The sequence below is a fragment of the Actinomadura sp. 6N118 genome, assembly GCF_044326415.1.
Lineage (GTDB): Bacteria > Actinomycetota > Actinomycetes > Streptosporangiales > Streptosporangiaceae > Spirillospora.
The window spans coordinates 1-55977 of the sequence record NZ_JBIRAZ010000032.1; the positions used below are offsets into that span (position 1 = coordinate 1).

55 protein-coding genes (1 of these 55 only partly in view) are annotated in these 55977 nt (G+C 68.3%); 32 read left to right on the top strand and 23 right to left on the bottom strand.

The annotated features are described in order from the left end of the window. Window positions 1-2729, top strand: a 2729-nt coding sequence (gene rpoB / locus ACH34W_RS49125; RefSeq protein ID WP_395968172.1) for a DNA-directed RNA polymerase subunit beta, incomplete at its 5' end; no start/stop codon positions are given. Between the two features lie 101 nt (window positions 2730-2830). Here the strand turns inward: rpoB and ACH34W_RS49130 are convergent. Further along, on the bottom strand, window positions 2831-3109 hold the full coding sequence (locus tag ACH34W_RS49130; RefSeq protein WP_395968256.1) for an ASCH domain-containing protein: 279 nt from the start codon (window positions 3107-3109) through the stop codon (window positions 2831-2833). A 106-nt stretch (window positions 3110-3215) separates the two neighbouring features. After that, window positions 3216-3422, bottom strand: coding sequence for a hypothetical protein (locus ACH34W_RS49135; protein WP_395968173.1), 207 nt, complete (start codon window positions 3420-3422; stop codon window positions 3216-3218). Between the two features lie 147 nt (window positions 3423-3569). On the opposite strand from ACH34W_RS49135, the gene ACH34W_RS49140 reads away from it, so the two are divergent. Continuing rightward, window positions 3570-4625, top strand: coding sequence for a carboxymuconolactone decarboxylase family protein (locus tag ACH34W_RS49140; RefSeq protein WP_395968174.1), 1056 nt, complete (start codon window positions 3570-3572; stop codon window positions 4623-4625). A gap of 321 nt (window positions 4626-4946) precedes the next feature. Beyond that, window positions 4947-5372 carry a hypothetical protein gene (locus ACH34W_RS49145; protein ID WP_395968175.1) on the top strand — a complete coding sequence of 142 codons (426 nt, stop codon included), beginning with the start codon at window positions 4947-4949 and terminating at the stop codon, window positions 5370-5372. A gap of 383 nt (window positions 5373-5755) precedes the next feature. Here the strand turns inward: ACH34W_RS49145 and sigJ are convergent, their stop codons facing one another. Beyond that, a complete protein-coding gene (gene sigJ, locus ACH34W_RS49150) occupies window positions 5756-6646 on the bottom strand; it encodes an RNA polymerase sigma factor SigJ (protein WP_395968176.1) in 891 nt (296 codons plus the stop codon). 252 nt (window positions 6647-6898) lie between these two features. On the opposite strand from sigJ, the gene ACH34W_RS49155 reads away from it, so the two are divergent. After that, window positions 6899-9037 (top strand): MMPL family transporter, encoded by a 2139-nt coding sequence (locus ACH34W_RS49155; RefSeq protein WP_395968177.1) that lies wholly within the window; start codon window positions 6899-6901, stop codon window positions 9035-9037. A 118-nt stretch (window positions 9038-9155) separates the two neighbouring features. On the opposite strand, the gene ACH34W_RS49160 is transcribed toward ACH34W_RS49155, so the two are convergent. Next, window positions 9156-9977, bottom strand: coding sequence for a helix-turn-helix domain-containing protein (locus ACH34W_RS49160; RefSeq protein ID WP_395968178.1), 822 nt, complete (start codon window positions 9975-9977; stop codon window positions 9156-9158). 100 nt (window positions 9978-10077) lie between these two features. Between ACH34W_RS49160 and ACH34W_RS49165 the strand changes: the two genes are divergently transcribed. The 9 genes from ACH34W_RS49165 (at window position 10078) to ACH34W_RS49205 (ending at window position 21312) form a co-directional block, all read left to right on the top strand. Then, a complete protein-coding gene (locus ACH34W_RS49165; protein WP_395968179.1) occupies window positions 10078-10815 on the top strand; it encodes an SDR family oxidoreductase in 738 nt (245 codons plus the stop codon). Between the two features lie 25 nt (window positions 10816-10840). After that, window positions 10841-11656, top strand: a complete 816-nt coding sequence (locus ACH34W_RS49170; protein WP_395968180.1) for an SDR family NAD(P)-dependent oxidoreductase — start codon at window positions 10841-10843, stop codon at window positions 11654-11656. 742 nt (window positions 11657-12398) lie between these two features. Further along, entirely contained in the window at window positions 12399-13067 is a 669-nt protein-coding gene (locus ACH34W_RS49175; RefSeq protein ID WP_395968181.1) for a helix-turn-helix domain-containing protein, read from the top strand. Between the two features lie 77 nt (window positions 13068-13144). Continuing rightward, window positions 13145-13765, top strand: a complete 621-nt coding sequence (locus tag ACH34W_RS49180; protein WP_395968182.1) for a TetR/AcrR family transcriptional regulator — start codon at window positions 13145-13147, stop codon at window positions 13763-13765. Window positions 13766-13918: 153 nt separating this feature from the next. Beyond that, window positions 13919-15793 (top strand): FAD-dependent oxidoreductase, encoded by a 1875-nt coding sequence (locus tag ACH34W_RS49185; RefSeq protein ID WP_395968183.1) that lies wholly within the window; start codon window positions 13919-13921, stop codon window positions 15791-15793. Window positions 15794-15943: 150 nt separating this feature from the next. Continuing rightward, window positions 15944-16924, top strand: a complete 981-nt coding sequence (locus ACH34W_RS49190) for a hypothetical protein (protein WP_395968184.1) — start codon at window positions 15944-15946, stop codon at window positions 16922-16924. Window positions 16925-17094: 170 nt separating this feature from the next. Beyond that, window positions 17095-18465, top strand: a complete 1371-nt coding sequence (locus ACH34W_RS49195; protein WP_395968185.1) for a PucR family transcriptional regulator — start codon at window positions 17095-17097, stop codon at window positions 18463-18465. Window positions 18466-18474: 9 nt separating this feature from the next. After that, window positions 18475-19761 (top strand): oxygenase MpaB family protein, encoded by a 1287-nt coding sequence (locus tag ACH34W_RS49200; protein WP_395968186.1) that lies wholly within the window; start codon window positions 18475-18477, stop codon window positions 19759-19761. Between the two features lie 78 nt (window positions 19762-19839). After that, a complete protein-coding gene (locus ACH34W_RS49205; RefSeq protein ID WP_395968187.1) occupies window positions 19840-21312 on the top strand; it encodes a flavin-containing monooxygenase in 1473 nt (490 codons plus the stop codon). A gap of 25 nt (window positions 21313-21337) precedes the next feature. On the opposite strand, the gene ACH34W_RS49210 is transcribed toward ACH34W_RS49205, so the two are convergent. Further along, entirely contained in the window at window positions 21338-21838 is a 501-nt protein-coding gene (locus ACH34W_RS49210; protein ID WP_395968188.1) for a DinB family protein, read from the bottom strand. A gap of 42 nt (window positions 21839-21880) precedes the next feature. After that, window positions 21881-22534 carry a class I SAM-dependent methyltransferase gene (locus ACH34W_RS49215; protein ID WP_395968189.1) on the bottom strand — a complete coding sequence of 218 codons (654 nt, stop codon included), beginning with the start codon at window positions 22532-22534 and terminating at the stop codon, window positions 21881-21883. Between the two features lie 86 nt (window positions 22535-22620). Between ACH34W_RS49215 and ACH34W_RS49220 the strand changes: the two genes are divergently transcribed. Next, on the top strand, window positions 22621-23229 hold the full coding sequence (locus ACH34W_RS49220; protein WP_395968190.1) for a helix-turn-helix domain-containing protein: 609 nt from the start codon (window positions 22621-22623) through the stop codon (window positions 23227-23229). Window positions 23230-23307: 78 nt separating this feature from the next. On the opposite strand, the gene ACH34W_RS49225 is transcribed toward ACH34W_RS49220, so the two are convergent. The 4 genes from ACH34W_RS49225 to ACH34W_RS49240 all read right to left on the bottom strand — a co-directional run bounded on the left by ACH34W_RS49225 (window position 23308) and on the right by ACH34W_RS49240 (window position 26834). Next, a complete protein-coding gene (locus tag ACH34W_RS49225) occupies window positions 23308-24111 on the bottom strand; it encodes an ABC transporter permease (RefSeq protein WP_395968191.1) in 804 nt (267 codons plus the stop codon). Continuing rightward, entirely contained in the window at window positions 24108-25100 is a 993-nt protein-coding gene (locus ACH34W_RS49230; RefSeq protein ID WP_395968192.1) for an ATP-binding cassette domain-containing protein, read from the bottom strand. Before ACH34W_RS49230 ends, ACH34W_RS49225 begins: the two co-directional genes overlap by 4 nt. 35 nt (window positions 25101-25135) lie before the next feature. Then, a complete protein-coding gene (locus ACH34W_RS49235) occupies window positions 25136-25984 on the bottom strand; it encodes a DUF4097 family beta strand repeat-containing protein (protein WP_395968193.1) in 849 nt (282 codons plus the stop codon). A gap of 169 nt (window positions 25985-26153) precedes the next feature. Further along, window positions 26154-26834, bottom strand: a complete 681-nt coding sequence (locus tag ACH34W_RS49240; protein WP_395968194.1) for a toxin-antitoxin system HicB family antitoxin — start codon at window positions 26832-26834, stop codon at window positions 26154-26156. 305 nt (window positions 26835-27139) lie between these two features. Between ACH34W_RS49240 and ACH34W_RS49245 the strand changes: the two genes are divergently transcribed. Both ACH34W_RS49245 and ACH34W_RS49250 read left to right on the top strand, forming a co-directional pair. Continuing rightward, window positions 27140-27805, top strand: coding sequence for a DUF4097 family beta strand repeat-containing protein (locus ACH34W_RS49245; protein WP_395968195.1), 666 nt, complete (start codon window positions 27140-27142; stop codon window positions 27803-27805). A 113-nt stretch (window positions 27806-27918) separates the two neighbouring features. Then, a complete protein-coding gene (locus tag ACH34W_RS49250) occupies window positions 27919-28359 on the top strand; it encodes a hypothetical protein (RefSeq protein ID WP_395968196.1) in 441 nt (146 codons plus the stop codon). Between the two features lie 5 nt (window positions 28360-28364). Here the strand turns inward: ACH34W_RS49250 and ACH34W_RS49255 are convergent, their stop codons facing one another. Next, on the bottom strand, window positions 28365-29246 hold the full coding sequence (locus ACH34W_RS49255; protein ID WP_395968197.1) for an alpha/beta fold hydrolase: 882 nt from the start codon (window positions 29244-29246) through the stop codon (window positions 28365-28367). A 95-nt stretch (window positions 29247-29341) separates the two neighbouring features. Here ACH34W_RS49255 and ACH34W_RS49260 point away from each other — a divergent pair, with 95 nt between their 5' ends. Further along, window positions 29342-30295, top strand: coding sequence for a helix-turn-helix domain-containing protein (locus tag ACH34W_RS49260; RefSeq protein ID WP_395968198.1), 954 nt, complete (start codon window positions 29342-29344; stop codon window positions 30293-30295). A gap of 70 nt (window positions 30296-30365) precedes the next feature. Here ACH34W_RS49260 and ACH34W_RS49265 read toward each other — a convergent pair whose 3' ends face one another. Further along, on the bottom strand, window positions 30366-31157 hold the full coding sequence (locus ACH34W_RS49265) for a TioE family transcriptional regulator (RefSeq protein WP_395968257.1): 792 nt from the start codon (window positions 31155-31157) through the stop codon (window positions 30366-30368). A 109-nt stretch (window positions 31158-31266) separates the two neighbouring features. Here ACH34W_RS49265 and ACH34W_RS49270 point away from each other — a divergent pair, with 109 nt between their 5' ends. Then, window positions 31267-32421 carry an erythromycin esterase family protein gene (locus ACH34W_RS49270; RefSeq protein ID WP_395968199.1) on the top strand — a complete coding sequence of 385 codons (1155 nt, stop codon included), beginning with the start codon at window positions 31267-31269 and terminating at the stop codon, window positions 32419-32421. A 192-nt stretch (window positions 32422-32613) separates the two neighbouring features. Here the strand turns inward: ACH34W_RS49270 and ACH34W_RS49275 are convergent, their stop codons facing one another. Further along, entirely contained in the window at window positions 32614-33477 is an 864-nt protein-coding gene (locus ACH34W_RS49275) for a helix-turn-helix transcriptional regulator (RefSeq protein WP_395968200.1), read from the bottom strand. A gap of 93 nt (window positions 33478-33570) precedes the next feature. Here ACH34W_RS49275 and ACH34W_RS49280 point away from each other — a divergent pair, with 93 nt between their 5' ends. Together ACH34W_RS49280 and ACH34W_RS49285 are read left to right on the top strand one after the other, a co-directional pair. Then, window positions 33571-34230 (top strand): NADPH-dependent FMN reductase, encoded by a 660-nt coding sequence (locus tag ACH34W_RS49280; protein WP_395968201.1) that lies wholly within the window; start codon window positions 33571-33573, stop codon window positions 34228-34230. A 77-nt stretch (window positions 34231-34307) separates the two neighbouring features. Further along, on the top strand, window positions 34308-34940 hold the full coding sequence (locus tag ACH34W_RS49285) for a DsbA family protein (RefSeq protein WP_395968202.1): 633 nt from the start codon (window positions 34308-34310) through the stop codon (window positions 34938-34940). Window positions 34941-35810: 870 nt separating this feature from the next. Here the strand turns inward: ACH34W_RS49285 and ACH34W_RS49290 are convergent. Beyond that, window positions 35811-36395 (bottom strand): dihydrofolate reductase family protein, encoded by a 585-nt coding sequence (locus ACH34W_RS49290; protein WP_395968203.1) that lies wholly within the window; start codon window positions 36393-36395, stop codon window positions 35811-35813. A gap of 415 nt (window positions 36396-36810) precedes the next feature. On the opposite strand from ACH34W_RS49290, the gene ACH34W_RS49295 reads away from it, so the two are divergent. The 3 genes from ACH34W_RS49295 (at window position 36811) to ACH34W_RS49305 (ending at window position 39342) form a co-directional block, all read left to right on the top strand. Then, a complete protein-coding gene (locus ACH34W_RS49295) occupies window positions 36811-37476 on the top strand; it encodes a DUF4097 family beta strand repeat-containing protein (RefSeq protein ID WP_395968204.1) in 666 nt (221 codons plus the stop codon). A gap of 82 nt (window positions 37477-37558) precedes the next feature. Next, a complete protein-coding gene (locus ACH34W_RS49300; RefSeq protein WP_395968205.1) occupies window positions 37559-38560 on the top strand; it encodes an ATP-binding cassette domain-containing protein in 1002 nt (333 codons plus the stop codon). Further along, on the top strand, window positions 38557-39342 hold the full coding sequence (locus tag ACH34W_RS49305; RefSeq protein WP_395968206.1) for an ABC transporter permease: 786 nt from the start codon (window positions 38557-38559) through the stop codon (window positions 39340-39342). Before ACH34W_RS49300 ends, ACH34W_RS49305 begins: the two co-directional genes overlap by 4 nt. Before the next feature lie 392 nt (window positions 39343-39734). Here the strand turns inward: ACH34W_RS49305 and ACH34W_RS49310 are convergent, their stop codons facing one another. Then, window positions 39735-40649 (bottom strand): alpha/beta fold hydrolase, encoded by a 915-nt coding sequence (locus ACH34W_RS49310; protein ID WP_395968207.1) that lies wholly within the window; start codon window positions 40647-40649, stop codon window positions 39735-39737. Between the two features lie 79 nt (window positions 40650-40728). Here ACH34W_RS49310 and ACH34W_RS49315 point away from each other — a divergent pair, with 79 nt between their 5' ends. Both ACH34W_RS49315 and ACH34W_RS49320 read left to right on the top strand, forming a co-directional pair. Next, window positions 40729-41478, top strand: coding sequence for a TetR/AcrR family transcriptional regulator (locus ACH34W_RS49315; protein WP_395968208.1), 750 nt, complete (start codon window positions 40729-40731; stop codon window positions 41476-41478). A gap of 95 nt (window positions 41479-41573) precedes the next feature. Further along, window positions 41574-41840, top strand: coding sequence for a hypothetical protein (locus tag ACH34W_RS49320; RefSeq protein WP_395968209.1), 267 nt, complete (start codon window positions 41574-41576; stop codon window positions 41838-41840). A 124-nt stretch (window positions 41841-41964) separates the two neighbouring features. On the opposite strand, the gene ACH34W_RS49325 is transcribed toward ACH34W_RS49320, so the two are convergent. Together ACH34W_RS49325 and ACH34W_RS49330 are read right to left on the bottom strand one after the other, a co-directional pair. Next, window positions 41965-43200: an epoxide hydrolase family protein gene (locus ACH34W_RS49325; protein WP_395968210.1), complete on the bottom strand. Its 1236-nt coding sequence runs from the start codon at window positions 43198-43200 to the stop codon at window positions 41965-41967. Window positions 43201-43571: 371 nt separating this feature from the next. After that, window positions 43572-44273 (bottom strand): TetR/AcrR family transcriptional regulator, encoded by a 702-nt coding sequence (locus ACH34W_RS49330; RefSeq protein WP_395968211.1) that lies wholly within the window; start codon window positions 44271-44273, stop codon window positions 43572-43574. Between the two features lie 105 nt (window positions 44274-44378). Here ACH34W_RS49330 and ACH34W_RS49335 point away from each other — a divergent pair, with 105 nt between their 5' ends. Together ACH34W_RS49335 and ACH34W_RS49340 are read left to right on the top strand one after the other, a co-directional pair. Then, on the top strand, window positions 44379-44531 hold the full coding sequence (locus tag ACH34W_RS49335) for a hypothetical protein (protein WP_395968212.1): 153 nt from the start codon (window positions 44379-44381) through the stop codon (window positions 44529-44531). Further along, the gene (locus ACH34W_RS49340) at window positions 44525-45361 is read left to right on the top strand and encodes an MBL fold metallo-hydrolase (RefSeq protein ID WP_395968213.1); all 837 of its coding nucleotides are present in this window, start codon (window positions 44525-44527) and stop codon (window positions 45359-45361) included. The genes ACH34W_RS49335 and ACH34W_RS49340 overlap by 7 nt, the downstream gene beginning before the upstream one ends. Before the next feature lie 278 nt (window positions 45362-45639). Here ACH34W_RS49340 and ACH34W_RS49345 read toward each other — a convergent pair whose 3' ends face one another. Beyond that, window positions 45640-46050 (bottom strand): hypothetical protein, encoded by a 411-nt coding sequence (locus ACH34W_RS49345; RefSeq protein ID WP_395968214.1) that lies wholly within the window; start codon window positions 46048-46050, stop codon window positions 45640-45642. 638 nt (window positions 46051-46688) lie between these two features. Between ACH34W_RS49345 and ACH34W_RS49350 the strand changes: the two genes are divergently transcribed. Both ACH34W_RS49350 and ACH34W_RS49355 read left to right on the top strand, forming a co-directional pair. Further along, a complete protein-coding gene (locus ACH34W_RS49350; RefSeq protein WP_395968215.1) occupies window positions 46689-48005 on the top strand; it encodes an aspartyl protease family protein in 1317 nt (438 codons plus the stop codon). A gap of 917 nt (window positions 48006-48922) precedes the next feature. Then, entirely contained in the window at window positions 48923-50068 is a 1146-nt protein-coding gene (locus tag ACH34W_RS49355) for an endonuclease/exonuclease/phosphatase family protein (RefSeq protein WP_395968216.1), read from the top strand. 205 nt (window positions 50069-50273) lie between these two features. Here the strand turns inward: ACH34W_RS49355 and iscB are convergent, their stop codons facing one another. Continuing rightward, the gene (iscB, locus tag ACH34W_RS49360; protein WP_395968258.1) at window positions 50274-51617 is read right to left on the bottom strand and encodes an RNA-guided endonuclease IscB; all 1344 of its coding nucleotides are present in this window, start codon (window positions 51615-51617) and stop codon (window positions 50274-50276) included. A gap of 313 nt (window positions 51618-51930) precedes the next feature. After that, the gene (locus ACH34W_RS49365) at window positions 51931-52248 is read right to left on the bottom strand and encodes a helix-turn-helix domain-containing protein (RefSeq protein WP_395968217.1); all 318 of its coding nucleotides are present in this window, start codon (window positions 52246-52248) and stop codon (window positions 51931-51933) included. Window positions 52249-52300: 52 nt separating this feature from the next. Between ACH34W_RS49365 and map the strand changes: the two genes are divergently transcribed. Then, on the top strand, window positions 52301-53068 hold the full coding sequence (gene map / locus ACH34W_RS49370) for a type I methionyl aminopeptidase (RefSeq protein ID WP_395968218.1): 768 nt from the start codon (window positions 52301-52303) through the stop codon (window positions 53066-53068). On the opposite strand, the gene ACH34W_RS49375 is transcribed toward map, so the two are convergent. The 3 genes from ACH34W_RS49375 to ACH34W_RS49385 form a co-directional block, all read right to left on the bottom strand. After that, window positions 53031-53231 carry a DUF4186 family protein gene (locus ACH34W_RS49375; protein WP_395968219.1) on the bottom strand — a complete coding sequence of 67 codons (201 nt, stop codon included), beginning with the start codon at window positions 53229-53231 and terminating at the stop codon, window positions 53031-53033. The genes map and ACH34W_RS49375 overlap by 38 nt on opposite strands. Then, window positions 53231-53707 (bottom strand): DUF488 family protein, encoded by a 477-nt coding sequence (locus ACH34W_RS49380; protein ID WP_395968220.1) that lies wholly within the window; start codon window positions 53705-53707, stop codon window positions 53231-53233. Before ACH34W_RS49380 ends, ACH34W_RS49375 begins: the two co-directional genes overlap by 1 nt. Before the next feature lie 73 nt (window positions 53708-53780). Next, a complete protein-coding gene (locus tag ACH34W_RS49385; protein ID WP_395968259.1) occupies window positions 53781-54176 on the bottom strand; it encodes a RidA family protein in 396 nt (131 codons plus the stop codon). Window positions 54177-54474: 298 nt separating this feature from the next. Here ACH34W_RS49385 and ACH34W_RS49390 point away from each other — a divergent pair, with 298 nt between their 5' ends. Further along, a complete protein-coding gene (locus tag ACH34W_RS49390) occupies window positions 54475-55074 on the top strand; it encodes an RNA polymerase sigma factor (RefSeq protein ID WP_395968221.1) in 600 nt (199 codons plus the stop codon). 4 nt (window positions 55075-55078) lie between these two features. Beyond that, a protein-coding gene (locus ACH34W_RS49395; RefSeq protein WP_395968222.1) for a CU044_5270 family protein crosses the window boundary here: on the top strand, window positions 55079-55977 show its 5' portion. It continues 85 nt past the right edge of the window; 899 of the gene's 984 nt are visible here — the first part of the coding sequence; the start codon lies at window positions 55079-55081; its stop codon lies beyond the right edge, outside the window.

The following is a 55977-nucleotide window of genomic DNA, read 5'->3' on the forward strand; positions in this document are numbered from 1 at the left end:
CCTCCGGTCAGGACGATGCGCTGCTGGACATCTACCGCAAGCTGCGTCCGGGTGAGCCGCCGACCAAGGAGTCGGCGCAGACGCTGCTGGAGAATCTGTATTTCAATCCCAAGCGGTATGACGTGGCGAAGGTCGGCCGCTACAAGATCAACAAGAAGCTCGGGCTTGACCTGGACATGAACCAGGGCACCCTCACCGAAGACGACATCGTCACCACGATCGAATATCTGGTCCGCCTCCACGCGGGCGAGCAGGAGGGGACGCTGGGCGTTGCCTCCGTGCCGATCGAGGTGGACGACATCGATCACTTCGGCAACCGTCGTCTGCGGACGGTGGGTGAGCTGATCCAGAATCAGGTGCGTCTGGGTCTGGCCAGGATGGAGCGGGTCGTCCGTGAGCGGATGACCACGCAGGACGTTGAGGCGATCACGCCGCAGACCCTGATCAACATCCGGCCGGTCGTGGCCTCCATCAGAGAGTTCTTCGGCACCAGCCAGCTGTCGCAATTCATGCAGCAGAGCAACCCGCTGGACGGCTTGACGCACAAGCGTCGTCTGTCGGCGTTGGGTCCGGGTGGTCTGTCGCGTGAGCGGGCGGGCATGGAGGTGCGTGACGTTCACCCCTCGCACTACGGCCGCATGTGTCCCATCGAGACACCCGAAGGCCCCAACATCGGCCTGATCGGGTCGTTGGCGGCGTTCGGGCGGGTCAATCCGTTCGGGTTCGTGGAGACTCCGTACCGCAAGGTCGAGAACGGTGTGGTCAGCGAGCAGATCGACTACCTGACCGCGGATGAGGAAGACCGCTTCGTCGTCGCCCAGGCCAACTCCCTCATGGATGAGCAGGGAGCGTTCGTCGAGCGGAAGGTCCTGGTCCGCAAGAAGGGCGGCGAGGTCGATCTCGTTCCCCCAGCGGAGGTCCACTACATGGACGTCTCCGCGCGGCAGATGACCTCGGTCGCCACGGCGATGATTCCGTTCTTGGAGCATGACGACGCCAACCGTGCGTTGATGGGCTCCAACATGCAGCGCCAGGCGGTCCCGCTGCTGCGCAGCGAGGCGCCGCTGGTGGGCACCGGCATGGAATACCGCGCCGCCGTCGACGCCGGAGACGTGATCACCACCGAGAAGGCCGGCGTGGTCGAGGAGGTCTCCGCCGACTACATCTCGGTCATGAACGACGACGGCACGCGGATGACGTACCGCGTGACGAAGTTCAAGCGGTCCAACCAGGGCACCTCGTACAACCAGAAGCCCATCGTCGCTGAAGGCGACCGAGTCGAGGCCAACCAGGTCATCGCCGACGGTCCCTGCACCGACCAGGGCGAGATGGCGCTCGGCAAGAACCTCCTTGTGGCGTTCATGCCGTGGGAGGGTCACAACTACGAAGACGCGATCATCCTGTCGCAGCGTCTGGTGCAGGACGACGTCCTGTCCTCGATTCACATCGAGGAGCACGAGGTCGACGCGCGCGACACCAAGCTGGGGCCCGAGGAGATCACCCGGGACATCCCGAATGTCTCCGAAGAGGTCCTGGCCGACCTGGACGAGCGCGGCATCATCCGCATCGGCGCCGACGTGGCGCCCGGTGACATCCTGGTCGGCAAGGTCACCCCGAAGGGGGAGACCGAGCTGACCCCCGAAGAGCGGCTGCTGCGCGCGATCTTCGGTGAGAAGGCGCGCGAGGTGCGCGACACCTCGCTGAAGGTGCCGCACGGCCAGCAGGGCAAGATCATCGGTGTCCGGGTGTTCTCCCGCGACGAGGGTGATGAGCTGCCGCCCGGTGTCAACGAGCTGGTCCGCGTCTACGTGGCCCAGAAGCGCAAGATCACCGACGGCGACAAGCTCGCGGGCCGGCACGGCAACAAGGGCGTCATCTCCAAGGTGCTGCCGGTCGAGGACATGCCCTTCCTCGAAGACGGCACCGCCGTCGACATCGTCCTCAACCCCCTGGGTGTGCCCGGCCGCATGAACGTCGGCCAGGTACTCGAAACCCACCTCGGCTGGATCGCCGCCCAAGGCTGGGACATCAGCGGGGTGGAGGAGGAGTGGGCCGACCAACTGCGCGCGAACGGCTTCGACCACGTCGAGCCGCGCACCAACATGGCCACGCCGGTCTTCGACGGTGCCAGCGAAGAGGAGATCACCGGCCTGCTGGAGAGCACCCTGGTCAACCGCGAAGGCGACCGGATGGTGATGCCCAGCGGCAAGGCGCGGCTGTTCGACGGCCGTACCGGCGAGCCCTTCCCCCACCCGATCTCGGTCGGCTACATCTACATCCTCAAGCTCCACCACCTGGTCGACGACAAGATCCACGCTCGTTCGACCGGTCCGTACTCCATGATCACCCAGCAGCCGCTCGGCGGTAAGGCCCAGTTCGGCGGCCAGCGCTTCGGTGAGATGGAAGTGTGGGCCCTGGAGGCCTACGGCGCCGCCTACGCGCTGCAGGAGCTGCTGACGATCAAGTCCGACGACGTGCTCGGCCGCGTGAAGGTCTACGAGGCCATCGTCAAGGGCGAGAACATCCCCGAGCCCGGCATTCCCGAGTCCTTCAAGGTCCTCATCAAGGAAATGCAGTCGCTCTGCCTCAACGTCGAGGTTCTGTCGAGCGACGGCATGTCCATCGAGATGCGAGACACCGACGAGGACGTCTTCCGCGCTGCGGAAGAGCTCGGCATCGACCTCGCCCGTCGCCCCAACGAAGGGGCGATGAACATCGACGACATCTGATGCACATCGATGACATCTGAGGAACGTCGATGACATCTGAGGAATGACACACCGGCCCGAGAACCGTCCGCTGAGACAAGCGGCAGGCTCTCGGGCCGGCGTCACTTGCGATCACCTGGCTGTTTGATCGCCCTACGCAACTCCTGACGGCTCTCGCCCAGTTCACTACCGATCGAACGCGGGTCTTCGTTCTCCAGCATCTCCTCGAACGAGGGATACTCCGTCACCCGCGTGACCTTGGTCATGAGCCGCCTGTCGCCGGAGACGAACGCCAGGTCCTGCCCAGCGTGGATCTTCCTCATGTTCGAGCAACCGACACGCACCTCAACCGTCTTGACGCCCTCCTCGATCAGATCCAGGTACGGACGCCAGATGTTCAGGCTCGGACGTGCTGGTCTCGCTCATCGTCATCACCTCGCTTGCGTGGCGTGTCGGTAGGTCTCCTGCGTCGCCTTGATCTACCACCACCGACGTTGAACTGGCAGGTCAACGCTCCGCACGGACGCGCAACTCCAACAGCAGGGACGCTAGATCGTCCAATGGCACGTTCGGGCTGATCAGGACACCCATGGTCGACGCGTCGGCCCACGCACAGATCCCGGTCTTGTTCTGTTTGGTCAAGTTGCCGCAGCGGATGACGCCCCCCCAGGTGACCTGGAGGATGGTCCTGGGCGTCGGAGACGCCGTTGGCATGGAGGAAACCGTCGACCGTCGTCGAGGGCGTCAAGGCGGGCGCGAGCGCGGGGATGGGCCCCTCGCATACGCCTGCCCTTGCCGAGTCCCGGGCCACCCTCTAGCCTCCTACTTACTATAGATAGACTTCAGTAAGGGGCGGGGTCCATGCACCATCGCGAATTCTGCAACGACATCGACCCCGTCTGGCGCATCCCCGCGCTGCTGGGCACGCTGAAGCCAGACGCGACCGCCCTGCTCGACACCGCCAACGAACGCGCCTGGCAGGCCGTTGATCCGGTGCTCCTCGAACAGGTCCGGTTCCGGGTCGCTTCTCTCATCGGCAACCACGCGGGACTGGCGCGGCGCTCACGGACCGCCCGCGAGCGAGGCCTGACGGAAGCGAAGATCGCAATACTGGACGACCACGCCGACCACGACGCGTTCTCCGAACAGGAGAAGGACTGCCTGACCTTCACCGAGCAGTTCGTGATCGACGTCAGCGGCACGACGCGGGCCCATGCCGCCGCGCTTGGGCGGCACTTCACCGACGACCAGGTCCGCGGCTTCGTCGTCGCGCTCTACGTCACCGAATGCACCCAGCGGCTGGAGATGGCGTCGCCGGCGCTCCTGTCCACCCGGCCCCACGAGAGCCACCTTGTGCCGGTCGCGACCAGAACGACCCGCCCCCATGAGGGCCCTGCGGATCCTCTCGAGAAACTTCACCAAACCCTCAGGCGCTACCAGGACACGGTGGTACGAGGGACGGCCCTGGATCCGGTGACCACCGAGCTGGTGCGGCTTCGCTGCGCCCGCACACATGACTGCCGCATCTGCAAGACGCTGCGTCTCGCCGATGCCCAGGCCGCCGGTGCCGACGACGTCATGACCTCGAAGGTGGATTTTTACGAAAACAGCGACCTCGACGAACGCACCAAGACCGCGCTTCGCATCACCGACGCGTTCATCACCCGCCCCGACACGCTCACCGAGCGCGTCGTCGACCAGGCACAAGCGGCATTCTCACGGGAAGAACTGGCAGAACTCCTCCTTGACATCACCAAGTGGAGCACCCAGAAGATCCACGTGTCGCTCGGTACCGACTCGGCCGACGCACTGCCCAAGAACGAGCAGGGCCTGAGCTTCTTCAGCTTCGGCGAGGACGGACGTCCGGCCGGCTTCTCGGCGACGCGGGCGGAGCGTAGCCAGACGCACAGGGCGTAGTTGTCACCCAGTCCCGGTAGCCATTGCTCCAGGCTGGTGCGGACCAGGTCCTGCTTTGACGGCTGACCATTTCCGGTAGGTGACCACATCCGGTCAGGCCGGGTTGGCGTCGACCAGTCCAGCGAGGTCAGTGGGGCGCCGGGCCCAAGGGTGAGAGCCGTGACGAATTGGATCTTGACACCACCTCACGGGGAGGTGCCTTATGTAGTGGATCATGAACGCGCCGGGCCTGCCAGGCCCGGTGAGAAGCCGGGGAGCCGCCCGGCATTCGGCGTTCTGTTGATCGAGTCCCATTCGCGAATCTCACAAGGAGACTCAACTTTGCGCTCTTCGAGCCGGGCCCTGTTCGCCGCAGCGGTCGCCGCAGTGTTGGTCGTGCTCACCCCGACCGCCGCGTTCGCCGCCTATTACGGCAGAGAGACGGACTATGCGGCCAACTGGGCTCCCGCAGACGTCGACCAGCACTGGACCTGCAAGGGAATGACCGGAGTCCTTGTCTGCTTCACGGGATTCGGCGACTACATCAAGGTCTACGACGATAAGAGCGATGGCTACGCCGCAGCCGCCGATTGGGACGACGTGGACTCGAGCAGGTCGGGCAGCTGCGTCAGCAAGCTGGGTTCGGGGTCGAGGGGGACGTGCAGCAAGAACTTCACCGAAGGCCACACCATTCGCCTCCGAGCCGCACGCTACAACAGCGGTAACCCGGTGGACCACTCGGCCTGGATCGACATCAACGTCAGCTGAGCTCGATCTTTCGCCCGACGTCAGGCCCGTTCCCCAAGTGGGAGCGGGCCTGAGTTCGTCGGTGGGTCTTCTCGAGGCCGTCACGCACGGAACGACGACACCCCAGTGGGAGGGCGACGTCGTCGACGGGCATCGAATTGTGTGGCTGCCTACCAGGGGCATGCGCCAGCCACTCGCGGCTCCACTGGGGGCTGAAGCTGTACCTGGCATACCTGTCCGCCGCACGCCAACTCGGCATCACGACCCCGGCGCCGCGCGGAAGGTTGCGCCAGCTGCTGGCCGCGATCACGGACCGAACATGACCCTCGCGGCTGGCCCAGCGTCTAGAGCCTCACGGACTCCGACGCTGCGCACGCCACCGGCGTGACTGACGGCGTCAGGCCTCAGTCCAGGTCCGGGACTCGTGCCAGCTTGTCTGGGTTGCGCACCACGTCGATCGCGATGATCCGCCCGGCGTCCATGGTGAACGCGGCGACCGTCAGGACGCCGTCGTCTTGCCGGACCACCAGCCCCGGGGCGCCGTTGACATCGACGAGACGCGCGTTCATTGGGCCCCGGCCATAGCTGAGCAGTGCGGCGGCCACCCTTCTGGCCCCCCGCACGATGCGGGGCAGCGTGGCGATCTTGCCGCCGCCGTCGGCGCGCAGCACGACGTCCGGGTCGAGCAGCGCGACGAGTCCCGGCAGATCGCCGCCCTCGCAGGCAGCCGTGAACGCGTCGACCAGTTCCCGCTGTTCGGCTGCCGTGGCCGGGGTTCGCGGCCGCCCGCCCTCGACCTGCCGGCGCGCCCGCGAGGCGAGCTGGCGCACCGCCGCCGGTGAGCGGCCGACGGCCTCGGCGATCTCAGGGAAGGGGATGCCGAAGACGTCGTGCAGCACGAACGCGGTGCGTTCGGCGGGGGAGAGCTGCTCCAGGACGACGAGCAACGCCATGCTCACCGACTCGTCCAGCGTGACCCGGTCGGCCGGGTCGTGGGAGCGGGCCTCGACCAGCGGCTCCGGCAGCCATGTTCCGACATAGCGCTCCCGGCGTGCGCGCGCGCTGCCCAGCGCGTCGAGCGCCAGCCTGCTGACAGTGGTCGTCAGCCAGGCGGTGAGGTCACGGACCGCGCCCGGATCATCGAGCCCCCGGAGCCGCAGCCACGCCTCCTGCACGCAGTCTTCAGCCTCGACCAGCGAGCCCGTCGTCATGTACGCCACTCGCAGCAGCCGCGGCCGGTTGATCTCGAAGGACCGCGCCAGCAGCTCCTCGGCGTCCCGCTCTGTTCTTGCCATGCCCTATTGACGATACAGCCGGTCCCGGTGTGACACGGCTCCCGTCGGCGGATGTCCGAGTCACACCTCGGAGGGCTACGTCGTCAACAGGCTGCGGACGCCCAGGCCGATCTCGCAGACGCCTGGTCGATCCGACAGATGCCTAGGCCGATCCCGCGGACGCCTAAGCCGAGCCGCAGACGCTTGACGAACCTCCGGAAAGAGATCATGACGCTTACCGAGCTGAACCGAGAAGACAGCACCAGACCACCCGTGAAGCAAGGGGTGTTCGCCCGCATCGCGGGCTTCGCCCACCGCCGCAAATGGCTCGCCCTGATCCTGTGGGTGGCAGTCATGGGCGGCGCATGGACCGTCGCGTCGGTCGCGGGCGACGACTACCGCAACGACTTCTCTCTCCCCGGCACAGAGTCGCAGCAGGCGGCCGACCTGCTGGCCGAGCATGGCGCGGCCCGCGCCGGGGACACCGTCGAGATCGTCCTGCACGACGACGGCGGCCTGCGCCAGCCCGGCGTGCAGGAGCGCGTTAAGAACATGCTCGGCAACGTCGGCCGGCTGCCCAAGGTCGGCCAGGTCCACAGCCCGTACGACGGTGAAGGGGCCATCTCCAAGGACGGCACGATCGGCTACGCCACCGTGATGCTCGACGTTCCCTCGGATGACATGCCGAAAGCCGACACCCAGCGCATCTTCGACACCGCCCAGCAGGTCGAGGGCGACGGGCTCCAAGCCGAGCTGGGTGGCGACGCGGCCCGGCTGCTCGGAGAGGGCGGGACCGGCGCCGCGGAGGGCACGGGCCTGCTGGCCGCACTGGTCATCCTGGTCCTGATGTTCGGCACGGTCATCGCCGCCGGACTGCCCATCATCATCGCCCTGTTCGCCGTCGGGTCCACGGTCGGCATCATCGTCGTGGCGTCGCACGTCTTCACGATCGCCGACTGGACCCCGCCGGTGATGATCCTGGTCGGCCTCGGTGTCGGCATCGACTACGCGCTGCTGATCTTCGCCCGCTACCGCGCCGAGCTGGTGCGCGGCACGGAGCCGGAACGCGCCACCGTGAACGCGATGGACGCCGCGGGCCGTTCGGTCTTCTTCGCCGGCTGCACGGTCATCCTGGCACTGCTCGGCCTCGTCGCCCTCGGCCTCGGCTCGCTGCAGGGCATGGCGCTGTCGGTCGCGCTGACCGTCCTGGTGACCATGCTCGCCGCGCTGACCCTGCTGCCCGCGTTGCTCGGCATCTTCGGCCGCCGCTTCGCCCGCCAGTTCACCCAGCGTGCCGAGCGGCGGCAGGCCAAGGGCAAGGCCGCCGAGGGCACCGCCTGGCGCCGGCTCGCGGCCGTGGTGCAGCGGCGCCCCCTGGCCGCCCTGCTGACGGCGGGGGTGCTCCTCGGCGCCCTTGTCTTCCCGGCGTTCGGGATGCGGCTCGGCTTCTCCGACGCGGGCAGCGACGCGCCCGACACCACCAGCCGGCAGGCGTATGACCTGCTCTCCGAGGGATTCGGCCCCGGGTTCAACGGCCCGCTGCTGGTGGTGACCGACGGCGGGTCGGGCGGTGCCCCGCAGGCCGCCGCCACGGCTGCCCGGGCGCTGAGCGGAACGCCGGGTGTCCGGGCCGCCGCGGACCCGATGCCCACGCCGGACGGCAAGGCCGCGACCGTCCTCGTCTTCCCTTCCTCCGCGCCGCAGGACAAGGAGACGTCCGATCTCGTCGGCACCCTGCGCCACGAGGTATTGCCGAAGCTGTCCGCGCAGAACGGTACGCAGTATCTGGTCGGCGGAGCCACGGCCGCGTCCGAGGACTACTCCGGCAAAGTCGCCGACCGGCTGCCGCTGTTCATGGCCATCGTCGTCGGCCTTTCGGTGCTCCTGCTGATGGCGGTGTTCCGCTCGGTGCTCATCCCGCTGAAGGCCGCGCTGCTGAACCTGCTCAGCATCGGTGTCGCGCTCGGCGCGATGAAGCTCGTGTTCCAGGACGGCTGGTTCGGCGTGGAGCCCGGCCCGATCGAGGCGTATCTGCCGGTGATGGTCTTCGCCATCGTCTTCGGGCTGTCCATGGACTACGAGATCTTCCTGATCTCCCGGATCCACGAGGAGTGGACGCGCTCCAAGGATGACCCCTCCCATGCCGTACGGGAGGGCCTGGCCCACACCGGCTCGGTGATCACGGCGGCGGGCGCCATCATGATTGTGATCTTCGGTGCGTTCATGCTCAGCCCGCAACGGCTGCTCCAGCAGACCGGCTTCGGCATGGCGGTGGCCATCTTCGTGGACGCGGTCATCATCCGCTGCCTGATCGTTCCGGCGGCGATGGAGCTGATGGGTCACCGCGCCTGGTGGCTGCCGGCACCGCTGGCCCGGCTGCTGCCGAAGGTGGAGCTGGAAAAGGGAGCCTGACGAGCATCTGCGGCGGGGTGCGGACTGGAGTCCGCACCCCTGACAGGCAAAGGCAGCAAACACGGTCCTCGGCACCGCACTGCAAGGGTGCGGTGTCGAGTCGGTGGTCGCGACCGCGCTATTGGTCGGCGGTCGCGGCGAGGGTGCCGAGCAGCGCGAGCGCATCCGCGCTCGCGGAGCCGGGCTCGGCGTGGTAGACGACGAGCTGCTGCCCGGGTGCGGCCCGTACGTCGAAGGCATGCATGCGCAGCGTGAGTTCGCCGACGTCGCGGTGGCGGAAGGTCTTCACCTCGGCCCGTTTGCCCCGGGCCTCGTTCGCCTGCCACAGCTCGGCGAACTCCGGACTGTGCTCCAGCATCGAACCGAGCACCTCCCGTACGCGCGGATGGTGCGGTTCCTGCCCGTACAGCAGCCGGAAGCCGGCAACGGTGTTGACCGCAGCGGCCTCCCAGTCCTTGTAGAAGCAGCGCGCGTCCGGGTCGAGGAACAGCTTGACCAGCAGGTTCGCCCCGCCTCGGAACTCTTCGAAGAGCGCGTAGCCGAGCCGGTTGCCGGCGAGCACGTCGTAGGCCCGCCCGAGCACCAGCGCCGGGTTGTCCGGCCAGCCGTCCAGCAGCTGCAGCAACTCGGGATCCGCGCGCTCGGGGGTAGACCGCGCTGGCCGCGGGGTCAGCCCGGCGAGCCGGAAGAGGTGCGACCGGGCGTCGTCGTCGAGGTGGAGTACGGTCGCCAGCGCGTTCAGCACCTGCGGTGACGGGTTTCGTTCCCGCCCCTGCTCCAGCCGCACGTAGTAGTCCGCGCTCACGCCGGCCAGCAGCGCGACCTCCTCACGCCGCAGCCCCGGCACCCGCCGCCGTGGTCCCGCGGGCAGGCCCGCGTCTTCGGGGCGTACGCGCGCCCGTCTACCGCGCAGGAAGTCACCCAGGTGCCGCTCGGTCATGCTTTCAGGGTAGGCGGGCACGGGCGGCCAAGGGTGGGTGCGGTACTCCCATGCACACGGCGGCCTGGAGCGGAGCAAGCAGCTGCCCGAGTCTCGAAGCATGACAAAGACATCAGAGCAGAAGGTCGTACTGGTGACCGGCGCGAGCAGCGGCATCGGCGCGGCCACCGCCCGCACACTCGCGACCGCCGGACACCACGTGATCCTCACCGCCCGCCGCACCGACCGGATCAAGGCGCTCGCCGCCGACCTGACCGCGGCCGGCCACTCCGCCGAAGCCCGCCCGCTCGACGTCACCGACAGTGCCGGCTTCCACGAGGTGACCGAGGAGGTGGTGAACTCGTACGGCCGACTCGATGTGCTGGTCGCAAACGCCGGAGTCATGCTCCTGTCCCGGCTGGACGCACTCCTGGCCGAGGAGTGGGACCGGATGCTGAACGTCAACATTCGCGGCCTCCTCCACGGCATCGCCGCTGCCCTGCCGACCTTCCGCCGTCAGGGAAGCGGCCATTTCGTCACGGTCGCCTCGATCGGCGCCCACCAAGTCGTGGAGACCTCCGCGATCTACTCCGCGACCAAGTACGCCGCGTGGGCGCTCACCGAAGGGCTGCGGCTGGAATCCGAGCCGGGCATCCGGGTCACCACCATCTCACCAGGCGTGGTCGATACCGAGCTGGCCCACCACATCACCGACCCGCTCGCCGCCGAGGCGATGCGCACGTACCGCGCCGCCTCGATTCGCCCGGAGGACATCGCGAACGCCATCACGTACGCCCTCGCCCAGCCCTCCGACGTCGACGTCAACGAGATCGTTCTCCGCCCGTCCGCCCAGCGCTGACGGACTTCTCTCAAAGGACGGCATGATGAGTAAGACCTGGTTCATCACCGGCGCTGCCCGCGGCTTTGGGCGCGCGTTCACCGCCGCCGCACTGGAACGCGGCGACCGCGTGGCGGCGACCGCGCGGAACCTCGCAGCCCTCGACGACCTGGCGACCAAGTACGGGGCGGACCTGCTGCCGCTCCGGCTCGACGTGACCGGACGCGCCGACGTCACCGAAGCGGTCCGGCGCGCCCACGCGGAGTTCGGCCGGCTCGACGTGGTCGTCAACAACGCCGGATACGGCCACTTCGGCATGGTGGAGGAGCTCTCCGAAGACGATCTCCGCGACCAGATGGAGGCCAACCTGTTCGGTGCGGTCTGGGTGACTCAGGCGGCCGTGCCGCTGATGCGTGCCCAGGCAAGCGGCCACATCGTGCAGGTCTCCTCCATCGGCGGCGTGGGGGCCTTCACGAACCTGGGCGCGTACCACGCCTCCAAGTGGGCCCTCGAGGGGATCAGCGAATCGCTCGCGCTCGAAGTAGCCGCCTTCGGCATCAAGGTCACCCTGGTCGAGCCGGGCGGGTTCGCCACCGATTGGGCAGGCGCATCGGCCCACCGTTCCCTGGCACTGCCGGAGTACGACGGCGTACGCGAGGCGGCCGCCGTGCGCCGCAGCGCACAACCACCAGGCCACCCCGACGCCGCGGCCCTGGCCCTGCTGGAAGTGGTGGACGCGGCCGAACCGCCGCTGCGGGTGCTCTTCGGGGCCGCCGCACCGGGGATCGTCACCGGCATCTACGAGCGGCGGCTCGCGGATTGGAAGCAGTGGGAGCGGCTGGCGTACGAAGCACAGGGATGACCGATCCGGCCGACGGAAGCGTGGCCCTGTCTCTTGACCCTGGCAAGCCCGCAGCACCACTTGCATGAACAGCCTGAGGTTTGCATCGCGTCACAGCAGGCCTGACCTGGTGAACGAGAGTCGGCTTCGAACTTCGACCGCGGTGCAGGCGGCATGGGCGCGCGACAAGCCGGCGCCGGGCCATCAACTCGGGTGGGGCGTGTTCGCGTGCTCGGCCATACGGCGCAGCAGCTCGACGAGGTGCCGACGTTCGGCCTCGGTGAGCCGGCCGAAGACGTGCTCGCCTACGTCTTGGGCAGTACCTCGACGCTGCCCGCACGCAGGGCCGCAGCCGTCCCCATCCTGCAAGCCGCCAAGGCCGACCAGGCCACTGCGGGTGCTCGATCCAGGGCCGTTCCGCATGGCTGGGGCGAGCGGCCAGGATCGACCGACCGTGTGCCGTGTGCCGCAGACGTGGCGTCGTGGGCCGATCCAGAATGGGGGTCCTCGCCAGTATTTGCTGGCAAGTCACCAAGGGGGTGGCGGTGTGCGCGTCCGGTACTTCGCCTGTCCGTCCGGGACGTGGGAGCTTGCCTTCGCTCGCCCTCACGCTCGGTTGAGAGGGGCTGTCCACGGTTACCGGGGGTATTTGAGAGCGGCGGGGCCCCCGCGGCGTCGGCTCGTCATTCCTGGAGGCGGCGCGGCGCTGGTGTTCAGCTTCGATGATCGGACACAACTGAAGTTCCTGCGGTCAGATGATGCGGTGGACGACTTCGCCTCGTTCGCCGCCGGGCTGAGCGTCAAGGCCAGGGTCTGTGAGCACAGTGGAAGCCTCTACGGTGTCGAGGTGCGCCTTGCTCCCTGGGCCGCGTTCACGCTGCTGGGTGTCGACATGTACGAGCTGGCCGACTCGTACATCGAAGCAGGCCTTTTGTTGGGTGATCGTGCGAATCGGCTGATCGACGGCCTCGTGGCCTTGCCCGGCTGGGAGCAGCGGTTCGATCTGCTGGACGATGTGCTGGCCGGCTGGATCGGGCACGGCCATGCGTGGTCGCCGCGGGTCGCCTGGGCACTGAACGAACTCCGCCGGCGCAGCGGGACCGTTTCCATCCGGGAACTGGCCGAGGGCGTTGGCTGGCGGCGGCGCCAGCTGGAGTATCGCTTCCGGGAACAGATCGGGCTGTCGCCGAAGCAGACCGCGCGGCTCTTCCGGTTCCGCCACGCGGCGCAGCTGCTCACCTCGGGCCATACGCCACTGCAAACGGCCTTGATGTGCGGCTTCAGCGACCAGGCGCACCTGACGCGCGAGTTCAGCTCGATCGCGGGTCTCACTCCAGCCCGGTTCCGCGCTCAAACCCGCGGGGACGCGGATGCGGTGTCACTGGCCGAGCAGGCCACCCGCCACGTCAGGAGCATGGCTCTGACCACCTGAGGGCGAGGATGATGAGGATCGCTTACCGACATTCATGTCGGCTATGGTGAGGTAAACGAGGAAGGGAGTCAAGTCGCATGGGGGCGAATCCGCCGAAATCACGGATGCGGGGGCCGGCGCGTAAGGCGGTCATCACTGCGACGGCGTTGAAGGTTTTTGCTGACAAGGGCTATCACGGTACGTCGCTGGGGGATATCGCGGCGGCGGCCGGTGTGGCGCGGACGGTGCTGTATGACCATTTTCCGTCCAAGCGGGTGCTGCTGCTGGCGGTGATGCAGGAGCAGAACGCCGCGCTGGTGGAGTACGTCGGGGCGCGGATCACCGGGTCGGGATCGCCTGAGCAGCGCATGCGGTCGACCATCGACGCCTATTTCGGTTTCGCCCACTCCAGCCCGGCCGCGCGCAAGCTGCTGTTCGACCACTCCGCTGAGGACGATCCGGAGATCCGTACTGTGCGGCAAGGGATCCGTGAATCACGCACGCGGGCGGTGACCGCGCTGCTCGCCGGCGATATGCAGGCGGTGGGGGTGGAGCCGGGTGAGCCGATCGCCGAGGCCATGGTGGAGCTGATCATCAATGGGCTGGACGGCGTCGCGCAGTGGTGGGAGCGCCATCCCCATATGCCGAAAGAAATGCTGGTAGAGGGCGCCATGCGGCTGCTGTGGACGGGGCTGGGCAATGTAGAGCAGCACGAATGAGCCGCGTTCGATAGCGCTCATCGGCGCCCGAATTTTCTGCGGATCGGAGCCGCCGCCGGGGTTGACGCCCGGCGGCGGCTTCCTCATAGTGGGGGATCACTCAACCGACAGATGTGTCGGTTATGGCGCCACCCCACCCCTGAGGAGTGAACCGTGGACGACACAACTCCGGACGGCACCACCTCGCACCCCACCCCCGCGCCGCAGACCCCCTCACCCGAGGGCAGCCCTGGCCTGGACCGCCGCAAGTTCGTCACTGGCACGCTGGCCGCCGCCGGAGCGGTGGCCGCCGCGGCCGCCCTGGGCGGCAACCAGCCCGCATCCGCCGCCACCTCCGCCACCGCGCAGCGGGCGCCGCGTACCCGCAGGTTCGCCGCGGGCCGGCGGGTGGCGGTGTTCGGCGGCGGTATGGGCGGCTTCACTGTGGCCCACGAGCTGGCCGAACGTGGTTTCCAGGTGACGGTGTACGAACGGAAGGCCTGGGGCGGCAAGTGCCGCAGCATGCCGGTGCCGGGCACCGGATCCGGGGGACGGCAGGATCTGCCCGCCGAGCACGGGTTCCGGTTCTTCCCCGGCTTCTACCAGAACCTGCCCGACACCATGGCGCGCATCCCGTTGCCAGGCGGAGGCAACGCGGCGGGCAACCTGGTGTCGGGCAAGGAGGTCGCCGCGTTCTACAACGGCACCAAGTTCACGCTGCCGGCCGCCGGCAGCATCGAGGGCACCCTCAGCCCCGAATCGCTGCTGGCCTTCCTCAACACCGCGATCAACGTGATCGGCGCGGTCCCGGCGTTGGAGGTCGCCTACTTCCTGCAGAAGATGATCGCGTTCGTCACCAGCGGGCCGCAGCGGCGCCTCAAGCAGTGGGAGAATATGAGCTTCTCCCAGTTCGTCCACTCCGAGAAGATGTCCAAGCCGTACCGCGAGCTGCTGGTGGACATGTTCACCGGCACCCTGGTGGCGGCCAAGCCCGACAAGGCCAACGCGCACACCATGGGCCTCATGGCCGAGGCGTGGGTCTACAGCACCCTCGGCCTCGGCGGCTACAAGGCCCCTGACCGGCTGCTGAACGCCCCCACCAACGAGGCGCTCATCGACCCGTGGATGAACCACCTGCGCTCGCTCGGCGTCACGTTCCAATCCAACGCCGCCCTTACGGGCTTCACCGTTGCCGACAAGCGCATCACCGGAGCCCAGGTCACCGGCGCGGGCGGCCCAGGCGCGATCGAAGCCGACCACTACGTGCTCGCGGTGCCGGTCGAACGCGCCGTCCCGCTCCTCAACGACGCCATCCTGGCCGCCGACCCGTCGCTGAAGTCACTGCGCGAGCTGACCACCGACTGGATGAACGGCATCATGATCTACCTGCGGCAGCCGATCAACCTGGCCCGCGGGCACGTCGCCTACGCCGCCCAGCCCTGGGCGCTCACCTCCATCAGCCAGGCCCAGTTCTGGAGGAACAAGTTCGGCACCACCTACGGCAAGGGCGACGTCAACGAGTGCCTGTCCATCGACCTGTCTGCATGGGACGTGCCCGGCATCCTGTACGGCAAGCCCGCCCGCGACTGCACCAATGAGCAGATCTTCAAGGAGGTCGTCGCCCAGCTGCGAAAGGCCATCCCCTGGGGGCCGGTCGTGCTGAACGACCTCAACATCCACTCCTACTTCATCGACCCGGCGATCACCGGCAACGGCACCCCGCAGGTCGCCAACGACGAGCCGCTGCTGATCAACAGGCCCAGCTCGTGGAACCACCGGCCCGAAGCCACCACCGCCCTGCCCAACCTCTTCCTGGCCTCCGACTACGTCCGCGCCGACATCAACCTGGCCACCATGGAGGCCGCCAACGAGGCCGGCCGCAAAGTCTCCAACGCCATCCTCGACGCCGCCGGTGTCGGCGGCAGCCGCGCCACCCTCAAGAAGCTCTACCTGCCCAATGAGTTCAAGGGCCTCTACGACGAGGACGACCGCCGCTTCAACCGAGGCGAGGCCAACGCCTTCGACCTGTGGGACCCCGCCAAACCCTGACCCTGCAGTCCGGCCCTGAGGCCCGTTGGCCGCCGCAAGCGGCCAGGCCCACCCCGCTTCCAAGGCCACGAATCCCCAGGCCGCCGCTCGCGGTCCGCAGCCAGCACTGGAGCACTGGCTCCGGACCGCGAGCGGCCGGAGGGCTCTCTCATGTCCCTGCACTTCCAGTCTCTCGCCGTGCTGTCCACCGGCATCTACTTCACCGGACAGGCCTGCTTCAAAATCGCCGCCACCGACATGCCCACGCTCGCAGGCGACCGCCCCTGGCAACTCGCCCGCGTGCTGCTCTCCCATCGCACCTGGTGCGCTGGAGCCGCGATCATCGCGATGGGAGCCTGTGTCCAGACCATTTCGCTCACCCGGCTCTCGCTGGTCGAGGCGGAGCCGATGTTCCTGGCAGGGCTCGGCGTTCTGTTCATCCTCGCCATGGTGGTCATGGGCGAAAGGCTCACGCCTCGCGAGTGGAGCAGCGTGGTGCTCCTTGCGGTCGCGGCCGCCCTCTTCACCGACTCCGCCCGCTTCATCGACCCCGCCCGCGACGCCGTTGGCGGCAACGTGGACGGCGGCGCGGTCGAACTCACCTCGGCCACCCTCAAGGCGCCCGTGGCCGAGGTGGGCTCCGCCGCGCCACCGGTGCTGGTCATCGCCGTCGCACTGCCATCGTTGTTGCTGCCGGTGATCGTGCTCCTGGCCGGTGACCTGTCCCGCAAGGGCCGGCACGCCAGGCCACTGACCGGCGTCGCGTTGGCCATCAACGTGGGGCTGCTGACCGGCACCGCCGAACTCATGCTCACAGGAGCGGCCGACCTGTTCCCCGACCCGCGAGCGCTACTCACGGCCCCCTACTTCTACGTCTTCGTCCTCACCACACCGCTGGCCCTCGGGCAGTTGCAGATCGCCTTGCAGCGCAGCCGCCTCGTGATCATCGGCCTCGTCGCCACCGCGACCGCCAAGACCTACCTGCTCCTGCTGGCCACCGTCGTCTTCCGGGAACCATGGCCGGACGGGCGCGACGTTCACATCGCGGTCGCTCTCATGGCGTCGGTGCTGGCGATCGCCGCCGTTCCACATCACGAGAGCCCCGCAGTCCACCATCGGCACGCGTTCACCCACCCGCATCGACGGACATGACCGGCGCCCCCTCAGCCCGGCAGGTCCCGGGCCCGCGAACCACCATGCCGAAGCCAAACCCCAAACACACGACCAGGCCTGAAGCCGCGACCAGCCCGGAAGATGCCACCGGGCTTGAAGACACGACCGGGCCTGGCCCGGGGAGGCGGCTGCAGGACCAGATCCAGCGTTTGAGCGAACGGATGCTGCACGAGGGGTCCACCAAACAGATCGTGACCGCGGCCACTGAAGCCGCATTGGCGCACCTGCTGCATGAGGGAGAGCCTCCCCGTGACGGGCCTTCAGCCGGCGATGTGCGCCCGGCCGCCTGTCCAGGAATCCACTACCGGGCTCCAGGCATCCTGTACCAGGCCGTCGATGAGGCGCTGCGCGGCTTCCCGGCGGCCCTGGATGCGGGCGGCACCATTCCCCCGCAGGTCAGGCGGGTCTTCACCCGCCTTGGCGAAGCCCACGCTCGGGACGGGCACGAGGTCGAGAGCCTGCAGGGAGCACTGTCAGTCGCGGCTCAAGTCACAGCACGACAGCTGACCGAGCATGCACTACAACGTGACTTCACCATCACCCGGGACGACGCAGGACGTCTGATCTCGCTCGGCCTTGCCTACATCGAGCGACTCCGGCGTACCACCGCGGCCGGGTACGCCACCGAGACCATTCCGGCAGGGTCGGACCAGAGCAGGCGCAAGCTACTCGACCTGCTCCTGAGCCGTCGTCATGAGCCTGCCGGTCCCGCCCGCCACGAGGAACTCGAACGGCTCGCCGCGCGCGCCGGCTGGGAGCCGCCTCGAAGCATCGCCGTAGTGGCCCTCAGCCCAGCGCCTCCTTCTGTTTCGCCGCCAGGTTTCCTGCCCCCGGACGTGCTGTCCATCTCGCACCTGGACGTGCCGTACCTGCTCTTCCCCGATCCCTCCGGACCTGGCAGACGAGCCATCCTCGCGCAGATCGTGGGTGACCGACCGGCGGTCGTAGGTCCCACGGTAACGCCGATCCACGCGGCGGTCTCGATGCGGCTCGCTCGCCGTGGTCTCGACCGGCTTCCGGCCACGCTCCTCACGCGCGGCTCGCCGGTGTACGTCGCCGAGCACCTCCCCGCCATGCTGCTGGTGAACAGCCCAGACCTCACCCGGTGTCTCGCCGACCAATGGCTGGCCCCACTGGACACGTTGCGGCCCACACAGCGGGACCGGCTCGCCGAGACTCTCCTGGCCTACTTCGAGTGTGGCTTCAACGCGGCCACCACAGCGGCCCGCCTGCACACCCACCCGCAAACGATCCGGAACCGCGTCCGCCAGCTCAACCAGCTCTTCGGACCTGACCTGTACGACCCGGCACACGCGCTGGACTACCTCATGGCCCTGCACGCCTGGCAACTGCAAACCGGACGAGCACCCACTCCCACATCACCGCCCCGTTCTCCCCCGGCCGACCAGAGGTCGTCAGCGCTGGAACAAGGATCTCCGCCAGGCCGACGCAGAGTGAACCGCGGCACTCTCGCCCAGCAGTGGCACCAAAACAAGGCCCGGTCGCCAACCGACTGCTAGGAGCACGCCATGCCCATTGAAGGACGCCTTCCCCACCCCGACTGGATGACCAAGCCTCCGTGGAGCATCGCGCTGCGCCTCCTCGCTCCCGGCGACATCCGCGCAACGCCCTCGCAACTCGCCGCGTTCCGCACGTTCGCCCACGCGGGTGACCCGCTCGCCGCGCAAGTGGCGGAAATGATCGCCCGAATGCCCGGATCGACCGGCCGTCGCCTGTTCGAAAAGGCGCTGCAGAACGGCATTGACTCCCTGGACAGTCCGCCGCGGGAACTGGTGGAGCTGTTCGCCGAGGTGGACGCCGTTCCCTATTGGGTGGATCCCGACCTGCTCGAACGCGGCTCCCGCGTCGTGTGCAGGACCGGCCTGCTCGGATTGACCATGGTGATGCCTTGCGCCTCGCTCTACGGCGGCTACCTGGCCTCTCGCGCGAACAAGACCCTCGTCCGCACCGGTGACCTGGAATCCATGGCCGCCCGGCGGCTCGCCGAGACCGCGAGCTGGTGGGTGGACGTCACCACGCCAGGAGGCCTGGGCCGCTACGACGCCGGTTTCAAGAACACCCTGCGCGTCCGCGTCATGCATGCCCAGGTCCGGGCCGCCATGAACGAACGCGACGACTGGGACCACGACGCCTGGGACGCCCCGATCAACCAAATCCAGCTCACCGGGACCCTTCTGCTGTTCTCCCTGGTCATGCTGCTGGGCTCGCAGGCCATCGGGCTGCGGTTCTCCTCCGCCGAACGTGCGGCTGTCCTGCACCTGTGGCGCTACGTCGGCCACCTCATGGGCGTCCACCCCGATCTGCTGCCCTCACATGAGGCAGATGCCTGGCGGCTGCTCTGGCTGGAGTCGGCCACCGAATACCTGCCCGACCAGGATTCCCAGCGCCTCGCCCGCGCCCTCATGAACGCCGCCGCCCCGCTTCTGCTCCCACCCCTGTTGAAACGTTCCGGCACCGCACGCCGCGCCCTGACCACCTACCTGATGTCCTACAGCCGCCTGATCCTCGGCCGCCGCAACGCCGACTTCCTCGGCACCCCGGATGACAGGTCCTACCGGATCGCCGTCGCCGCGACAGCCGCCGCCGTGCTCGCCCTGGAGACCGCCCGCGGAGTGATCCCCAAAGCCACCCGGCTGAGCGAACGCCTGGGCCAGCGCCACCGCACCGCCCTGGTCCGCCGCATGGTCCGCGAACAACACGGCGACGTCACCCACCACCGTCACGACGCACTGCACATCGCTGCCATCAACGGCAGAGGCATCAAACACGACACCGTCAACCATCGGTTCCTATAGCCCTGGCCCCCAATGGGCCACAGATCGCCTAGGTCCCTACGACGTACCCATCACGCAGTATGCGAAGGAGTTGACGGCATGAGACGCCGGGATGTGTCGGTCGCCATCGTCGGCAGCGGCTTCAGCGGCATCGGTCTGGCGATCCGGCTCAAACAAGCCGGATTCACCGACCTCACCATCTTCGAGAAAGCCGAGGACCTGGGCGGCGTCTGGCGCGACAACACCTATCCGGGAGCCGCCTGCGACGCACCCTCGCACCTGTACTCCTACTCGTTCGAGCCCAAGCACGACTGGTCACGGCGCTTCGCCGAACAGCCGGAGATCCTCGCCTACCTCAGGCACTGCGCCGCCAAATACAAGATCAACCCACATATCCGTTTCGGCACCGAGATCGTGGAAGCCAGATACTCCCTGGGCCAGTGGAGCGTGCGCACCGGCGACGGCGACCAGCACCGCTTCCATATGCTCGTGGCCGCCTGCGGGCAGCTCAGCAACCCCGCCCGGCCACCGATTTCCGGCCTGGACACCTTCCCAGGGCCGGCCTTCCACTCCGCCGAATGGGACCACGACCTCGACTTCACCGGACGGCACGTCGCGGTGATCGGCAACGGCGCCAGTGCCATCCAGTTCGTCCCGATCATCGCGCCGAAGACAGCGTCGCTCACGGTGTTCCAGCTGGAAGCGCACTGGATCAGCCGCAAACCCGACCGGGTCTATCCCGCCTGGCGCAAACGCCTCAACCAGCGCATACCCATCCTGCAGAAGCTGTCACGACTCGGAGTGTTCGTGTGGTTCGAGGCGCTGCTCAATCCCGCGCTCATCCGTTCCCGGCGATGGCGGCCGATCCTGTCCCCACACCTCCGAGCGTTGTGCCATGCCGCCCTCCGCCAGGTCAAGGACCGCAGCCTGCGGGAACGACTCACCCCCGACTACGAGGTCGGCTGCAAACGCATCCTGACCTCCAGCGACTACTACACCGCACTGCAATTGCCCCACGTACACCTGGAGACCAGTCCGGTCGCCGAAGTGACCATCGACGCCCTGCTCACCTCCGACGGCCGCAGCCACCGAGCCGACACCATCATCCTGGCCACCGGCTTCCGCTCCCAGGACTTCTTCGCCCCCATGCGCGTCGTCGGCCAACACGGCCTCGACCTGGAGACTGTCTGGAAGGACGGCGCCCGCGCCTACCTGGGGATGACCGTGCCGAACTTCCCTAACTTCTTCCTGATGTACGGCCCCAACACCAATGTCGGCTCTGGCTCCATCGTCCACATGCTCGAAAGCCAGATCACCTACATCACCCAGGCCGCCGAACTCCTCACCACCATTCCTGCAGCCCTGGACCTGCGCGAAGACACCCTGGAGACGTTCGATGCCGAAGTGCAGCACCGCCTGGCCGACACGGTCTGGAACACCGGCGGCTGCGACAGCTGGTACCTCGATACCGAACACCGCAACACCAATAACTGGCCAGGCTCCATGACTGAATACCGCCGCCGCACACGCCACTTCGACCCCGACGACTACACGATCATCCCCATCTCATGACCAGTCGACGAGCTCCGGAGCCGGATCAGCGGCCGGTCGTGCCGTCGATGAGTTCGCGGAGGATGTCCGCGTGGCCCGCGTGGCGACCGGTTTCCTCGATCATGTGGGTGAGTGCCCAGCGGATGCTGGGAGCGGGACTTTCCGGCCGTGGCCGGGGGAGCGGTGCGCCGAGGTTGGTGCACCGGTCGAGAACTTCGTTCGCGCGCTCGACCGTCTTTCGGTAGCGGGCGACGACGTCGGCCACGCTGTCTGCTGGTGCGGCCTGGAAGGTCGCCTGCCAGTCGGTGACGTTGTCCCCGAGGAACATCGAGCTCTCGACGAAAGTCAGGTGGTTGAGCAGGCCGAGCAGGTTCGTGCCCGACGGCACTGCGGCTGTTCGCACCTGCGGTTCGGGGGCACCGTCGACCTTCGCGGCGATCGACGTCCGCAGGTAGTCGAGGAATCCGCGCAGGACCTCGGTCTCGCTGCTTCCGGTCCGGGGTGGCGGTGTGTCGCTGCGGCGGTTGCGGCGCGGGCTGCCAGGCACCTTGGTCTCCTTCTTGCGTTGGGAGCGGCCGTGGCCGCCGTGTCAGGGGGCGCGGCGGATGAGGAGGACGTGGTCGGTGACTTCGGCAGTGCGCCCGCCTGGCCCGGTTGCGATCCGGCGGGGTGCGTCGGCGCGCTCGACCGTCCATGTCGACGCCTCCAGACCGATGCCTGCGGCGACCTCCTGAGGGCTCGGGTATCGGATGTCGGGATCTTGGTTCCACGACCAGGGCGCGGCCGAGCCGTGGTCGACGACCAGCAGCCGCCCGCCCAGGCGCAGTGCGTGCGCGGCCGACCGCAGGACGGTTGCCCTGTCCAGGTCGAACGGGGTATGCAGGTAGTGAGCGCAGATCAGGTCGAACTCGCCTTGCGGGAAGGACTCGCCTAGGTCATGCCGCTCGGTGATGACCCGGTCGCCCAGGCCGTGTGCGCGGGCGAGGCCGGCGAGCCGCTCGACCGCCACGGCTGAGATGTCGACGGCGGTGACCTGCCATCCCCGGCGCGCGAGCCACAGCGCGTCGCCGCCGTCGCCGCATCCCAGGTCCAAAGCGTCGCCGGGCGGCAGTCCCGTGACGGTCTCGGTGAGGCGATCGTTCGGCTGCGGGTTGGTGAGACGGTCGTTCGGCTGCGGGTCGGTGGTTGCCGATCGGGCTGCGTAGACGCCGTCCCAGAACGTGGCCGCATTGGGGGTGCTCATCAGGGCTCCTTGTGTCGGGACGTGCTCAGTCTTGCCAGGCTCCCCACGTTTGGCACGAAACCTTGCTGTTCTGGCAAGATGGCCTCGTGGACCGCACAACGGACGACGAAGTGCTCGACGCGGTGGGGCCGCGGCTGCGTGCGCTGCGTCGCGACCGCGGCATCACGCTCGCCGACCTCGCGGCGACGACCGGGGTGTCGGAGAGCACCCTGTCCCGGCTGGAGAGCGGGCAGCGCCGGGCGACCCTGGAGTTGCTGCTTCCGCTGGCCCGTACCTACGACGTTCCGCTCGACGAACTCGTCGGCGCCCCGCGCACCGGCGATCCCCGGATACACCTCAAGCCGATCCGGCGGTACGGCATGACCTTCGTGCCCCTGTCCCGGCGGCCGGGCGGGATCCACGCGTTCAAGATGATCATCCCCGCTCGGCCGGAACCACTCGAACCGACACCGCAGACTCATGAAGGCTTCGAATGGCTCTACGTGCTCAACGGCCGCCTGCGGCTTGTGCTCGGCGAGCGTGACCTGACGTTGCCGCCCGGTGAGGCAGCCGAATTCGACACGTCCATGCCCCACTGGCTGGGCAGCGCCGACGGGGGAGCGGTCGAGCTTCTCATCCTGTTCGGCCTGCAAGGGATGCGTGCGCACGTTCGCCCCCGCCCACATCGGTCATCTCACGACGAGACCCAGCGGTGAGCTCAGCGAATGACCGTCGTGGCCATACCAAAGGCACCCCTCCGGTGCGGGTGGGGCGCCTTTGCGTTGTGTCGGCGGTCAGTTGCTGACCGTCTTCTTGTAGAGGCGGGTCGCCAGCGGAATGAACACGATCAGGATGATGGCGATCCAGAGCAGTGAGACCGGAATGGCGTGCTGGATGGGCCAGGCGTCCGAGGTCTTCATCGCGGTGCTGGTATTGCCGAAGAGTTCGCGTGCGGCTTGGGTGAACGTGGAGACGGGGTTCCACTCGGCGATGACGCGGAGCGGTGTGGGGAGCTTCGCGCTGTCGAGGTAGGCGTTGGAGATGAACATCAGCGGGAAGGACACCATGGTGGCGACGTTGTTGAAGTTCTCCGGCGTCCGCAGCGCCAGTGCCACCGCCGCCGTCACCCATGAGAACGCATAGGCGAACAGCAGCAGCAGCCCGAAGCCCAGCACCACTTCCAGCGGCGAGCTATGCACCCGCCAGCCGACCACAAGGCCCATCAGCGCCATCACCACCAGGCTGCTGACGTTCATCAGCAGGTCGCTGACGGTCTGGCCGATCAGCACCGCCGACCGCGCCATCGGCAGCGAGCGGAACCGGTCGTAGATGCCCTTTTGCAGGTCCAGCGTCAGCGTGTACCCGGTGGTCTGCGCGCCGATGATGACCGCCTGGACGAAGATGCCGGGGAGCAGGAACTCCTTGTACGACATCCCCGGGATCTCGATGACGCTGCCGAAGACGTAGGCGAACAACAGCACGAACACGATCGGAAACATGATCGCGGCGCCGAGCAGGTCCGGAGACCTCTTGATCTTGAGGGCGTTGCGCTTGGCGATGGTGAGCCCGTCGGTGATCGGGAGGGTGAGCGCGCTCATCGGGTGACCTCCTGGGCCTGCGCGGCGGTGTCGTCGGTGTGCTGGGAGCCGGTTGCCCGGTGCCCGGTGAGGGTGAGGTAGACGTCGTCCATCGTGGGCCGCCGCAGTCCGGCGTCCCGGACGGTGACGCCCTGCTCGGCCAGCCGGCCGAGGGCCTGGCGCAGCGACTCGGGGCCGTTGGTGACCGGGACCGTGACCCGGAGCGCCTCGGCGTCGGTCTCCATGGCGCCCACGGCGAGCCAGGCCAGCGTCTCCCGCGCTGTCGTCAGCTGTTCCCGGTCGGCGACCGACAGCTCGATGCGGTTGCCGCCGACCCGGTCCTTGAGCTCGTCGGCGGTGCCGCGGGCGATGGCACGGCCGTGGTCGACCACCATGATCTGGTCGGCCAGCCGGTCGGCCTCCTCCATGTACTGGGTGGTGAGCAGCAGCGTGGTGCCGCCCTTGACCAGCTCGGAGATCACATCCCAGAGCTGCGAGCGGGCGTGCGGGTCGAGACCGGTGGTGGGTTCGTCCAGGAACAGCACCGGCGGGTCGGCGACGAGCGCGCCGGCCAGGTCGATGCGGCGGCGCATGCCGCCGGAGTAGCCCTTGACCGGACGGTCGGCGGCGCCGGTGAGGTCGAAGCGTTCCAGCAGCTCGCGGGCGCGGGCCTTGCTGCGTTTGGAGCCCAGATGGTAAAGCCGCCCGACCATCTCCAGGTTTTCGGCGCCGGTGAGGTGGTCGTCGACGGCGGCGTACTGCCCGGACACCCCGATGTAGGAGCGCAGCTTCGCGGCCTCGCGGACGACGTCGCAGCCCGCGACCACGGCGCGTCCCGCGTCCGGCTGCAGCAGCGTGGTCAGCACCCGTACCGTCGTCGTCTTGCCGGCGCCGTTCGGCCCGAGCAGGGCCAGCACCGTCCCGCGCGGAACCGACAGCTCCATGCCGTCCAGCGCCGTCACGTTCCCGTACTTCTTGACCAGCCCTTCGGCTGTGATCGCGTCACTCATGAGGGGTCTCCTTGCTGGTGTCAGCGGGTCAGGGGTCAGGACCGGTGGACGTCGATGTCGCCGTAGTTGGTGTGCGCGTGCACCTCGACGACCGTGTCGGCGGTCTCGGGGCCTTCGGCGGCGGTCAGGGTGTTGCGCACCATGCCGTTCTTGGACTGCAGGTCCAGCCAGGCGGCCGTGCCCTCGGCGATGCCGACGTCGACCTTGCCGTGGCCGCCCTCGATGTGGAGGGTGCCGCTCACCGCCGCGTCGATGCGGATCCGGCCGTGCGCGACCCTGGCGGTGAGGCCGCCGGCCAGCACGCGGCCGATGGTGACGTCACCGGTGCCGGTCTTCAGTTGCACGTCGCCGGTCACTTCGCCGAGGACGATGGCGCCGGTGGAGTTCTTCACCGTGCTGGGGCCGCCGATGGTCCCGATCCGGATCGCCCCGGTGGAGGCGGTCAGCTCGGCGAGTCCGGTCACCCGGTCGACGGAGATTTCGCCGATGGACGCCTTGGCCTCCAGCGGACCGGTCTCCTCCAGGCGGATGTCGCCGGTCGAGCTGCGCACGACGGTCTGGCCGAGCGGGCCGGTGGCGATGAAGTCCGCGGCGCCTTCGGCCTCGAGGCGGGAGGCGGCCGGCAGCTCAACGGTCACGTCGATGGAGCCGCGCCAGGACCGCAGGTGCCCCAGGGCTTTGGGCTTAGGGCCCTTGACCAGCAGCCGTCCGTTGGAGAACTCGACGATCGTCTGCTCGGCGGCCTTCACGCTCGCCTCGGTGGACGGGTCGCTGGGGCGCACCTCCACCACGGTGTCGGCGCGGTCGCCGGCGTGGATACGGACCCGGCCGACGTAGATCTGGATGTCGGCGCTGATCGGTTCGGGAGTGTCGAAAGCAGGCATGGCGGAGCCCTCCTCATGGGTCCGGTGCAACATCCCGGCCTCGGGCCGGGCGATGAGGCGATGACTGGTGATGGGCGATGGGGCCGGGCGAGTGCCGCTAGCGGGGGCCGGGCGAGTGCCGCTAGCGCACCCAGTTCGAGCGCCGCTAGCGCAGCCAGCCCGAGTGCGGCTAGCGCACCCAGCCGGTGTAGCTGCGCCCGGTCTGGGGCTGCGGTGGCCGATCGGCGGGACCACTTCCGACGCCGGGCTCGAACGCGGCGGAGATGGCGCGGACCAGCCAGGCGTTGACCGAGATCCCCTGCCGCCCGGCCGCCTCCTCCACGCGCACCTTGAGGTGCTCAGGCAACCGCAGGGTCATCCGCGCGGTGCCGCCCTCCTCCGCGGATGGCGGCCCGGACGGCGGCCCTGCATGCGTGGCACCGGACGACGACCCGGACGGCGGCGTGGCATACGTGGCGCCGGACGGCGGCGCGGCATGCGTGACACCGGGCGGCAGCGCGACATGCGTGGCGCCGGGCGGGGCGGCATGCGTGAAGCCAGGCGGCGGCAGGGGCTCCCACGCGGGCTCCGCCCCGCCGCCGGCCGCGCTTGCCAAGGTTGGCCCTGACTGCGGCGGCGTCACCACGAACGCAGGGTCGCTGCCACGCAGCCGCACCTCGACCGAGCCCGGTGCGAGTTCGCTGGTGATCTCGTCCGCTGCCGCCGAGAGCGCCTCCAGCAGGGTGAGCCGGGCAGCCGATTCCAGGGCGCCGGTGAGGCGCTCGGCCAGCGCGCGAGCGTCCGGGCCGCCCGCCTCGGCGGCGACGGCGAGCTCGCGGCGGAGGTTCTCCACGTACGGCATCAGATCCATGCCCCTACTATGACGTCAGAACGACATCACGTCAAGCGGCATTCTGACGTCATCCTGCGTTAAGTTGACGTCATGGCCGCACCACCGCCCCGGCTCGCGCCATCTCAGTCGCCGGCGTAGCGTTCACACTCATCCCATTGCAAAGATCAGACAGCTGGCGTTGCATTAAATTCGAAGCCACCGCAACGATCTTCTAGCTTCGACCTGCACTAATGCATGTATCGAGCAACAGACTTGTTGCGAGGATTTGGAATGCAACGTAGCTTTTCCCTCGTTCGAAACAACAAGCCCGCAAGGAGAGCACAATGCAGAAGTTCCACACCCCCGCCCCGGTCACCGCCGTCCTGGACATCCCCGCCGGACGCGTGCAGTTCATCGCCGCCGACCGGGCCGACACCACGGTCGAGGTCCTGCCCGCCGACGTCACCAAGCACCGCGACGTGAAGGTGGCAGAGCAGACCAAGGTCGAATACCGCGACGGCGTCCTGCGGATCGAGGCCTCGGCGAAGAACCAGGTCCTCGGCAGCTCCGGATCCATCGAGGTGATGGTCCACCTGCCCGCCGGCTCCCGGGTCGAGGCCAAGGCTGCCAGCGCCGAGTTCCAGGCCGTCGGACGGTTCGGCGACGTCGCCTTCGAGGGCGCGCATGGCTCGATCAAGCTCGACGAGGCCGCCAGCGTCCACCTCACCGCCGACGCGGGCGACGTCGAGGTCGGCCGCCTCAATGGCCCCGCACAGATCAGCACCCAAAAGGGCGACATCCGCATCACCGAGGCCGTGCGCGGCACGGTCGTGCTGCGCACCCAGGCCGGCCAGGTGTCGATCGGCGCCGCCGCAGGCGTCTCGGCCTCATTGGACGCCGGCACCTCCTACGGCCGGATCCACAACGCGCTCAAGAACACCGAAGGCGCCGCCGACTTGACCATCCACGCGACCACCGCCTACGGCGACATCACCGCCAGCAGCCTCTGACCCGCAGTCCCTGACCCGCAGTCTCCGGACCCGCAGTCTCTGGACCTGCAACCTCTGACCCGCACCGTCCTCAGGCGCAAGGCCTACGCAAAGCTGAAGGGAGGCGATGACAGATGCGGGAAACACTCCTCACGCTCTGGAACCTCACCCCCGTCCGCCTCGCAATCCGTCTGGCCAACACGGGCCTCAACCTCGTCACCACACGAGAGCTGATCACGGCCCTGACCCGCGCCGACCTGGGCCTCACGCTCATCGCGATCGCCTGGCTCATCCCCTGGGAGAAGGTGGCCCTCCTGGCCTACCGGCTCATCCGCACAGCTGGAAAGGAGCACAAACAGTCCATCACCGTTGGTGACCAGGACGAGCCCACCCCGCCGGCTGGGCAGGATCGCCCGGACGCACGCGCACACGCGCGCCCTGCAGAAGGACATCCGGGAGATCGTCGATTCCGGTTTCGCCGGGTGTCGGTGTCCTCGATGTCGCGTGCTCCGGACGGTCCGCCCGCCCGGTCGACGGGCTGGTCACGTACAAAAGTCAGCACTGCTGAACGGTAGGACCTCTACGCCATGAAGAAATCGATGAGGGCGCGGGCGATCTGGCCTGGGGCGTTCTCGGTGGGGATGTGGTCCGCTTCTGGGATGCGTATGAGCGTGGTTCGCGGGATCTCCAAGGCGAACTTCTCGGCGTACTCCACCTTCTCGAAGCCGTCGTCCTCGCCCCAGATCAGCAGCTTGGGCGTCGTGGACCGCTGCAGCGCGGGAACGAGATCGAGGGTGTAGCGGCTTTCTGCCGCGCCCGCCATGGCCAGCCAGGAGCGGCGGACGCGCGGATCGGTCCACGTATCCAGATAGTCAGCGATCCGCTGCTCGGTGGCGGCACCGGCCAGCGCCGCCGTCACCGCCTGCCGACGGGCGGCGAGAAGTTCATCGGCGGTGGTCGCCGCGACGACCTCCGGGTCCCGGAACCGGGCCACGTGGGGCGCCGGCCAGGAGTCGTAGAGGACCGAGTTGACCAAGGCCAACCGTGGCACCTCCAGCCGATCGTGGACGAGGAGATGCTGTGCGACGGCACCGCCGATGTCATGACCTGCCACGGCGATCGGCCCGGAGAGCTCCAGCGCGGATGCGAATCGCGCCACCCAGTCCGCAAGTGCCGGGACCGTGGCGGTTTCCAAGGTGAGCTCGCCTCCCGAGCGCCCCAGCCCGGGGAGATCGACCGCAAGGGGCCGCAGCCCCGCCTCCGCGAGACGACCCAGCACCGGAAGCCATACCCGGCTCCAATACGTTCCGTGCAGCAGCAACACGACCGGGCTGTCCTGCTCTACAGCCGGGCCACCCTGCTCTAGGGCTGGGCCGCCCTGCCCTGCGGTCAGGTAGCTGGCCGTTTCGCCGTCGACCTGGACTGTGCTCCTCAGCACGCCCGTTTCAGTGGTTCCACTCATGGGACCACTCATGGGACCACTCATGGGACCACTGTGACCGTGGCCTGCCTCCCGGGCCGAGAGTCCAGAAAGACATTCATGGGTACATTCCTGCCATGAACCGTCACCGGGTGGTGGCCCTGCTCAACCCACCTCAGTCACCGTTCGAACTCGCCTGTGCCGCCGAGGTCTTCGGCACCGTCCGGCCGGACGTGCCGGCCCACTACGACTTCCGGATCTGCGCCGAGCGCCCCGGCCCTGTGCAGACCACCGTCGGCTACGCGGTCCTCGTCGATGCAGGGCTGGCTGCCCTGCAGGAGGCAGACACCGTGGTCGTCCCCGGTTGGCAGCCGGCCGGCGCACCGGCGCCGCCGACCATCACCCGGGCGCTGCGGGCTGCCCACCAGCGCGGGGCGAGGATCGTCGCGATCTGCACGGGGGCGTTCGTCCTCGCTCAGGCCGGACTGCTCGACGGCCGCCGCGCCGCCACCCACTGGCGTCACGCCGCCCAACTCGCTGCCACCTTCCCCGAGGTGCAGGTCGACCCGGACGTGCTGTACGTCGATCACGGCGACGTGGCGACCAGCGCCGGAACAGGTGCGGGCATCGACCTGTGCCTGCACCTTGTACGTTCCGACCACGGCGCGGCATACGCCGCCCAGATCGCCCGGAACATGGTGCTGCCGCCACACCGAGAGGGCAGCCAACTCCAGTACGCCACACAGCCCGCCCCGGCCAGGGCGGACGAGTCATTGGCGCCACTGCTGGAGTGGGCCACCTCCCAGCTCGACACCCGGCTGACCGTCGGCCGGCTCGCCGAACGCGCCGGGCTATCGAGCCGCACTCTCGCCCGCCAGTTCACCGAACAGCTCGGCACCAGCCCGGGACAGTGGCTGCTCGGCCAGCGCCTCGACGCGGCACGCATACTGCTGGAACAGAGCAACCTTCCGGTGGAAGCCATCGCCACCCGGGTCGGACTCGCCTCGGCGGTCAACCTGCGCCGCCGCTTCCGGGCACACTTCGGCACCACACCCGGCACCTATCGACGGACATTCAGCGAAAGCCGGTAGGCAAGCCGGTAGGCAAGCCGGTAGGGCAAAAAGGTCCAGCACATGACGATTTGAGGGACGACGGCGACGATCAGCCGGAGCTGTTGGGCGGCTGAGTCGGCTCCGTGGTCGACGAAGCGGTGGCGCAGGAACTCAGCCCGTCTTCGGGCGGGGCCGGTCGGCAGTCGAGGTAGGTGTCCAGTGCGGCAGCGCCGCTGAGAATGGCGCGGCTCCTGGCCGACAGGCGGGCATGCCAGTCGCGGAGCATGGACTCGAGCGGCGTGATGCCTCCGGCGGAACGGACCTGGGCGATCACCGGGGCGATCTGCTCCAGCAGGTAACCACCTCGTCTGAGCTGGTGAGTCAGGAGGGCGTCGCGCACGTCGGCCGCACTGTAGACGCGATAGCCCGTCTGCGAGTCACGGCGCGGCTGGACCAAGCCAGCGCGTTCCCACTTGCGCAGCGTGGCCGGGCGAATGCCGAGCCTTTTCGAGAGTGGCCCGACGAACGTGTCGCCTCGTTCCGGCGGCGCGGGTTCGAGGTCACGAACGGCGGCTTCGACAGCTTGGAGGGTGCGGCGGTCGTCAAGAAGCTGGGCGTGACTCTCGTCGATGAGCTGGAGCGCGTCCTCGATCGCGTCCCGGTTGACCGCCTGCATGATCGACGTGGCCGTCTGGTGGCCGTGTCCGGGCGCGAGCGCGAGGAAGGCGTGCAGCGCCTGCGCGTGCAGCGGCGTGTAGGTGCGGTAGCCATGCGGGGTGCGTTCAGCCGCCGGAAGGATGCCGGCCGCCTCGTAGTTCCTTACCGCCTGCGTGGACAGACCGTGGACTCGCGCCAGGTCAACTGGCCTGAGCTGTCCCTCGCTTTTAAGGTTTTGCCCCACTGTCCTGCCGAAATCGACGAAAAGCTTACATCGTTTATTCAACGATACCGTTGAGGGCATGACTGCTGCTTTTAAAGAGGCCGTCCATGTTGTCGATGCTGCTGCCGTCATGGGATTGCTCACCGCCAGGCCGCGGCTGCTTGCCTTGGGTGAGCCGACCCATGGCGAGAACGTTCTGCTCGAGCTGCGGAACGACCTTTTCCGGCAACTCGTCGAGCAGGAGGGCTACCGGACGTTCGCCATCGAGAGCGACTGCATGATGGGCCTGCTCGTGGACGACTACGTCACCTCGGGCACGGGCATCCTCGATGAGGTCATGGAGCGCGGCTTCAGCCACGAGTGGGGCGCCTTCGCAGGCAACCGCGAGCTCGTGCGCTGGATGCGCGCGTACAACAACGGCCGGCCCGCGTCCGAGCGGCTGCGCTTCGCCGGTTTCGACGGCCCGCTGGAGATCACCCACGCCGCGAGCCCCCGGCAGGCCCTCACCGCACTCCACGCCTACCTCACCGCCTGGGTGGACGCCGACCTGCTCCCCTGCGACGCGGAGACGCTCGACCGCCTGCTCGGCGCCGACGACCAGTGGACCGAGCCCGCCGCGATGATGGACCCATCCCGTTCTGCGGGACAGACGCCCGAGGCCAAAGAGCTGCGGCTGCTCGCCGACGACCTGATGGCGCTGCTCGAAGCGCAGACGCCACAGCTGATCGCAACGTCCTCACCGGACGACTGGGACCGGGCACTCCTGTACGGACGCACCGCCATCGGCCTGCTGCGCTATCACTTCTGGATGGCCGACACCTCACCGGGCCGCATGGCGCGGCTGCTCGGCGTGCGGGATTCGATGATGGCCGCCAACCTGCGCGCCATCGCGGAGCGGGGCCCGGCGCTGGTGAACGGCCACAATGGCCACCTCCAGCGGAACAAGAGCAGCATGCGGATGGGCAACCGTCCGGTGGAATGGTGGAGCGCCGGCGCGATCGTCAGCGCCCAACTGGGGGAGGGGTACGCCTTCCTGGCCACGGCCCTCGGCACGATCCGCCACCAGGGAGTGGACACCCCGCCTCCGGACACCATCGAAGGGCTCCTGTACGCGCTCCCGGAGGACCGCTACGTCGTCGACACCGGTCGGTTGGCCGCACTCCTCGGCGACGCGACGCCCGCCCCCCGCGTGTCCCCCTGGTACGGCTACTCTCCGCTGGACCCGGCACACCTGGCGAGCAACGACGGGATCGTGTTCGTTAAGGACGCCGCGCGGCAGAGCTAGCGCGTTCCATGCAAGAGAGGGCATCCAGCTGAGTCTCCGCAGGCGGTGAAGGGCTCACGTTCGGGCGGTTGATCTGCAGGTCCGTGTTGTAGCTGGCCAGGTGGATCCACCAGGTCCGTCACCACCGCAACGCCTACCGCCGCTTCGCGCGTCGGCCTGCTAGCGATGGGCTCGTGGATCGCGGTCGGCGCCTCATCCCTTGCCAGCCACGGTGCTTGAGGCGGCGGGCTGATGGTCGGTGAGGCGATTGAGGGCGGTGGCGGTGGCCTCGTCGGAGGCGAGGTAGACCACCAGCCGCTGCTCGTCGGGGTCGGGCAGTTCCAGTCTCTCGTACGCCAGCCGCAGTTCTCCCACCTGCGGGTGCGTCCACCGCTCGACGCCGGTGCGCGTGGGCAGTGCGGCCGAGCCCTCGAACCGGTCGCGGAAAGGGGGGCCGGCGGTGATCATCAGCTCCTGGGCGAGCAGCGCCGCGTGCGGGTCACCGAGCGCCGCCGCGGCCCGCAGCGCGGCGGCCCGCTCTTCGGCGACCGCGTCCCAGTCCGGGTGGGCATCGTGCGCCCGTGGGTCGGTGAACGCGTACCGGACCAGGTTCGGCGGCTCCGCCTCCAGTAGCCCGGTCGGGCCGGCGAGCTGCGCGAACCCGGCCGTCCACGCGAGCAGGTCGCCGGGGCGGTTGGCAACCAGAGCGGGCGCGGGTTCGAGCCGGTCCAGCAGCGCCTGCACGGTCGGGCGCACCGTCTGGACCCGTGTCATGGCGGCTCCGTCGCACGCACCGCCGCCGGTGACGGTCTTCGCCAGCCGGTACAGGTGGATCCGTTCGTCACGGGACAGACCCAACGTGTCGGAGAGCGCGGCGAGCACCTGAGCGGACGGGCTGCGGTCGCGCCCCTGCTCCAGCCGGGTGAGGTAATCCACGCTGACGCCGGCGAGCGTGGCCAGTTCGGCCCGGCGCAGCCCGGGGGTGCGGCGCCGGTTCCCGTTCGGGAGCCCGACCGCAGTCGGCGAGACCGCCTCCCGGTGCGCGCGTATGAACGCGCCCAGCTCTGTTTCCCTCATCAACTGCATGGTATTCAGGCGAGCCTGGCCCTGCCAGGGCTAGGAAAACCGCAGCCTGGCTCGTACATGCCCATTGCCGGGACGCTCGCAAGCATGAACATCTTCACCGACGGTGAGAGCTCATTGAGCCCCATGATCCAGATCGCGATCATTCTGGGCAGCACCCGCCCCGGACGCCGCGTCGAGGACGTGGCCCAGTGGGTCGCCGAGGCCGCTGGCCGGCACCCCGCCGTCAAGGCCGGAGAGGCCGGCCTCGAACTCGTCGACATAGCCGCCTACGAGCTGCCGTTGCTGGATGAGCCCGCGCCCGCAGTCATCGGTTCGTACCAGAACGCACATACCAAGCGGTGGGCGGCCACGATCGACAGGTTCGACGGGTTCGTGTTCGTCACCCCGGAGTACAACAGCGCCATCCCCGCCGCCCTGAAAAACGCCATCGACTACTTGTACGCCGAATGGAACGACAAGGCAGCCGGAATCGTCAGCTACGGGGTCTACGGCGGCACCCGCGCCGCCGAACAACTACGGCAGACCATGGCCGAGATCAAAATCGCTGACGTCCATGCCCAGGTCGCGATCAACCCGTACTTCGACTTCGACTTCACCGGCTCCAAGGCCGGCGTCTGCGCCCCCGGCGAACGCCAAGAAACGGCCCTGACCACCATGCTGGACGAAGTCCTCGCATGGTCCCGAGCCCTCCGAGTGCTGCGGGACCCCATCGCGAGCGCCGATCCCCAGCCCGGGCCGACCTGATCCATGCGCTCTACTCCGCCGACGCCATGGCGACACCACCCGCATCCCCGATGCCCCCGCACGAGAAAGGACACAGGATGAAAGTAGAGGTGTACGACGACATCGCGTGCCCGTGGTGCCGCCTCGGCACGCACCAGTTCCACCGCGCGCTGGCCGCGTCCGGTGCAGAATCGGACGTCGAACTCGTTCATCATCCGTACCTGCTGCTTCCCGACGCGCCCGAGGAACCCCGGCCACTGATGGACACGGTGGTCGAGATGTTCGGTCCGCACCAAGCTGAGGCAATGGTCACGGAGATGACACGGCGCGGTGCCAGCGAAGGGATCGAGTACCGATTCGACCGTGCGATGGCGGTCAACACCTTGACCGCACACCGACTGCGGTGGCTCGCCCTGCACGAACACGGCGCCGAGGTACAGGCCGCGCTGGCGACCGCCCTCTTCGACGCCTACTTCCGCGACGGCGTGAACGTCGCCGACCACACGCAACTCACCGAGCTGGCCGAGCGGGTCGGCTTGGACGGCGGCCGGGTGCGGGACTTTCTCGCCACCGAGCAGGGGGACGCAGAGGTACGTGAGCAAGTGGCCGCAGCGCGGCGGGAAGGCGTCACCACCGTGCCGAGGTTCGTCTTCGAGAGCGGCGATCTAATCATCGGCGTGACCAGCACCGAGACACTCGGCGACGCGCTCCGAAAGGCCCGCGGCCGGTAACGCGCAGCAGGTGGACAAGCTGCGGGTGCAGCTGCCCCGCGTGGATGACTTCGCCACCACCCCTGCGCGCCCGCGTGCACGCCCCGCCTGCAGCCCGCCTGCGCGCCTACCTGCGGCACGCCGTCGCCGCCGAGCCCGACCCACGGAACTGACCGGCCGGCGGCGCCGGGTTGGCCCTCGACCGCAGTTGAGATTCCACCCTGGTAGTCACCCCCGTTGCCGTGATGAGGAGGTCACCTGGTCCAGGCCGTTGAGCAGCGGGCACCCGATCCCACCGACACCACGTTCGCGACGTCCGGCACCACGAGAGTCGACGGCCCCGACCGGCAGCACGCCGTCGCCGCCGGGAACGGCAAGGGTGGCGAGCTGCCGACTTCAGCGAGGCGAGCGCCGGACATGGCGTTGAACTGAATGACGCCCGAGTGGCCGATGCGAGTGCTTACTGGCCACGTCCTGTCGGCGGGGTGGCGGATCATCGGACCCGACGGCCGCGGCCGCATCGATGCCAAGCCCGCCTGATCCAGCTTGACCACCGGACGGGCTTCATCGAGCCTGTCGAGCGCGAGAGCTCTTTGCAGCCCTCGACCACATCATGAACGAGGCCGAAGCGCTCCACGGCCACGGCCACGGCCACGGCCTCGAAGACGCCCGCACCAGTCTCATCTCCGGTGCGGAGTCCGTCCGAGACTGGTAGCCCCGTCGGGCGCCATCACGCCGACTTCCTGGACAGAGGCTTCTGGACGCCGTCGTGCCTGGTCGTGAGAGCGTCCAGCAACGTTCAGCACGGTGGCCAGCCTGGAAGTCCTGAAGCGGCAGCCACACCTGTGGGCGTTCGCCTTCGCGCTGCGCGGGTTGAAGGTGCATGGACGCTCAGGCATGCAGGGTGGGCCGGTAGATGAGCTCCTGGGTGTGGCCGTCGAGTGTCCGGTGCTCGATCAGTTCGAGGTCGAAGTCGGCCGCGTCCTGGAAGATCGGGTCCACTCCGGTCTGGCCGGTGATCACTGGGAAGAGCGTCACCTGGATGCGGTCGACCAGGCCGGCGGCCATCAGCGCCCGGTTCAGCGACAGGCTGCCGTGCGAGCGCAACGGCACCTGCGACTCCTCCTTGAGCCGGGCGACGATGTCGACGGCGTCGCCGCTCACGACGTTCGCGCCACCCGGCCAGTCGAGGGTGCCTTCGAGTGTGGTCGACACCACCGTTGCCGGCAGGCTCCTCATCCGGGTGTTCACTGGGTCACCCACTCCGGACTGCTCGGTGCTCGAGCCCAGCAGCTGCACGAATTGCCGATAGGTGTTGGCCCCGAAGACCAACCGCTGCTCCTCGCCGTACAAGGCGAGGCGGCGGTCGAGAAACTCGGGGCCCTGCTTCCCCCAGTACCCGCCCCAGTCGCCGCCATCGTAGGAACCGAAGCCGTCCAGGCTGGAAAAGACGTCGAAGGTGTAGGTAGCGGTCATGATGCTCTCCTGGTGAGTGGCGACCGGCCCGTTGCCGACCTCTCACCTTGGCTACGAACGGGCTCGACGCCATCCGACATCATCGCGCGACGGACATGAGATCCATCTCGCCACCTTGCGGCTCGCCGTAGCTTCCGGGGCCGCCGATGGGGCCTGCCGTTGCGCATGACCTCACGCGTGATCGTGGAGCTCGTTCCATGGCGCTTGACGCCTCCGCCATAGCGTTCACCTTCAACACATTGCAACGATCGACCGTCGCACGTTGCGTTAAACGCGAGAACAGTTGCAATGATTGCTGTGCCTCTACCTGCACAAACACTGCTTTGAGGCAAAGATCTTGTTGTGGGAATCTGGAAAGCAACGTAGCTTTTGCGTTGTTCGAAACGACGAGCCGCAAGCGCAAAGGGAGAGCACGATGCAGAAGTTCAACACCCCCGCCCCGATCTCCGCCGTCCTCCACGTCCCCGCGGGGCGGGTGCAGTTCATCGCCGCCGACCGGGCCGACACCACGGTCGAGGTCCTGCCCGCCAACGCCTCCAAGGGCCGCGATGTGAAGGCGGCCGAGCAGACCACCGTCGAATACGCCGACGGCGTCCTGCGGATCGCGGCCCCGGCGGGGAAGAACCAGTACCTCGGCCCGTCAGGATCAATCGAGGTGACGGTCAAGCTGCCCGCCGGTTCCCGGGTCGAGGCCAAGGCGGCCAGCACCCAGTTGCGGGGCGTCGGACGCCTCGGCGACGTCGCCTTCGAAGGCGCGTACCACCAGATCAAGCTGGACGAGGCCGCGAGCGTCCGCCTCACCGCGACCGACGGCGACGTCGAGGTCGGCCGACTGGGCGGCCCCGCGGAGATCAGCACCCAAAGGGGCGACATCCGGATCGCCGAGGCCGTACGCGGCACGGTCACCCTGCGCACCCAGTCCGGAGACATCTCGGTCAGCGCCGCCGCAGGCGTCTCGGCTTCGCTGGACGCGGGCACTGGTTACGGCCGGATCAGCAACGGTCTGAAGAACGATGGCTCGGCCGACCTGGACATTCACGCCACCACCGCCTACGGCGACATCGCCGCGCGCAGCCTGTAACCCCGCAGCCTGAGCCGCAGCCTGTAACTCCGCGGCTTGTGACCCGCAACGTGTTTCGCAGTCTTTGTGAAGGAGCAGCATCATGACGAACCTGGCCATCGCGGTGAACGGGCTGCGCAAGTCCTACCGCGACAAGACCGGCGACAAGGTCGTTCTCGACGGCATCGACCTGGCCGTCCCGCAAGGCAGCGTCTTCTCCCTGCTTGGCCCGAACGGCGCCGGTAAGACCACCACCGTGCAGATCCTGTCCACCCTGCTCCCGGCAGACGGCGGCACCGTCCAGGTCGCGGGATATGACCTGAGCCGGCAGCCCGACGACGTGCGCGGCGCGATCGGCGTCACCGGCCAGTACTCGGCGGTCGACAAACTCCTCACCGGCCAGGAGAACCTGCTGCTGATGGCCGACCTGCACCACCTGCCCCGCCGCGACGGCAAACGCAAGGCCGCCGAACTGCTGGAACGCTTCGATTTGGTCGACGCCGCCAGCAAACCGGCCCAAACCTATTCGGGCGGCATGCAACGCCGCCTGGACCTGGCGATGACCCTGGTCGGCGACCCCTCCCTGATCTTCCTGGACGAACCCACCACCGGCCTGGACCCCCGCAGCCGCCGCGCCATGTGGAGCATCGTCCGCGACCTGGTGGCCGACGGCGTCACCATCTTCCTCACCACCCAATACCTGGAAGAAGCCGACCAGCTCGCCGACCACATCGCCCTGCTCGACCACGGAGCGCTGATCGCCCAAGGCACCGCCGACGAACTCAAACGGCTCATCCCCGGCGGCCACGTCTCGCTGCGGTTCACCGACGACGACACGCTCACCGGCGCACTCACCGCACTCGGCCAGGGCTTCATCGACCCCTCTGATGACGACCGGCTCACCCTGCAGATCCCCTCCGACGGCGGCGTCGCCGCACTACGCCACCTGCTCACCCGGCTGGACACCGCCGGGATCGAACCCGCCGACCTCACCATCCACACCCCCGACCTCGACGACGTCTTCCTCACCCTCACCGGCCACCAACCCAACCAGCCACAGCCCAACCAGCAGCAGGACCAGCAGCAGAAGGAGTCCCTGCGATGAGCACCCCGACCCTGGCCGCACGCGACTCAGCCACCATGATCCGGCGCCAGCTCAAACGCCTGATCCGCTACCCCTCCATGACCATCCAGCTGATCATCACACCCGTCATCCTGCTACTGGTATTCGTCTACGTCTTCGGCGGCACCCTCGGCAACGGCATCGCCGGCGCAGCCGGCGGCGGCCGTGACGCCTACGTCAACTACGTCGTCCCCGGCATCCTGCTCATGGCCGCCGCCACCGCCGCCACCGGCACCGCCGTCATGGTCGCCACCGACATGACCGAAGGCATCATCGCCCGCTTCAAAACCATGCGCATCGCCCGCGCCTCGGTCCTGACCGGCCACGTCGTCGCCAGCGTCATCCAGCAACTCCTCGGCATGACCGTCCTCATCGCCATCGCCACCGCCATCGGCTTCCGGCCCAACGCCACCCCCATCGAATGGCTGGCCACCACCGGAATGCTCACCCTGTTCGCCGTCGCCATCACCTGGCTCGCGGTCGCCCTCGGCCTGACCTCCCAAACCCCCGAAGCCGCCAGCAACGCACCCATGCCCCTGATCCTGCTGCCCTTCCTGGGCAGCGGCTTTGTCCCCACCGACTCCATGCCCACCGCCATCCGCTGGTTCGCCGAATACCAGCCCTTCACCCCCATCATGGAAACCATCCGCGGCCTCCTGCTCGGCACCCCGATCGGCAACAGCGCCACCACCGCCACCGCCTGGTGCGCTGGCATTGCCCTGGTCTCCTACCTGTGGGCCAAGAACACCTTCAACAAGGCCTGACCATGAACCGGCCATACAGGGCCGTCAGACCACCCGGGTCTGACGGCCCTGAAGCTTTCCGCACACACCCGCAATTGGACTCTCGTTAGTGCGCGCCGAAAGCAACGGATATCCCTGACCTGCACTGATGTGGAGAGCGGCGCGCCGTCATCCTCGCCCGCCGCCAACGCGGCGAATCCATCCGCACCATCGCCGCCAGCGTCAAAGTCTCCGTCTGCGTCGTCCACAAAACCGCGACCGAAGCGCAGCCAGAGGCCCAGCAGGACCGGTAGCCCCGCCGCTCGAGACCCGGTCGTCACCCCCGACCTGAGCTCCACCGGACGGTCGTTGCCTCTTGCAACGGAACCGGATCGCACGCCACGGCGGTTCGGTGAGGTCGGAGCGGGCGTTGGTCAGGCGGAGACTGAGCGTTGGTCCGCCAGCCGCCGGACCTCGGCGGCGATGTCGTCCCAGACCGCTTCGGGAAGATCGTGACCCATGCCGGGCAGCGTGACCAGCCGCGCGCCGGGGATGCGGGCCGCGATGCGCCGCCCGCTGCTCGGCTTGATCAACGGGTCGTCCTCGCCGTGCAGGACGAGCGTCGGAACAGTGATCGTGTCGATTGCCGGGCCGTGCCACTGAGCGCCGATCTGACTGCTCTGCGCTCCCTTGTCTCGTACACCCGAGTCGGCGAGGCGGGTGAGGAGGTCGCGGGTGGCGGCCTCGTCGAACGGTCGGCCGGGCGAGGCGAGGATGCGCGCGACCTGCACGCCGGCCTCGATGTCCCCCTGTGGGGTGTCGGGGTGTTTGACCCGCGCGAGCTTGGCAAGCGTCCCGAGCCGGACATGGCGCAGGGTGGCCAGGCCCGCCGCGTCCCCGGGGACGGCCGAGACCGACGTCAGCGTGCGGACCCGGTCCGCGTGGCGGATGGCCGTCGGCTGGGCGACGGCCCCGCCGAGTGACGCCCCGAACAGGTGGGCCGTGCACCAGCCGAGCGCGTCCATGACCGCGGTCCCGTCGTCGGTCATGTCCTCGGCGGTGTAGGTCGCGCCACGCCGGCGAAGCAGCGCGTCGATCGGGTTGCCCGCGGCTTGTCGCGGCAGGTGCGTCGACTCTCCGGCGTCGCGCTGGTCGTACCTGGCGACCGCGAACCCGCGCGCGGCGAGGGCGCGGCACAGGCCGTCCGGCCACCAGCGGCGGGAGACGCCGAGTCCGGTGACGAGGAGTAGCGGGTCCCCGTCCACGCCCTCGGTCAGCCTGTCGTAGGCCAGCTTGACGGGGCCGTTGTCGGCCCAGCGAGCCGGCGTCCAGAGTTCGGTCGCGTTCATGATCCCTCCAAAACTGCGATCAGTGTTCGCGGTTACTATGTTAGAGCACGGTACGCCCAAGGAGCCGACAAGGGGGCCAGTGGCTGACAAGACGAAGGCCGAACGGCCGGTGACCGTGTGGGAACGTCCCGAGCGGGGCGCACGTGGACCGGCGCCCGAGCGCAGCCGCGCCCAGATCACCAAAGCCGCGATCGAGCTGGCCGACCAGGAGGGGTTGAACGCGCTCTCCCTGCGTGCACTGGCCAAGCGCCTGGGCACCGGCCCGGCCTCGCTCTACCGGTACGTGTCGGGACGCGACGACCTGCTGGACCTCATGGCCGACGCGGTCGCCGGGGAGATCGACCTGGGCGTCCCACTGGACGGCGACCCGGTGACCGACCTGGCAAACCTGGCCGTCCGCGCCAAGGCCGTATACCTGCGGCATCCGTGGCTCGCCGAGCTGGCACCCGAGCCGCTCAGAGCCGGACCTAACGGACTCTCCTACCTGGACCGAGCCCTGGAGGCCTTGGAACCGTCAGGGCTCTCAGGCCAGGCGGCGGTGGAGACGGTCGCCATCATGTCGGCGCTGGTGACGCTGTTCGCACAGACCGAACTTCAGCGCCACCGTACCCCGACCGGACGCCAAGTCGCTCAGGCCGTCTACTTGACGGGCGCCGCCTCGAGCGGGCACTACCCGCGCCTCGCGACGGCCCTCGCGGGCGGCGCGCCCGAGGACCTGCTCGCCGACCCCGACGCGCTCTTCGTACGAGTCATCCGTCAAGTGCTCACCGGCCTCATCGACCGAACACCAGAGGAACCCGAACACCCCCATAGAAGCCACGCAACGTGACTGCGGGTGTGCCCGGACGACGTGCGGCGCGGGCGCGCGCGGCCGGGGGCCGGGCGGGTCGGTGAAGTCATCGCAGATCCCGCCACGAGCGGGTCGTGGCTCTCCACCGAGAACCCGGCGCGGGTGAGGAACTCCGCGCAGCCCGCGGCGCGCAGCACGACGTGGATCTGCTCGGCCGCCCAGTCCTGGGCCGACCACAGCGGGCACGCGTCCACCGCGTACCCGAACTCCGGTCGACACAGATGCAGCACACAGTCGCGGTCGTCGAGTCCGGCGGGCAGAAGGTCGACTACGGCCTGGGCCTGGCGAGGTTCACGATCCCGGGATGCGGCACCGCCTGGGACAACGGCGGCGCAGTCTGAGGCGCCGGGACCCCCGACGATGAACGAGGCCCTCTGGCGGGCGGTGCGGGCCGGTCGGCCGACGGGGGCGCTCTCGCCGGACAGCGTTCGCCTGGCGCGTTTCCGGACGGGTCCGCGGGGTCGTTCAGGGTCTGCGGCCGTGGAAGGTGCGGCGCAGGTCGTTCACCCAGGCGTCGGGGTTCTCCCAGGGGATGAAGTGGCCGCCGTGGTCATGGGCGTTGACGTTGACGTGGTTGAACCAAGCTGCCTGCGGGCCGGTCTTGAACGCCTGGACGCGCTCGTCGGCGGTGTCGATGCCGGGCGGGTTCTCGTACGTGACGAACGTGAGGCCGACCGAGGCCTGTACGACCGGGGTGCGGTCGTGGGCGGGGGTCCAGGGGTAGCGGTTGGCGTTGGCGTAGTAACGCATCGAGGTGGCGATGGAGTTGTTCACCCAGTAGATCGTGGCGTGGGTGAGCAGGTCGTCCTTGGTGAAGACGGATTCGATGTCGCCGCCGTTGTCGCTCCAGGCGTTCCAGCGCTCCAGCAGCCAGGCGAGCAGGCCGGCGGGTGAGTCGCTCAGCCCGTGGGCCAGGGTGGCGCCGTCGAGCATGTGCACGGCGAGGTGGGGCGCCCAGCGGTGGTCCAGCTCGATGATGCGGGCGCGGACGTCGGCGGGCTGGTCGTCGGTGAGGGGCCGGTTCCGGGCGAAGTCCCAGGCGCGGGGGCCGGTGAAGAAGTCCAGCGGCAGCCCGGAGCCGATGTGGATGCCGTACAGCTCGTCGGCGTACTTGTGGCCGAGCTGGCTGGAGACGATCCCGCCTATGTCGCAGCCCCCGGCGGCGTACTTGTCATATCCCAGGGTCTCGGTCATCAGGGTGTGCCAGAGGTCGGCGACCTTCCAGAAGTTGACGTCCGGAAAGCCGGTGAGCGGGCCGGGGAAACCGAAGCCGGGCAGGGACGGCACGATGACGTCGAACGCGTCAGCGGGGTCACCGCCGAACGCGGCCGGGTCGGCAAGCGGGTCGATCACCTTGGACCAGTGCCAGAACGTCCACGGCCAGCCGTGGGTGAGGATCAACGGGATCGGGCCAGGGCCGCGGCCAGGCTTGCGCATGAAGTGCACGGGGACACCGGCGACGCTCGCCTGGTAGTGCTCGTAGGCATTGATGGCGGCCTCGGCCTTGCGCCAGTCGTAACCGTCCCGCCAGTAGGCGACCAGCTCACGCAGATAGCTGTCCGGGACGCCGTACGACCAGTCCCCATTCCCCTCGTCCAGCGGCGGACGGGTCAACGTGAGACGGGCGCGCAGGTCATCGAGGACCTCGTCGGACACATGGATCGGGGTGGGCTCCAAGGGGAAGGCGTGCGGGGAAGTCATGGCGTGGTCCCTTCTGGCGAGGGGGAAGCGGTGTCGTCGGCCTGTTGAGCGGTTGGGCGGCGAGCCGGGCACGACCCCCTTGGCACCAGCACGGACGCTCAACGGCTCTGACGATAGAACGTTTCCACATCCGCCCTGGAGCGGCGTTGCATGCGTGGTCGCCTGGGAAACACGCGGCCGTCCTGTCATTTTCCGAGGCCTCCTGCACAGTCGCCCTGGGCTGATGCGCCCGTTTGCAACCGCCGCTGTTCCGTCTGGACTGGCCTTATGCCGCAGCCTCGCCTGAACAGCGAACTCCGCCGACGGGTGACAAGCGCCCCCGGCGATTCCGGTCTTCCGCGGTGACCGTGCTGGACGATGCGCTTGCTCCGTCAGCCGGTGCGTTGGTCGATGAGGACTTCCAGACCGTCGAGGAGGCGTTGGAGGCCGAACTCACGGCTTCTGTCCGGGGCCGGGTCCCCGGCGGATGCAATTGCGGCGCTCAGCGCGGGGAAGCGGTCGGCGGCCTGGTCGAGCAGGGTGCTGAGGGCGGGGCTGAGCTGCCGCTGCGTGGTCCAGGGCTGAGTGCCTGCCGAGGTGACTGATCGGGTGTTGCGAACGTGGCCGCTGAGCAGGAGGACCGCGTCCATCTGCTCGCTGCCGCTCAACCCGGTCTCGGCCAGGGCGGCAACCGCGATCTCGGTCCAGGCGACCTCTTTCGGGCCCATGACCCGTTCGCCAACGGTGGCGCCGGGCAGCCACGGGTGGCGGTCCCAGGTCACCCACAGCTGGTGGGCCCACTGTTCGAGCTTGCCACGCCAGCCGCCTGGGACCGCACTGAGATCGAACGGCTCGCCCACGGCTTCCTCGATCATGACGGCGATCAGCTCGGCCTTTCCGCTGACGTAGCGGTACAGCGCCATCTTGGTGAAGCCGAGTTCGCCGGCGACCCGCTGCATGGACAGCGCGGCGAGCCCTTCGGCATCGGCGATGCCCATCGCGGCCCCGGCGATCTCTTCGATGGTGAACCCAGGCTTGGGCCCTCGGTTCGGCGGTGGCCGCACCCCCCAAAGCAGCTCAACGGTGCTGTCCAAGCGTTCCTCCAGAAATGGCTTGCTGCCGACTCAATCTGTGTCTATCGTACACAGCGTCTAGCGGACACTGTTTATTGGACCGTCAACAGTGAGAACGGACCCACCATGCCTGACAACAACACCGAACCACAGCGCAAGGTCACAGCCGACGCCGTCGTGCCGATCGAGCTCGCCCCGCCCGAGCAGCAATCGTTCGAGCGGGGCGTCACGATGCATCGCTACGACATCCGGGATGCAAGGGAGGCGAGCTCGTGCTGAGGCAGGTCGCGGAGGGTGTGCTGGTCCACCAGAGCGAGTTGCTCCAGAACAACACGGTCGTCGTGGAGGGCGGGGCTGGCGTGTTGCTCGTCGACCCCGGGATAACAGGCGATGAAATGGCCTGCCTCGCGAACGACCTTCGCGAGTTGGGCCAGCCCGTTGCGGCAGGCTTCGCGACGCATCCTGATTGGGATCACGTGCTCTGGCACGCCGAGCTCGGCGAAGCGCCCCGTTACGGTACAGCCCGCTGTGCGGCTTATATGCGAGATCTGCGGTCGAAGGCGGACTGGAAGGCCCGCGTCGCCGAGGGGTTGCCGCCGGAAATCGCCGAGGAGACGCCGCTGGACCTGTTCGGCCTCATTACCGGTCTGCCTGCCGAAACTGCGCGGATTCCTTGGGATGGCCCTCACGTCCGGATTATTGAGCATCCGGCTCATGCCCCGGGCCATGCAGCGCTGCTGATCGAGGAACGCGGGGTTCTCGTCGCCGGCGACATGCTTTCTGATGTCCTGATTCCGATGCTCGACACCTGGAACGACACCAATGACCCGATTGAGGACTACCTCGTTGGGCTGCGGCTGCTCGAGGGCGTGGCGGGCGACGCTGATGTCCTCGTCCCCGGTCACGGGTCCTCCGGCGAAGCTGATCAGCTACGCGCACGAATCGACCTGGATCGGGCCTACGTGCATGCCTTGCGTGACGGCCATGCTCCCGATGACCCGCGGCTCGGCCCATCGGCCAAGCCCGGCTGGGAGTGGGTAAGCGACATACACGCAGGGCAAGCCCAGAGCCTCGCCCGGAGAAGCGAGCGCGACGGGACGCCCGGCTAGCGATCGGTGTGCGACACAGCCAGTACGCGCGGGTAGCCGGTTGAGACTTGCTCTCGGAGCATCTCCCGCATGGTTGGCGACCGTCGCAGGCGTAGCCACTCATGTCGTAGCGACGCTCCGGCTCCTCGGCCGCACCCAGCTCCCGCAGCCGCGCGATCTTGCGATCGGGCTTATGGAGGTGGCTCACCGGCGGCACTTGCCTCCTGCTTGGCCCGGTGGGTGAAAAGGGCGATGGAGGAGCGGGACCCCGCTCCTCCATCACGTCTGCGCGGCTCTCGCTACTTGAACTTAACGGTCCTGCTCCCCGTGGTTTTGCAGAGCGGCCCATAAGCAGCTTCGTACTTGCACGCCTTGACGTAGACCTTGATCGACTTCTTGGAGGTCTTGGCCTTGTAGGAGTAGCTGGCCCTGTCGCCCTTGCCGTCCCACGTACCCCAGTCGTTGTAGCCGATGGTGACTACGGCGTTGCGCCCGTCCGCCTTGTTGTCGTAGATCTTGCCCTTCACGTAGTGGCCGTCTTTGCAGTCCTTGGCGAAGATGCTGGCGGAGGCACCCGTGCCCCCGCCGATGTTCTTCACATACGTCCACTTGCAGCTGTAGGCCTCGGCGGCGGCAGGCACTGCCACCGCGCTGCCAGCGGCAATCGCGCCGACGAGAAGTGACCGCTGAACCAACCTATTGATGCGCATGGTGTCCCTTTCTGATGTGTTCCGGTCCGTGACCGCGACCGGTTGCGTGTCAGCGCTTCGGACCAACGCCGACCGCAGGTGGTCTGACCCCCGATTGACAGTGCGTGGTGGCCCTGATCAGGCAATCGGTAGGTCGCGGTCGCCGCGCCCGCCCGCCTCCCCGATCGGGTAGTCACAAGAGTGGCGGGGGGCGGTTGGAATCAAGTTGAGAAGTGGATGGGTGCAGGTCAGCTGCCCTGCCGGGGGTCGGAACCACACACGTCACAGGCGAGGGACCGGACGAGCCTGCCCGCAATGGGCACCTCGGGGACAACCCTGAGTTGTGACCGGCTCGGCTCGCCGCCGTACGAGCCTGGGGGACTGGACGCAAGGTCCATGACGAGATGTGGAGCGAGAACGAATGGTCACCGAGTCGTCCAGCACCTGCAGTGGCCGGGCTGTCGCGATCACCAGCGGCGCGGACCATCTCACTGCCGGCGTGCTTCATGATGTCGGGGATTGGGTGTATCGCGGGCGTATCGAAAAGCGCATACGCCACCGCAACAGTCCTCCGTCTTCAGTGGAGGCACGGACCACAGCGGTCTGTGCCGAGGCATGGTGACCCGGCTTCGGAAGGTGATCAGGAGAAGGAGAAGGCCGTGGCTGATGACGGTGAATGGGACCGGCGTTCGCTGTTGCGGGGCGCCGCCGTGGTGGCCGGTGCCGCCGCGACCACACCGCTGCTGGGCAAGGCGGCCACGGCACAAGCCGACAGCGGTGACGCGGACGCGTTGTTCAAGGCCGGGAAATTCGAACAGGCCGGCCGCGCGTACGAGGAGATCCTGAAAAAAGACCCGAGGAACGTGCACGCGGCCCGCCGGCGCGGCTATGTCGGGCTACTGGCCAACAAGTTCCCCGACGCCGAGAAATACCTCACGTTGGCCCTCACCCTGGCGCCCAAGGACAAGGAAACCAACGCGCTCCTGGGCGACTGCTACATCCGGCAAGACAAATTCTCCCTCTCCGTACCACGCTGGCAGGCAGCCGGCGAGGACGTCTACGCCAAATGGTTCGGGGCAGTCCACGGCAAGCCGTATCAGATCAACGGCGACATCGCGCGGCTGCAAATGAAGCAGATGGACCCGTCACCGCTGGTAGAGGCCTCGGTCAACGGCGGACCGCCGAAGCGGTTCACGTTCTACACCGGCGCCGGATGGCTGGGCATGTCCGCAGAAGTAGCTAAGGAAGCCGGGCTGAGCGCCGTCGCCAGTCAGAAGATCGATTACTTGGACGGCACCTCATGGATGTACTTCGGGGTGCTGGACTCCTTCAAGCTGGGCGGCATCGAACTGCGCAACATCCCCGTGGAGTGGTCGGAGACGGACACGAACGCGGCTGATCCCGGGGGGCCCAGCGACGGCATGATCGGCACGTGGGTCTTCTACCACTTGCTGACCACCTTCGACTACGCGGGCCGGTCGCTGATCCTGCGCCGCCCGACCCCCGAGGCGGCCAGGAAGGTGCGCGCCGACGCCACACGGGCGGGCGCCAAGCCCCTGCCGCTGTGGCTGGCCCGTCAGCACTACCTGTCCAGCAGGGGCAGCTTCGCCGGCTCCGACGCACGGGTGGTGGGCGTGAACGTCGGCGGAGTCGGCGAGATTGCCGCGGGCATGTCCGGGGAAACGGCCGAGCAGTTGGGAATCCGCACCGACTACGACCGCCCGATCGGGACGTTCGCCCACAGCCACCCAGCCGTCGCCTATCCCTGCTACCCGAAGGAGATCCGCCTCGGCGACGCCGTCGCCAAGGAGGTCTACTGCTACACGAACCCAAACAAGCCGACCAACGTGCCCTGGCCCTATGGGTCAGGGTTCGACGTGATGGGCTACTTCGCCCACTGCTTCTGGAAGCCCTACAACGTCACCCTCGACTTCACCGACATGAACCTCTACATAGCCCGCGGCAAGGCCACCTGATCACCGCGCCTGCATGGGTGTCATGGAAGCCACCTGGAGCTGCCGGCTCGTACGACCGCAGGGGTAAGGGCGAACCAGAAGCCCTTACCCGTCGCCCGGTGCCGCACAAGATGGTGTCCCGGGCACCGCAGCGCCACCAGCGCTGAAGCGCGGCCACCGCCAACCGACACGAAAGGAGCGGAAGGGATCCCCTGCGCGTGCCCTGTACGCCCGGCACGGCCCGGTACACCTGACACTCCCGGCACCACCGGCACAGCCGGTGCGCCTGAGACGCCTGGCACGGGCGGGCCAGCACAAGTTGGCGCTGACACCGCTCCGGGGCCGGTCGGCCTTCAGCATGCCAGACAGGGTTCGTCCTCGACGATCAACAAAACGCATGCTCTCGTACTACGAGCCCCGGCACATATCGTCGGCATATCGAAAACCACATACGTGCTGGCAACACCGCGCCGTCTTGACTGGCGGTATGGCTCGAACCCCACCTTCGGCACGAACACAGACCCGCCGGATTCGCTGGCTCCTTGTCGTCGGCCTGACAGTCGTCATGGCAACGATCGCCACAGCCCTCGGCGACCAGGCGCAGAATTCCTCATCCTCCTCGCCTACACCACCTTGAAGCCCTCCTACGCGGCATCGAATGCCGCGGCTGCCCGATGGGTGGCCACCGCCGCGACGTCTCCTCATATGTCGGGGGACGCGGTCGACATCGGGCACTCCAGTGCGACGGCGTGGCCGTCCGAGCATGGTGCCTAGCGCGGGCTGTGCCAGATCCGCAACGAACCCCTGGCACTACGAAACGAATCCTGGCACTACCAACTGCGCACCAATGCGATCGATCGTGGTTGCCCGCGCATGTATGCCGACCCCACCCAGAACCCGAGGATGCAGCAGTGACCGGCAGTGAGCGAGGACAGACGATGGCGCAGGTGGACACGGCGGAGACCGAACAGGACGACGCCGGCAGCCGGGATACCGGTGCCGGGACCCAGCGCGCGGACATCCGCCGGGCGATCCCCACCGGCTCCGCGGGCATCCGCAGGGCGATCCGCACCGGCTCGCTGGACATCCGCCGGGCGATTCGCATCGTCTCGCAGCCTGGGCCCTGGAAGCGCGGCCTGATCCTCGCGGCGCTGGCGCTGCTGCTGGGCCTGTTCATGCTGCTGCACGCGGAGATCCCGAATCAGATCGGGAATCTGGGCAGCCTCGTGGAGACCCTCCTGCCGTGGTTCGGCCTGTTCATCCCGGTGCTGCTGGCCGGGGCGCTGTGGCGCCGCTCCGCCTCCGCGGTGGCCGCGCTGCTGCTGCCGGTCATGGTGTGGCTTAACCTCTTCGGCGGGCTGCTCAGCGACAAGTCCCACCCGGGCAGCGACCTCACCCTGGCCAGCCACAACGTCGGCGCCGACAACCCCGACCCGGCCGGTACAGCCCGCGACCTGGCCGCCTCCGGGGCGGACGTGCTGGCACTGCAGGAACTGAGCCAGCAGGCCCGGGCCACGTACGAGAAGGAGCTGGCGAAGGCGTACCCGCACCACACGGTGCAAGGCACGGTCGGGCTGTGGAGCAAGCTGCCGCTGTCGGACACTCAGCCGGTCGACATCAAGATGGACGCCGGGCCGCTGGGCGACACCAAGCCGGTCGACATCAAGCTGGACTACAACCGGGCGCTGCGTACCACGGTGGCCACCGACAAGGGGCCGCTGGCGGTGTATGTGGCCCACCTGGGGTCCGTACGTGTGAATCCCAGGGCGGGCTTCGGGACAGCCCACCGTGACAGAAACGCGCAGGCGCTCGGCAAGGCCATCGCCGCCGAGCAGAACGAGCGGGTGGTACTGCTCGGCGATCTGAACGGCACCATGGACGACCGCGCGTTCGACGACATCACCTCGCAGATGCGCTCGGCCCAGGACGCGGCCGGGGACGGATTCGGCTTCAGCTGGCCGGCGACGTTCCCGATGGTGCGGATCGACCAGATCCTGGTCAGAGGCGTGGAGCCGGAAAGCTCGTGGGTGCTGCCGACCACCGGCAGCGACCACCGGCCGGTGGCAGCCGGAATCACCTGGTGAACACCGCGCCGGCACCGCCTCGCCACAGGGAGTTGGTGGGGCCGTTTCACGGGAAGGCGCCTCGCCGGGCCGTTTTTCATCGGCTTTCTCTGTGGAGACCCTGTCCCTTGGGGCGGGGAGGAAACGGAGGCCCCTGCGGGGCAGGCCAGGGCCGAGGATTCGCTGTCTGGGTGGATCCTGGTGTCGGGTGGTGGTCGGTCACGTTTCAAGGTTCCTTGCTGGTGCGGGTGGTGTAGGCGTATCCGTCGGCTCGTTGCAGGAGCCGGACGTGTCGGTGGTGGATGCCCTGGACGGTGCCGTGGCGGGTGGTGATGTTGAAGGAGCCGCTCTTGCGAACGGCGACCCGTCCGGTGTGGGTGCCGGCCTTGGTTCCGGTGGGCACGACCGCGCGCACGAGGTCGCCGGTCTGGAACCCGTGGAAGACCTTGGTGCGCGGCAGCGCCAGGCGTGGGAACCCGTGCTTGTCTGTCCGTGTCCGGCAGTGCGTGCCGCGCCCCGAGCATCCCGCCACCAGCACCCGATCCACCACTTGGGTGATGGTGTCGAGTTTGCCGACGGCGAGGGCGTCGAGGGTGTGGGTCTTGGGCAGTCCCTGCCGGGTGCGGTTCCACTTGGTGCGGCCGCCGGAGGCGGTGTGGGTCGGGAGGCGTTCGTCCAGTGCGCGCCACAGCGCCCACCGGGTCGTGTTGACCGCCGCTGCGTCCCGCAGCGGGGTCTTGGCTTGCGCCAGGATCCTGGCCAGGATCTTGGGTTTGGCGGCGAGGAACTCTTCGATGGGTCGGTTGGATTTGGCCTGGTTGCAGGGGACGCAGGCGAGCGTCAGGTTCGACACCCGGTCCGAGCCGCCCCGCGACCGGGGGTGGATGTGGTCGATGTTGAGCGGGGTGTCGGTAGCGGCGCAGTAGACGCAGACCCGGCCCCACTTGGCCAGCAGGTACTCGCGCACCTCGTAGCCGTGCAGGGTCCCGTGCTGGTACTCCATGCCCTCCAGCGGCCCTCCGGCGCTGAGGAGGTGGGTGTCGAACGCGACGCGTTCCACATGCACCGCCCGTACGGGGGCCCAGCGCGACAGCCGGTCCACCCACGACACGGCGGTGTCCACCCGATGCCGCAGGGACGGCGCCAGCCACCCCTGCGGCCGCTTCCGGTTGTTGAACCGGGGTGCGCGGTACCGCAGGTTCGCCGACCGCCGGCGCCTCCGGTAGCCGGCGCGCTGCTCCATTTTCTTGCCGATGGTGGCGCCGCGGTGGTCGAGTTGGATCGCATACCGGCCCCGCCGCTCACCGCCTTGGGCGGTGAACACCGCGATGCCGGTGTGCTGAGAGCCCGGATCGATCCCGGCCTCCACCCCGTCCACCTCCGAGTCGGCGGCCTCCCGGTCTTTGAGCCGGATGACCAACGGGGTGTGACGATGCACCACCGCCCGGCCCTTACGCAGCAACTCCCGCGCTCGGGCCGGGTGGCAGGGCTGCAACGGTGTCCCATGCTTGTCCAGCACGAACACCGACGGATGACCGACAGATGGTGATGGGTGCCGCTCACGCGGCATCTCCCCGGCCCTCACGGGCGCGGGGGTGACGCCACCGTCGCCAGGTGAAACGACGGTGGTCTCCTCTCGCACATGTCCCGCACCGGATACCGCCCGAGAGCGGTGTTCGGTCCCCGTTTCGTCCCTGTTCCCGGGGTTGTCTGCTGAACCGAATTCCAGAGCCATCTGCTGAGGAAGCACAGAGGGGTGGGTCTTCCGTCCTGCACGGAACGTAGCCAACCAAGTCACCTCCCAAATGCGTGTTGGCTTGTGCTGGTAACGGCAGGCCTCAGCCACCAGGGCTGAAAGCCCCGCCTTCAGGCGGGGGAACCCGTTACCCGGTGGCTATGCGTGCGCCGTCAGCCGGAGCGTTCGCGATGGCTTCGCCTGTGGCTTGCGCGGCCATTTCGGACAGGCTGACCTGGGCCAGCAGCGCGTCGAGTGACAGTTCCAGAACTCCGGCGACGGCGACGACCGTGAAGAAGGCCGGTGTGGGGATGCGGCCCCTCTCGATCTTGCGCAGCGTCTCTGGGGAGATTCCGGCCTGGAGCGCCACGTCGGTGATGCTGCGCGACCCCCTGGCCTCGCGCAGCAAGTCGCCCAGCCGTTCCCCGCGCAGGCGGTCGGCGATCGACAGCGGTTCTCGTACCATGAGCCCAATACTAATACCGGTATAGTTATTGGCCTCTAGAAGGAGGCAGCAGTTGATCGAGCTCAAGACCGCCGGCGAGATCGAGACGATGCGCGAGGCCGGCCGGGTCGTCGCGGCGGTGCACGCGCAGGTCCGTTCGCATGCGGCCGTCGGGGTGTCCCTGCACGAGCTCGACGAACTGGCCCGTCAGATCATGCACGAGGCCGGGGCCGGATCGTCCTTTCTCGGCTACCACCCGGCATTCGGCGCCACTCCCTACCCTGGCGTGATCTGCACGTCGGTGAACGAGGTCATGCTGCACGGCCTGCCCACCGGCTACCGGCTCCGTGACGGCGACCTGCTGAGCATCGACTGCGGAGCCCACATCGATGGCTGGCATGCCGACGCCGCTGTCAGCTTCTGCGTCGGCCAGGCGCGCCGGGGCGACGGCGAACTAATCGCGACGGCTGAGCGCATGCTGGCCGCCGGAATCAAGCAGGCCGTGCCGGGCGCGCGGCTGGGCGACATCGGCCAGGCCATGTCCCGCATCGGCCGCGCGGCTGATTACGGCATCCAGAACGACTTCGCCGGCCACGGTATCGGGCGAGCCATGCATGAGGACCCGTTCGTGCCCAACGAAGGCCGCCCCGGGCGCGGGTTGCGGCTCCGCCCCGGCCTGGTCATCGCCATCGAGCCCAGCCTGATGGCCGGAGGCGCGGACGCCTACCAGATGGCCGAGGACGGCTGGTCCCTGTGCAGCGGAGACGGCAGCCGAACGGTCCACGTCGAGCACTCGGTGGCAGTCACCGACGACGGCCCAGTGATCCTGACCCTCCCTTGAATTCGGCGGGGGCCAGCCTCCGCTCGATCAGCTCCTCGGCGTGTCTGCGTACGGTTGCGATGCCGCGCAGGTCGACCACCGCACGGTCCCGGCCACGTAGCCGGAACTTTGCGCGGAAGTAGTGCTGCCCGATCCGGTGCAGCGTGGCATCCAGCTCGTCCATCACAACGGGCGCAGGTGTTCGATCGTGACGTGGTGCTGCTCGGTCAACCGCTGGGCGATCAACGAGCGGTGGCAGGCCTCAGGGTCGCGCTCGACACAGAGCAGCGCTGCGGTCCCGCCAATCGACAGCGCCGACACGATCGGCGTGAGGTCGGCGCGGTCGAGGATCTCGGTGGTGTAGCGGCGGGTGTACTCGGCGGCGAGTTCGCGGCGCGAGCGCTTGCCGACCCCTTGGCGGTCATCCTCGGCGTATTGGAGCTGGCGTAGCTCCGTGGTCGGGGCGAGCTCGGGGTGGTGCTCGTAGGCGATCCGGGCATGGGCAAGGGCCGCCTGTAGCCGGAGTGAGTTCGCCCACGCGTACTCGGATCCGCGGACACCGCGGCGCTGGCGTACGTCGAGGAGCAGGCAGACGTCCGCGTGCCGCAGTCGTTCCAGGAACGACTCGCCGTCGAAGCCATAAACGCCGATTGTCACCATTTTGAGCACCGGAAATCACCCACCTACTACTCGTGCCGCCTCCGGCAGCCCTGCCGGAGGCGGCGAGGTCGCATTACGCGACGGCGGTCCCCTCAAGCTCGACCATCAGGTCGGGGATCGCCAGCCGTGTCACCCCGAGCATCGTGGTGGTCGGCGCCACCTGTGCGGCGCCCAACCGCGACGCCAGCACGCCGTAATGCGGGAAGAGCAGATCGACGTCTGTGGTGTAGACGTTGAGCCGGACGAGGTTCGCCAGGGACATCCCGGCCTCGCCGAGAACGGCCTCCAGGTTGTCGAGGCTCAACGCCAACTGCGCCGCCATGTCACCGGCATGCTGGGGCTTGCCTTCGCCGCTCATCGCGGTCTGCCCGGAGCAGTAGAGAGTCCGGGTGTGCCCGGAGACGACCTCACCCTGGTTGAATCCCATCTCCAGCGACCACGCCACCGGGTTGACCGCCGTTCGTTCCACTGCCACACCTGCTCCATTCGATTCATTGGGGGTACGTACGTCCATGGGCTCGGTAGCCACCATCGTTGACGTCGTGTTGATCAGCCTCCCAACGAATCACGACATCCTGTGTCGTGTATTTCCGGTCGAGTTTTCCTATGCGCGCCGACCGTTTGGTCTCGCTGGTGCTGGCGCCCGGAGAAACGTGAACCCTTAAGGCGCCCGGCGAAACGTGAACCCTCCGGCGAGTTCCTGGCAACAACCAGTGCTCACCCCCGGAACGAAGGGAAACCATGACGCACTGGCACAGGGGTTCGCCGTGACGGCGGCCGCGACCGATCCGCGCGAGGCAGGGGCACTCGATGACGCAGGGTTGATCCGGCGGTCGCTGACCGAGCCGGAGTGGTTCTCCGGGCTCTTCGACCGCCACGGACGCCGGATCTACGATTACGCGGCACGCCGTCTGGGTGCCGATGCCGCCGAGGACATCGTCGGCGAGACGTTCTTCGTAGCGTTCCGCCGCCGCGCCGCCTACAACCTCGCGGAGCCGCTGGCCCGGCCCTGGCTGTACGGGATCGCCACGAACCTCATCGCCAAGCACCGGCGCACCGAGGAGCGGCACTACCGCACGTTGCTGCGCACCGGCGTCGACCCGGCCCAGGAGCCGATCGCCGAGGCAGCCGTTCGGCGGGTCGCCGCCCAGGCCCAGGACCGGCGGCTCGCGGGCGCACTCGCACGCCTGCACCGGCGTGACCGCGACGTGCTGCTGCTCATCGCCTGGGCCGATCTGACCTACGAGGAGACCGCGGCCGCGCTCAACATCCCGGTGGGGACCGTGCGCTCGCGTCTCAACCGGGCCCGCCGCACGGTCCGCGCGGCCTTCGGTGACACCGATCCGACCACAGAACAGGAGTCGTGACTCGATGGACGAGCTGAAGATGGTCAAGGAACTGCGCCGCGCCACCCCGGCGATGCCCGACGCGGTCGAGGACTTGGTGCGGGGCCGCCTGCGAACGCTGGCTACCGAGACGAACGCACCCGAGCCGCGGCCGAACGTTCCACGACGGCGCCGGACGGTGCTGCGTCTGGGACTGGCCGGGGCGCTCGCCGCGGCCATGGCCGGCGGGATCACCGTGGCGCAGACCGTGGGCGGTACGCCCTCCGCCGTGCCGATCGCGAACGCGTCCGAACTGGGTGACCGCGCCGCGACCGCCGTCGAGAACCAGCCCTACACGCCGCCACGTCCGAAGCAGTGGATCTACACCAGGTCCGTGACGGCGACTGGTTTCGACATGAACCGACCGTGGAAGGGCGTAGATCTCAAGGGCCGGGAGAGTGCCGAGGGATGGGTGCGGGCCGATGGCAAGGCCACCGCCGAGATGGTCGACGGCAAGCTTCAGGTGGACCACGACATCACGCCCGAGAACGACAAGGAGAAGACGCCCTCCTTCCACCTGGGCAACTACTCCAAGCTGCCGACGGAACCCAACGCGCTCCTGCGCACGCTCTACGCCGATCCTTACGTCGGGGGCCCCGGCGGACAGGGCCACCAATCGGTCTTCGAGACGATGAGCTGGATCCTGGAAGACCCGCTGCCCCCCAAGCTGCGAGCCGCGATCTACCGTGCGCTTCCCAAGGTGAGCGGTGTGGAACTGCGCCGTGACGTGGTCGATGCAGCCGGCCGCAAGGGTGCCGCGTTCTCCCGGACCGACGAGAGGGGAGATCGCAAGAGCATCGTGCTCGACCCGGCCACGTTCCGCTATCTCGGCACCCGGTACGAGGTCGCCCGCGAGCACACCGACAAGGCACCGAACGGCGCCAC

What these genes read in the sequence shown, in the direction of transcription:
- ACH34W_RS49160 (WP_395968178.1), bottom strand. Translation starts at nt 9,977, where the DNA reads ATGACCGAGCGGCACCTGGGTGACTTCCTGCGCGGTAGACGGGCGCGC.
- ACH34W_RS49280 (WP_395968201.1), top strand. Translation starts at nt 33,571, where the DNA reads ATGAACATCTTCACCGACGGTGAGAGCTCATTGAGCCCCATGATCCAG.
- iscB (WP_395968258.1), bottom strand. Translation starts at nt 51,617, where the DNA reads ATGCCGCGTGAGCGGCACCCATCACCATCTGTCGGTCATCCGTCGGTG.
- ACH34W_RS49295 (WP_395968204.1), top strand. Translation starts at nt 36,811, where the DNA reads ATGCAGAAGTTCAACACCCCCGCCCCGATCTCCGCCGTCCTCCACGTC.
- ACH34W_RS49310 (WP_395968207.1), bottom strand. Translation starts at nt 40,649, where the DNA reads ATGAACGCGACCGAACTCTGGACGCCGGCTCGCTGGGCCGACAACGGC.
- ACH34W_RS49235 (WP_395968193.1), bottom strand. Translation starts at nt 25,984, where the DNA reads ATGCCTGCTTTCGACACTCCCGAACCGATCAGCGCCGACATCCAGATC.
- ACH34W_RS49170 (WP_395968180.1), top strand. Translation starts at nt 10,841, where the DNA reads ATGAGTAAGACCTGGTTCATCACCGGCGCTGCCCGCGGCTTTGGGCGC.
- ACH34W_RS49275 (WP_395968200.1), bottom strand. Translation starts at nt 33,477, where the DNA reads ATGAGGGAAACAGAGCTGGGCGCGTTCATACGCGCGCACCGGGAGGCG.
- ACH34W_RS49215 (WP_395968189.1), bottom strand. Translation starts at nt 22,534, where the DNA reads ATGAGCACCCCCAATGCGGCCACGTTCTGGGACGGCGTCTACGCAGCC.
- ACH34W_RS49165 (WP_395968179.1), top strand. Translation starts at nt 10,078, where the DNA reads ATGACAAAGACATCAGAGCAGAAGGTCGTACTGGTGACCGGCGCGAGC.
- ACH34W_RS49285 (WP_395968202.1), top strand. Translation starts at nt 34,308, where the DNA reads ATGAAAGTAGAGGTGTACGACGACATCGCGTGCCCGTGGTGCCGCCTC.
- ACH34W_RS49135 (WP_395968173.1), bottom strand. Translation starts at nt 3,422, where the DNA reads ATGCCAACGGCGTCTCCGACGCCCAGGACCATCCTCCAGGTCACCTGG.
- ACH34W_RS49300 (WP_395968205.1), top strand. Translation starts at nt 37,559, where the DNA reads ATGACGAACCTGGCCATCGCGGTGAACGGGCTGCGCAAGTCCTACCGC.
- ACH34W_RS49255 (WP_395968197.1), bottom strand. Translation starts at nt 29,246, where the DNA reads ATGAGTGGAACCACTGAAACGGGCGTGCTGAGGAGCACAGTCCAGGTC.
- ACH34W_RS49200 (WP_395968186.1), top strand. Translation starts at nt 18,475, where the DNA reads ATGCCCATTGAAGGACGCCTTCCCCACCCCGACTGGATGACCAAGCCT.
- sigJ (WP_395968176.1), bottom strand. Translation starts at nt 6,646, where the DNA reads ATGGCAAGAACAGAGCGGGACGCCGAGGAGCTGCTGGCGCGGTCCTTC.
- ACH34W_RS49140 (WP_395968174.1), top strand. Translation starts at nt 3,570, where the DNA reads ATGCACCATCGCGAATTCTGCAACGACATCGACCCCGTCTGGCGCATC.
- ACH34W_RS49180 (WP_395968182.1), top strand. Translation starts at nt 13,145, where the DNA reads ATGGGGGCGAATCCGCCGAAATCACGGATGCGGGGGCCGGCGCGTAAG.
- ACH34W_RS49325 (WP_395968210.1), bottom strand. Translation starts at nt 43,200, where the DNA reads ATGACTTCCCCGCACGCCTTCCCCTTGGAGCCCACCCCGATCCATGTG.
- ACH34W_RS49345 (WP_395968214.1), bottom strand. Translation starts at nt 46,050, where the DNA reads ATGCGCATCAATAGGTTGGTTCAGCGGTCACTTCTCGTCGGCGCGATT.
- ACH34W_RS49290 (WP_395968203.1), bottom strand. Translation starts at nt 36,395, where the DNA reads ATGACCGCTACCTACACCTTCGACGTCTTTTCCAGCCTGGACGGCTTC.
- ACH34W_RS49355 (WP_395968216.1), top strand. Translation starts at nt 48,923, where the DNA reads ATGGCGCAGGTGGACACGGCGGAGACCGAACAGGACGACGCCGGCAGC.
- ACH34W_RS49380 (WP_395968220.1), bottom strand. Translation starts at nt 53,707, where the DNA reads ATGGTGACAATCGGCGTTTATGGCTTCGACGGCGAGTCGTTCCTGGAA.
- ACH34W_RS49270 (WP_395968199.1), top strand. Translation starts at nt 31,267, where the DNA reads ATGGGATTGCTCACCGCCAGGCCGCGGCTGCTTGCCTTGGGTGAGCCG.
- ACH34W_RS49260 (WP_395968198.1), top strand. Translation starts at nt 29,342, where the DNA reads ATGAACCGTCACCGGGTGGTGGCCCTGCTCAACCCACCTCAGTCACCG.
- ACH34W_RS49335 (WP_395968212.1), top strand. Translation starts at nt 44,379, where the DNA reads ATGCCTGACAACAACACCGAACCACAGCGCAAGGTCACAGCCGACGCC.
- ACH34W_RS49225 (WP_395968191.1), bottom strand. Translation starts at nt 24,111, where the DNA reads ATGAGCGCGCTCACCCTCCCGATCACCGACGGGCTCACCATCGCCAAG.
- ACH34W_RS49375 (WP_395968219.1), bottom strand. Translation starts at nt 53,231, where the DNA reads ATGGACGAGCTGGATGCCACGCTGCACCGGATCGGGCAGCACTACTTC.
- ACH34W_RS49365 (WP_395968217.1), bottom strand. Translation starts at nt 52,248, where the DNA reads ATGGTACGAGAACCGCTGTCGATCGCCGACCGCCTGCGCGGGGAACGG.
- ACH34W_RS49245 (WP_395968195.1), top strand. Translation starts at nt 27,140, where the DNA reads ATGCAGAAGTTCCACACCCCCGCCCCGGTCACCGCCGTCCTGGACATC.
- ACH34W_RS49190 (WP_395968184.1), top strand. Translation starts at nt 15,944, where the DNA reads ATGTCCCTGCACTTCCAGTCTCTCGCCGTGCTGTCCACCGGCATCTAC.
- ACH34W_RS49305 (WP_395968206.1), top strand. Translation starts at nt 38,557, where the DNA reads ATGAGCACCCCGACCCTGGCCGCACGCGACTCAGCCACCATGATCCGG.
- ACH34W_RS49230 (WP_395968192.1), bottom strand. Translation starts at nt 25,100, where the DNA reads ATGAGTGACGCGATCACAGCCGAAGGGCTGGTCAAGAAGTACGGGAAC.
- ACH34W_RS49205 (WP_395968187.1), top strand. Translation starts at nt 19,840, where the DNA reads ATGAGACGCCGGGATGTGTCGGTCGCCATCGTCGGCAGCGGCTTCAGC.
- ACH34W_RS49240 (WP_395968194.1), bottom strand. Translation starts at nt 26,834, where the DNA reads ATGGATCTGATGCCGTACGTGGAGAACCTCCGCCGCGAGCTCGCCGTC.
- ACH34W_RS49250 (WP_395968196.1), top strand. Translation starts at nt 27,919, where the DNA reads ATGCGGGAAACACTCCTCACGCTCTGGAACCTCACCCCCGTCCGCCTC.